Here is a 57,671-nt window from a genome sequence, read left to right on the forward strand (position 1 = left end):
GTATTTCTGACATCTTCCTTCTTTTGGATGTTGTTCGTCATAGTGCACCATATGTATATTTTCTGAAAATGGAACAGTTTTCTGTTCCATTTCTTCGTAGAATGCTCTTAAAATAGTGCTTTTTGATCTCGGATAGATGAAGTCCATTATATCAGAAATTCCATCGTATGAAACGTTATGGTATCTGAGTAACTGGAAGAAATCATTGAATGAATTAAAAAGTAAAGTCTTCAGATCTTCCCAAAAACTATGATCTTCTTCGTGTGTATTACCACAATTTGAGCATTTATATCGACCAATGTTGATTTCTCCAAGACCTTCTTTAGTATGAGGATTATAGCCATTATGAACCATTGGAGTACTACAAATTGAACAGACTGGAGGAATTTTTCTACGAAAAATTCCTCGTGTGGTATATTCATAATCGTTTCCAAAACAACCAAAAACGTCTAAGAGAGCAGGGAGCTCCGAAAAGTTATTAAGAGTAAGGTTTATAGTTACCATTGTTTTTGCCGTAACATCATTACATAATTATAGAATTATAATTTTGTGTAGTGATGTTACACTTACTTTTATCACTAGATTTTGGGACTGAGTCTGATTTATGTATTTTTGATTCTTTTGGACTCTGTTCCAAAATCCATTGATTTTTGCATTTTTGATAAAAAACCTGAATTAACAAGAAGAATCCAGTTTTTATCAAAATCGACATTCGCTATCTAAAGACTTGAATAACTATGATTTATTACACAGATGATAACCATTTACAAAATCTAGTGATTTTGAATTTTACATTCATCACTATATGTTGTACTGAGTCTTCTTTTGTAATTATTTAAATTAAGCCGACGAGTTTCCACGTATATTAATGCTTATTTCAAGTATATTGATGTTTATTTCAAGTATATTGATGTTTATTTCAAGTATATTGATGTTTATTTCTTGAAAAAGATCTTTATTTCTTTTAATTTACTTTGGATTTTTGGACTTTTCTGGCCATTTGCCCACAGGAAGATTTATATAAGTCAATAACTACGTAGAAGCGGTTGAAAATAAAGAGATGTGTAATCTGTAATTAATAACTCCACTTTTGTTTTATCGATTATATCCGATCATGTTTTTATCGAATACATGTATCCGATATAAACGGAGGTGAAACAATAATGGGTTTTTATGACAGAGGAAAATGGGTTTTTATGAGAGGAAATTCTTACCTTGTCGGCAACCGAAAAATTTACCGAGAAGGTTTCAGAGGCGGTAACGGCGACCTGAGCGAAATTCACAAGTTTATCTGTTCTGGCTACTTGAATACAGGGTTGAGACCGAAGTTCCATTCAAACAGACCATTGGAAGGTCGGTTTATTGACAAATAAGAACTTTGTAATCATTGAAAGTCTCAAATATAATAATATCTGCGCATCTACATCAAAGCTGAACCAGTTTAAGATATAGTCCGAATTGATAATCAATTCACTTTCATTGACTATTCTCTTTGTTTTTACCTTTTATTTGGGAGATTTCTTGGGAAACAAAAACGGAACAAAAAATAACAATTTAATCAGAGAATTCAACCAAGTCTCCCTAAAAATGTTAAGATCTCTATGGTCTAGATCTATAAAGATATCCGGAAAGACGGAAAAACAAGCCGAACTGAGAATAAAATCAGAGAAAGCTTATTTAAAATTAAAGCAGTTGAAATAAAACCAGTATTGGAGGAATTAATTTGGCTAATTATAGAAGCATTATCCGACAGAAAAACTCAGGATCAAAAAAATCGGTTGCAGGAGATACTCATGAAGTAACAAGAGTACGCACTCCTCGAAAGGACAGAAACGAAGTCCTGGCAACAGTATTAAGTTTACTCGGTTCTAAAAGAGTCACACTACAGTGTATGGATGGTGTGGTCCGAATGGGACGAATTCCCGGGTCCAAAAACAAGAGAATGTGGATTCGCGAAGGCGATATAGTCATAGCGAACCCATGGGAAATTCAGGACTCCAAAGCCGATGTTACCTGGAAATATACAAGGCCTCAGATTGAATGGCTTGAAAGAAAAGGATACCTTAACTGAGGATGCCTGAAACACTTTATTCACTTATAGTAACTTTAATCTGCGATTCAACTAACCTGTGGCAACCTCTTGTTTTGGAAGTCAGGTTTAAAATCAGGACATGAAACCACAAGCTTAAGAACCGCTTAAATTTTACTATCAAATGTCTGAAATTCAAATTGATTGGTTCCGAGGCGGTATAACTAAAATTTTTTAGTTAATAATCCCATAGTCAATTTATAATCAGTCAACCTGTAACTAATGTGGGAAACACTTCTCTCGTTCATTTTCCTGGCTTTACTGCCATGAACTTAGTTATTAATCAATAACTTTTAACCCAATTTAAGCGCTTCTAATTCATTTTAACGCTTTATTTGTTTTAACGCTTTATTTCGTTTTAACGCTTTATTTCGTTTTAACGCTTTATTTGTTTTAACGCTTTTCTCCTTATTTATCAAGCCAGAACAAGTATTTGTAGGAATTTCAATCTCCCTAAGGGAATGTTCCTTCACTCGATTTCCAATCAGAACTTACATGTAAGCTTTCCCAATTCTATCGAGAAAGTTTCATAGTTTACGGAATAGTCAATCGGGCACTCAATAACTGCCACCTTATTCAAGGCAAAAGCTTTCTCCAGAACTTCTGCAAGGTCGTCGTCTTCCTTAATCCTTATACCAACAGCCCCGAAGCTCCTGGCAAATAGAGAAAAATCAGGATTTCCATAATCCAGCCCGAAATCCTCAAAATGCATTTTTTTCTGCTTCCACTTAATAAAGCCGAAACCATTGTCATTGAGGATAAGGACAACAACAGGAATTCCATAGCGGATTGCGGTCTCAAGTTCCTGGCAGTTCATCATAAAACCTCCGTCCCCACAGATTGCAAGCACACGGCGCTCCGGATGAAGAAGCTTAGCAGTAATCCCTGAAGGGAGACCTGCACCCATGGTTGCAAGAGCATTATCAAGGAGCACAGTATTGGGGGCATAGGTCTTGTAAAGGCGAGCGAACCAGAGTTTATAAATTCCATTGTCCAGTGTGATTATATCCTCTCTCCCCAGCGCCTTTCTGACACTCTTAACTACAGCCTGTGGAACAGGAGGGTAGCTTTTTCTGGCAACAGCATTTATTTTTTCTTCAATGAAATTCCTGGTGTGTTCAAAGATAGGAAACTCCCGTTTCTCCGGAATACTTGCAGCAAGTTCCCGGATTGAAGAAGCAATATCCCCTATGACTTCTACTGTGGGGTTAAAGTACCTATCAGGCACGGATTCCACAAAATCAATATTTATGATCTGTTTGTCCAGCGTACCGTTCCACAGGTAAGGAGGATATTCGACTATATCATAACCAATAGTGATAATAAGGTCAGCCCCGTCAATTCCGCAGTTAACATAGTCCCTTGCATGAATTCCTGTGGCAAAGAGACTGTAGCTGCAGTCATCAGGAACGACTCCTTTCCCCATCTGGGTATGCACCAGGTAGATGCCTGTTTGCTCGACAAAATTTTCGAGCTCCTCAGTGATAGCTTTTCGGTTTGCTCCTGATGAAACTATAATCAGGGGATTTTTAGCCTCACAGATCATAGTCGCAGCTCTTTTTACAGCCTCGGGATCAGGGTGAGGAATTTTAATTTCACTTCGCTTCTGCACCGTCGCCTCAGTTTCTTCTTCAGCTACGTCTTCCGGAAGCTCAATATGTATAGCTCCCGGCCTATCAGCTTCGGCATGTTTGAAGGCATTACGGATCACGGTAGGGATCATTCCCGGATCAGTAATGGATACAGCCTTTTTGCAGAGAGGCTCCATCATTCTTACAGTGTTTACAAGCTGGAAACGGGCCTGCCAGTTGTCAGTCAGAGACTTCTGTCCGGATATAGAAATAAGAGGTGCCCCTATAAGCTGTGCCTGGGCAACGCCTGTAACAAGATTTGTGGCTCCGGGCCCAAGTGTTGAAAAGCAGACTCCTGGCTTTCCGGTCAACCTCCCATATGTTGCAGCCATAAAAGCCGCAGCCTGTTCGTGTCTTGTTATGATCAGTTTGATTCTTGAAGTCCTCAGCGACTCAAGCAGGTCAAGGTTTTCTTCGCCTGGCAGTCCGAAAATATACTCAACGCCTTCTTCTTCAAGCTGGGCAACAAAAAGATCCGAAGCTTTCATGAAAAAACTCCAATATAGCTGTATGGCTTTTATTTAAGCCGAATTTTCCTTAAATCAGGTTTGTTTATAAGCTTTGGTTAAGTTATTTGTTAACCTTAATTGAGTTTACTATTTAGGATTAAACAAATTTTTAGGCTTAAATAAATAAACTTTCAATTAAGCAGGTAGACTTTCAATTAAGCAGGTAGATTATCAATTAAGCAGGTAGACTGATTAAACAAATCCTCTTAATTAATTCTGGACAAGGTTTATTAAATAAAAACTTCAATCAATTCTCAGTCCTTTAGATTTACTTGTTGACCACAACCGTCTTTATGTTCACAAATTCCTTGAGCCCATAATGAGAAAGCTCTCGCCCGATTCCGGATTTTTTTACTCCTCCAAAAGGCAACCTCGGGTCGGATTTAACCATTCCATTAATGGCAACTGATCCGCATTTTATTCTTTTTGCCAGCCTCTGAGCCTTTTCAAGGTCTCGGGACCATATTTCAGCCCCAAGCCCGAATTCTGTGGCGTTTGCGACTTTGACGGCCTCATCTTCGTTTTTTACTGTGATTACCGGGGCAATGGGCCCGAAAACCTCTACATTACAAACCTTCATATCGGTACTGGCTGCAGGAATGAGGGTTGGCCGGAAGAAAAAACCCTTACTATGCTCTTCTCCGTAAACGTGAGGTTCTGCACCTTTCTTTTTTGCGTCTTTAAGGACTCTTTCAAGACTATCTAGAAATTCTTTCTTTGCAAGAGGACCAATATCAGTTTCCTCATCCATAGGGTTCCCGATTTTCAGTTCCTGCATTTCAAGCTCAAATGCCTCGATAAAGTCCACAGCAATCGTTTCCAGGACAATAAATCGCTTGGCAGCAATATGGCTCTGTCCGGTATTTAGAAAACTGGACTTTGCAGCAACCTGCGTAGCTCTTTCGAGATCAGCGTCTTCGAGTACTATAAAAGGGTCCGAACTTCCCAGCTCAAGTACGAGAGGCTTTACCAGGCTTCCTGCAAGTTCACCTATCTCCGAGCCTCCGTCTATGTTGCCGGTAAGTGAGATCCCATCTACCAGTTCTTCTTCAATAATTTCCATTGCAGTTTTTGAGTCAATTAACAGGGTATTGAAAACATTTTCAGGAAATCCGGCCTCAAGAAAGATTTTTTCAATTTCAAGGGCCGAAGCAGGCACATTTGAAGCATGTTTGATTATGCACACATTTCCTGCACACATTGAAGGCACTGCAAACCTGAAAACATGCTCGAACGGGAAACTCCAGGGTATTATGCCGAAAATTACTCCCAGAGGCTCAAAGGTTACGTAGCTTTTCTCAGCTCCGATATCCACAACTTCATCTTTCAGAAATTCAGCCGCGTTTTCTGCATAATAATCGCAGATCCAGGCGCATTTTTCAATCTCGTCCCTTGACTGCCTGATAGGTTTTCCCATTTCTTTCGTGATAATTTCGGCATAAATTTCGGCATTCTGCCTGAGGACCTTCCCAACCCTTGAAAAGTATTTTGTTCTCTCCTCAACAGATAACGAACTCCACCCGGAAAACGCAGTCCTGGAATTTTCAATCATGGACTCGCATTCTTCATAAGAAAAAGAATCATATGTCCAGTTTACTTCTTCAGTGTAAGGATTAATGGATTTTATTCTCATGACTTCCCCCCAAAAAGTCATTAAAAAATCATTTAACAATATTGGAATTCCCAGTATTATAACTTAAGGAAATTGAATGGAATATAAAGAATCCGGATCTTACTACATTCAAAAAACACAATAAAGTGGAAATATCTTGGCATATAGCCATTTTTAATCTCATGTGATGAATTATGTTCAGAATCTAGTAGGAATTGTTATAAAATCCAGATATCAATTATAAAGTATCAATTAATAACGTATATAATTATAAATGGGGGAAAATAATGAAAAAAGCATTGATTATTCTGATAGTCTTGTTCGGTGTATTCCTGGCTATAGGATGCGCTGGTGAGGAAGGTGGGGCTCCAAATGAAACAGGAACTCCAGAACAGGCCGTAACCGAGGCTGAAGCAGTAACCGAAGCTGAAGCTGTAACTCCGGTTCAGGAAGCCGTAACCACAACTGAGGCTGTAGAAGAAACTCCTGTTACAGAAGTAACTCCGGCTGAAGCAGTTACTGAAGCAGAAAATGTAACTGAAACAGAAAACGTAACTAAGCGTATAAGTAGTACCCAAAGAAAGAAGGAACGTATTCTGGAGAACATTCAAGCTGGAAATAATACCAGTGAAGGTAGAGTAATCAAGGTAACTCCCAGTAAAGGTTCCTAAATCGTTTGAGGATAGCTTAGACCTCTACCTCTTATCCATATTTTATTGTGTAGTTTGCCTTTACACGCGAACTCTTAAACTTATAAGGACGTAGCTGTGAATTTTCTTTTGGCAACTAACTCAATAAGTATTCAAAGTTAACCTCTATAGAGAAGGCTCTTCTATCACCTTTTGATTCGCGTGAACAACAATAAAATAATAATAAAAAAGTAAGATAAAACAAAAAAATAAGATAATAACAGGGTCGTGTCCCTAAGTTATTGAACAGGGACTCTAAACATTAGTAATTCTTTTAAACTCCATATATGATCTGTTATGTGATCTGTTATTCCTTCTGCCATTGCTGGAGTTCTTTGTAACCATTTTCTATTTCCAGAGTCTAGTCTTAATTTTAGAGAGTCGTGAGGTTTTATAAAGTTATACCATGCCTGGAATAAATCAAATGCTTTCGTATGCATCTTCATTATTTTACTGAATTCCATCGTTTTTCTTCCAAATCTTACAAGAGATGTCCTGATTGTAAGATTTATCCTTTCTACATTGAAATACCAATGTAATCATCCAAATTAGCTCCAAGCATTTCAGATATTTCTTCAGGATCTCCAAAAATAATACGTTGAATATTTTCAACTACATAATTTTTTATCTTTTTCTTTACTACGTTTTCCTTCGTGGTGGAAAAGGAGCAATCTTGTGTTACTATGTCCAGTAGCTCTCGCAAGTCCACGAATTCCTCCTTTCTCGGGAATCAGAGATATTGTTTTTAGAATTTCTTTTTCAGGAGTGTTAAGTTGGAAAAATACTGTACCTCTCGTTTCACTAAAACATTTTTCATAATTTTTATATTCAAGAAGCGCATGGTTGTTTTTACCATATCTTTTTTTTACCATATCTTTCTTTTTACCATATCTTTCTTTAAGGACTATATTTCCTTGATTATTAATTCCATAATCAGGACAATCTTTGTTCCAGCAAAAAAATTGTGAAAAATCGATTTCAGAAGTGATTCTAATCCCCCAAAAATAATGGATTCAAAAAATATTCAAAAATATTTAAAAAATGAAATAATTTTAGGAAAAAACACAGGCAATCGAATATACATATTATTTATAAAAACAATCTAAAAGTTCATATATCATAGAATGTAATATATTAAAAAATGTAGAATGTTAAGGGAGATTAAGAGCTGAGTTTAATGGTATAAAGAAGAGGGTCATTTGCAACATTTCAGTCTCGCTTAAACAGATGGTGCCAGCTATGTAAAAATTATATGCGCATCAGGCTCCGGAAAAACAGGAATTGAAAGTGCCAATTTTAGAATTAAAAGACTGAAAGACATCCTATTTATTTTCAGTATATCGGGCTGCATACTTTAAAATATTTTTTATATTTTAGAGGTTCCTGATAAGCTTTACACCAATGGGGGATAGAAGGAAAATGGACGACGATATCAAAAATCTTATTAAGAAATTGGAACGCTCGGTCTTTGCAGGAAACCGGACAACTGCTGCCGAAAAACTTGGTGATCTAGGGGATCCTTGTGCTTTAAACGCGCTGATTGGAGCGCTGGATGACTCAAATCCGAAAGTAAGAGCTGCCGCTGCAGACGCCCTGGGAAAACTTAACATGCCGGAAGCTATCCCTGGTCTTATAAATGCGCTTAATGATCCTGATAGTCCGGTTAAAAAGACTGCAATTGCTTCCCTTGAAAAAATTAGCACACCTGAAGCTATCTCAGGCATTGTGAAAGGGTTCGAGGACAGGGATAGGTTTGTCCAGAAGGAAGCGGTGAAATCCTTGATGAGGATAGGCTCAAGAGATGCAATTTACGCCCTTGAGAAATCCCTATCTTATCCGGATTATTCGCTGAGAAGGATTTCAATAATAGCCCTTGGAAAAATCGACACTTATGAAGCTGCTCTCTGCCTAGTAAAGGCAATTGAAAACTCGGATAACAAAACAAGGCAGCAAGCTGCCGAAACCCTGGGAAAAAGGGGTAAGTCGGATGTGCTTGATGAACTAATGGAAATCCTCAGGGACCCAAGACAACCTGTGCAGGAAACTGCATCCGAAACGCTTTGCAAAATTGTAAGTGTGTCAACTTCAGTGCCTGTGCTGGTCAAGGCTCTCGGAGCTTCGAGCAGGGATGTAAGAAAAGTTTCAATTGAAACTCTTTGGAAAATCAGAACGCCTGAAGCAGTTGCAGGGCTTTTGAGAGCCCTGGATGACCCTGACTGGTATCTTAGGAGCCGCGCTGCAGATGCCCTGGGAGATATAGGTTCTCCTGAAGCGGTCCGGGGACTGGTTAAAGCTTTTGATATATATGAAAACTCCGTCAGGAAGGCGATTACCTGTGCTCTTGGAAAAAGCGGAACTCCTGAAGCCATAGAAGGACTGGTTAAAGCTCTTAATGACCCTGATAATTCGGTAAGGGAATCAGCAGTTCTGGGCCTTGGAAGATCAGGCACTAATGAAGCTATTTCAGGTCTTTTAAGAGCCCTGGATGACACTAAGGCAGCAGTGAGAGAAGCTGCGGCTTCTGCGCTTGGGGATCTCAAAGCGCAGCAAGCTGTTCCTAAATTGGTGGAAATCCTTGAAAAACCTGATAGCCCAATGCAAAAAGCCGCTATCTGCTCACTTGAGAAAATCGGCACCCCAGAGGCAGTTGCCGGGCTTATCAGAGCTACTGAAAGTACAGATGCCTGCGTGCGAAGGGCTGCATTGAAAGCTCTTGAAAAAATCAACAAAACCAATTCCTCACCTGCCCCCACTCCTGATGAGGCCGAAAACCCTGGAACAAAGCCTGTTCTCAGGAACCGCTTGACAGATGATGATTCTGAAGTTCGGACTGAAACTTCAACTCTCTCAGGTGATATCTGCAATATGAATTCTCTTAAAGAGCTTGAACTTTCAATTTCTGTTGAAGAAACAAAGGAGTCCAGAGCCCACCAAAACGCAATTAACGAGAAGAAAAATGGAATCGGGTTGACCTGCCCATATTGCTCCAGAAGCCTGAATCTCACCACTGCTCCCAACTTCTGTCCTTTCTGCGGGATGAAGTTGAAGCTGAAATACTAAAACCCACCGCTTTTCCCGGAAAAAGCTGTCGGCATGGTAACAAGCCTTTTTAAAACAACCCTTTTGAAAAAAGGCTTGACCGCAACCCTTTTGAAAAAAGGCTTGTCCGCAACCCTTTTCAAAAAAGGCTTGACCGAAAACCCCAAGAACCGTTTGAGTCTGATAACCTTATCCTCAAACCCTATCGGCGTGATAAACCGGCGCAACGGTTTGTGATAAATCGGCGCAACGGTTGCGGGTCAAACTTCGGCCAGGGAGGCAAATAGGGCCGAAGACTTTTGTTGCACAGAATCGTAGATATACGTTTTCTGTTTTTACACTGCGGAATCCCTGGATGAGTGCATAATTTTCTTCAGTTCGTCAAAAGACTCGACTCCTTTGATATCTTCCATCAGGGCCGTAAGTTCAGTAATACTGCTGTTGAGCTGTTCATCACTCGCGTTTTCGCTTTCGTTCACTCTGGCTTTAAGAAGCTCTATTTTCTCCTCAACGGAATCAATTGCCTTTGCCTGTTCATGGGTTAACAGGACTTCTTTGAGTTCTGCTGCAGTAGAGGCTTCACTTACCTCAGTATACAGGTCTTGAATCTCAGTAATCTTCTCGTTGAGCTCTTCAGCTTTGCTGCTATCGCCGGCTTCTGTAAGCCTGGTTTGAGCGGCTTCGGCTCTCTCAGTCATATTCTGGAGGGAATCAAGGATAACAGCCTGAACATCAGTGAAATTTTCATCAGTTATATTTTCAAGCAGGATATGACAAAATTCATGCCCTTCGTCAGTCTCTGTTTGCATTTCATCAGGTTCCACATTCTTTCCGTCATTTTCCATACTCTCATTTGCCTGCCTTTTTCTAGACAAAACCGTCTGGAAGTCGGATGCATTTGAAACCTTACTTATCTCAATATAGAGATTTTGAAGTTCAGTAATTCTCTTACTGATTGAGTCCAGCATGTCTGCCTGAACTTCAGTGTAATTTTCTTCGCTTATATTGCCTGCAGGACAAGAAGGACAAGATCCCGGACCATAAATCAGATCCGTCGAGTTTTCCAGGGTTGCGTTTTCTGAAGCAAAAGCCCCTGTAGGGACAATACTCAATATAATCAGCACCATCGCAAAACGGGAAATCAACTTTAATGTTTTTACTATCATAGATTGCCTCCGTTAATTACCATGTTTTCCTGCTCTTTTTGTCTCAGCGCTGTTTCCTGTTGACAGTCCTGAAATCAACTGGATTAAATATAAGCTTACTTTCAGAAACAGAAAAAATTATAGAAATTTAATTTAACGAATAATTTTTTTGAACTTTAGATTCCGCCAGAATCTTTTAAATCTACTGATTTAATACTTATAAGGACTCTTAAATACTTCGGCCCTTAAATACTTCATTTTTAGTGTTGTATCCTGAAATGATATTTTAAACTCAAAATTATTTGAAAGTTTAATATCTAATACAACTACAGACGACGCAAAAGGTTAAACGTTGAGTAAATTCCAATTTCATCTTGGTACTGTGGAACGATCATGTAAAATGAAGCAAATTCGAAGTTGGAGTTAAATAATGGATCACCTGTACACCTGTCTTTCCGCAGATGTTCTCTTAAAATAAATAAGTTTCTTGCTATCGTTTCGACCCCTCCATGTGTTAGCGTATCTTTAAGAAAAGCGACTTACAGCTATGCGGGCATCATGGAAAACAGGGCATTTACAATCAGTACCACATCAGAAGCTTATTTAAAATAGGCCTATCACTTTGGAACCGCAGGTGAAGGGATGAAGATAAGTTTGAGGCAACTTGTCTGACGCCGGTAAGAAGCGAGCTTGTGCCTGCCCCTTATGTTGGTGAATTTCCTGTTGTCCTGGAGCGCAAGCTTCTGCATAACTTTGAGATAGGGCTTCATACCCTGTAGGAGAAATCCTGGATATCAAAGCCGGTGCCTGGATATCAAAGCCGATGAATCCTTTCTCGATGAAAAAGGAAAAACCAATATTGAGAAAATCAAGCCTATTATTATATGACCCAGGAAATGAAAGATATTATGGCGTCGGGTGTAATCTTGGAAAAGCTTTTTCGATAGGCAAGGAGTGTTGAACGAAAAAGCAACATCAAAAACTAAAAAGTAAAATAAAGTAAAGTAATTGAAAGTAACAAAAATTATGCATTTCAAATTCTTTTTTATTCCTTCCTAAACGTCTTTTTCGCGAAAATCTTCCATCCTCTGAGGTCTTTTCCCTCAAATTTTTCCTTCACAGCTTCGAGAAGGGAAGGAACATCCAGGTGCTGTGGGCATTTTTCAACACATTGTCCACACTGGACGCACTGGGAAGCATACCCTGGCACGTCGCCTCTTATTATTCCTCCGGGTTTTGATGCATACATAAGTTTTGCTTCCCTTTCATTGCCTGACAGGTAAAAGTTATCGAAGATCTCAAAACAGCCAGGAATGTCCACGCCTGAAGGGCAGGGCAAACAATATCTACAGCCTGTGCAGCCGGTTTTCATAAGTTTCCTGTATTTTTGTTCCGCTTTTTTTACAAGCTGCAGTTCGGCGTCGGTAAGGGAGTTCGGATAGGCTTCAGATGCGATTTTCAGGTTTTCTTCAATATGAGATTCCTCATTCATGCCTGAAAGCACAACCGTAACCTCGGGTCTATTCCAGATCCAGCGAAGGGCCCATTCGGCTGGTGTGCGCCTTACAGGAGCTTCATTCCAGATCTTCTGCACTTCAGGAGGTACGGGATTTGTCAGCTTGCCTCCGCGCAAGGGTTCCATGATAATAATACTCAGGTTTTTTGAAGCAGCATACTCAAGCCCTTCCGTTCCGGCCTGATTTTTTTCATCCAGAAAGTTATACTGGATCTGACAGAAAGTCCAGGGATATGCATCCACAATCCGTTTGAAATCCCCTGCCGATCCGTGGAAGGAGAAACCTGCATTTATAATTCGGCCGTCAGCTTTTGCTTTGTCGAGAAAATCCAGCACTCCAAGTTTTTCCATTTTGTCCCATAAAAGTCCAACAAGTCCATGCACAAGATAATAATCGATATGGTCAGTTCTGAGCCTTTCAAGCTGGGCATTCAGGATCCTATCCATATCCTCCCTACTCTTTATTGTCCAGGAGGGAAGTTTTGTAGCAAGTTTAATTTTTTCTCGGTATCCATCAGCAAGGGCCCGGCCAAGGAAAGGCTCGCTTTCTCCCATATGATACGGCCAGGCCGTGTCGATATAGTTTACTCCGTGATCGATTGCGTATCTAACTTGCCGGGTAGCTCTTTCTTCATCTATCTTTCCGTCCCTGACCGCAAGGCGCATGCACCCAAACCCAAGTATAGAAAGTTCATCTCCGTTCTCTGGTACTTTTCGGTACAGCATTTCCATTACCCTTCTGTTTTAAGCTTTTACACTATTTTAAGGGTTTCTACATCCGAATTGCGTTCCGTCACCCGAGTTCCGTCACCCGAGTTCCGTCTCGGGAGGACGGTGCCCTTTTCGCTCACTTCGTTCGCTCAAGAGGGGTAATTTCTAGATAAATTTAGATAAAGAAACTAATTTAGCTTCGGGAGGACAGCGAGAGTTGTACTTTAGAAGGACAGAGCCTTTTGCCACCATAAAGAATTCAGTAGTGTGGTATTTCATAATGTGCCGACTTTTTGAAAACTATAAATCTCAAAAGTTATTGTTTAGAGAATTCAATATCAAAAGATGTGTTTATCCTTCAGCATACAAAATATTGACTTTTATTTTACAGCAAATTTAAAACAATACTATAAATTCTCTCAAATTATATTAATATTAAAATATTTTTCTTTAATGGAAAAGTTTAACTATATAATTTTCCAAAATAATATCAATATTTTTTAATAAAGAATAAATGATCAGGGCATATAATAATGAAACGGGTGGACAAGTATTTTTCAGTAAACTTAATGTCGTCAATTCTGATTTTATTCCTTATTTTCTTTTCATCTACGACATCTGCAGTTACTGAACAAAATAGTACGGCTACAATGATGGAAAATAATACCACATACAATCCATTATATTTAGATAATCTATGCTATGGTAACCTCATACAGAATAAGACGGTGTCTGTAACTGGAGATGGAAGTGGAGACTTCAACTGCGATGGAATTGATGATCAGGTAGAGATAAATCAAGCTCTTAAATATGTTGCGGAAGATCCGCAGTTTACAACTGTTTATTTAAAAGGCCCATATACATACGTCATCTCAGATAGTATTTTTATTGGAAATAACACGACCCTGGAAGGCGATCCTACAGCTGTAATTAAACTTATAGACAACGCGGGCTGGGCAGTTGATAAGCCACTGATAACTCAGATGGACAGTAACAAAATAAATGGAGTAACTATAAAAGGGTTTGAAATAGACGGAAACCATGACAATAATCTAGATAAAACGAATGGATATGGATTTTACAATATGATCCAGTTCTGCAATTCCACGGATATTCAAGTTCATGATATGTACATGCACGATGGACACGGAGAAGGATTGAAAATAGACAACAGTTCCAAGGTTCAATTTTACAACAACTCTGTATATAAAACGGGCCATAGTGCTTTTTTTGCAGAAGATTGTCAGAATTTAGAGGCACGGGACAATAAAATAACCATCAGAACGGATTGCGGTCTTAGAGTTTTAAATTCAAATCATGTGAAGTTTCATGATAACGTAATCGATTCCTTTTATCACTGGAGTGCAGGTGGTTCTGGCATTATGGTTGAAAAAACAACAGGGGTCGTTAACGATGTAGAAATATATAACAATACTATCCATGATACTTATGGGTCCGGAATCTGGTTGATAGGTTGGTTAGATTCTTATCCCAGGGAAGAAGCCCAGAATGTCCATATTTTTAATAATATCTTTTATAATACTGGCATGAACCCAAATATTGACCTGGTAGGGGGTATAATAACAAGTGGGTTTTACAATACTCTCATCGAAAACAATATCTTTGACGGAGTGTATCATGCGGCAATTATTCATATGTTACCTACAGGATCTCACGTTTCTCCGACATATGAAGCTCGTCTCAGTCTTTCATCCATAGGCACAAAATACACAACAGTTGTTCGTAACAACATAATCGTAAATACTCAGAAGTGCAAAACAGACCCTGAGGGAACCGGATATGCAGTAATCAATTATCTACCTGAAACACACACTTTTGTGTTGGAAAATAACTGTTTGTACAATAACTCTGCAGGTAACTACCGAAACTGCACATCAAGCACAGACCTCTATGCAGATCCTCTCTTTGTAAACCAGAGTATACACGATTATCGTTTGGAGCCAAACTCTCCTTGCATTGATGCCGGATATACTTAAGAATGATTCAAGTACAATATAAAGTATTGTTGCCAGGAATAATTAATTTGAACTGGCATACAATGCTCAAATAACGAACTCGGATGACGGAAATCGAGCGAAGGACTCGGATGTCGCCCAGATAAAAGGTACTTGTAACGTTCTTACAAATTTTTTATAAAATGAGGTAGCGTTCTCATCCGAAAAAACCTGGGAGTTCCGAACGGTATTCAAGAGACTCACTTAATTATAGTTGGGGAAGAGGTATTGAGGTACTTGACTCATCGTTGCGAATTTCTCTTTCTATATCCCTTATTGTGGAGTAATGTTCTGGAGTAGGTGCTCTTTGCTAGTGGGGTGTTAAAGAGATGAGAACGCAATTTATACTACACAGTTATTGTATATAATATTTTTAACAGTTAACCTTATTTTATTTCTCTTTTTTTGTGTATCTTGTTAACTTTAGTTCATTAAACAAACGCTTGTTTCATTAATTTAATGATCTTACAATCTTGTAAATTACGCTATGAGATAACTCAAAATTTTGAGTAAGATAAAAGAGAATATTGTTTCATAAGTAAAGAAGAGACTTTTTATTATTTTCGAGATTTTTTATTGTTTTCTTGTTTTTTGAAAGATGACGGTCAACTGTTATCGGAATCCATGTTATATTTTGACGGTACCAGACGATATTAAAAAGTCTCTGAAAGAGAGTTCCAGAATAAAAGAATACAGGTAAAGTAATTGCAGATGAAATTGGCCTTATGCAGATGAAAATCAACCTGGAATGCAGCTTACTTCATACGGGTGTTATAGGTGTGATATACCGTATATATCAGATATATGAGAAAGGCAAGCACAAGGATATATTTAGTATACATTATTTTTGCCACGGCTTTCTTTTCGGTACGGGTCATGGAATCGGTTGTTATCCGGGAATAAATATCGGCTGCTGTATAAATTTTTCCGCCGTTTTCGAGCAGGGCTGTTCGGAATAATGGGTTTTCGCCTACATGCATATACTCATCAGGGTAGTTCGCAGAGGCAGGTCTCCATGAAATATTTTCGATGCCGAAGCTTTCAGGCATAAATTCCTCAGTATGATTTACGCCAGCAGGCTTTTCGGATATTTTATGGAGTCCAAAGGTGGTTGGGGTGACATATGATTCGTACATATTGTTTCCGAGAGGTGTTATTTCCATAGGCTTTTTGTCAAAATAAAGCTCAGGAATTCCTTCTTCCCTGGTTGTAATAAGGACCCTGCCCTGCTGGTTTATTTTAAGGTCAGGAATTTTTAACTGGAGGCTCTCGTACATCTCGATATCTGCAACTGCCCAGTTCAGGGTTCTTGTAATTACCAGGCTGTCGTTTCCTGAGTACAGGGCATGAGCCCAGGGAATTCCATTACCGTATCCATTGTCAGTTGTAATAGCTGCAACCCGGCCAAGGCCAAGTCTCCAGACTGTGATTACGGGTTTTCCCAGCCTGGTTGTTATAAGACGGTTTGCTTCCGGCTTTGGGCTTACTTCATTGTAGCCCAGAAGATCACAGGGAATTTCGGAGATTTCCTTTGTAATGAAATGCCTGGGATCATAGACAATCAGTGCACCGCTGGAATAATCGTCTTCTATCTCCTCAGATTCATCCGATCTCGCAGAAAAACTGACATTTACCCGCTGTCCCGGTTCAATCCTGTTATAATTTTTCGATAAACCGATTTTATTCATCAGGAGGTAAGCGTAATAATTGCCATTGGGATTGACCTGGCGCTCAGTGCTTGGAGAGTGGATATGGACAAAATGGATGCCAATTCCCTCTTCCCGAAGCGAATCCGCACAGCTTACCGCCTGTTCAAACGTTTCATCACCCTCGTATTTATTGCCTATCCCACCATCAGAAACGATTATAATTTCAGCATCTGAACTGTTGTTCTGTCCTCTAAGCAGGCTGCGTGCAGTTAACATTCCTCGTTCAAGTGATGTCGAGTCTCCTGAAGGGGTAATTTTGCTGATCTCGCCTTCAAGCCACACTCTATTCGATTCTTTGGACATGTCCACAAACCCGTCTGTGATGTCCTGTCCTTTGCTCCCGAATGTGATAACATCCACCCTCGCATCTTTCAGGTGCTCGTTTTCAAGAAGCACAATAGCATTGGAGAGTATGTCATCTAAAACACGCCCTCCAATTTTGTTACTTTGCAGGGTGCTCGGCGAGACATCAAGCATCAGGACAATATTCCTGCCGCCTCTCCAGTTTGAAGGGCTGGATGTAACAGGAAGAAGTTCCTCAAATTGCGTATTTTGATATGTATTTTCGGCAGGATAGTCAAAAGAAGCATCTCCTCCAACCACTACCATGCCGCCGCCATTAATGATATACTTCCTGAGGACTTCAACTTCCGAACTTGAAATTGTCGATACTGCCTGATTGTCGATTATAACTGCATCCATGCCGTTAAGAGAACCAGATGAAAGGGAACCAGATGAAAGGGAACCAGATGAAAGGGAACCAGATGAAAGGGAACCAGATGAAAGGGAACCAGATGACCGTGCAGTATGTACTTCATAAACCTCATTAAGTATAGCTGCCAGAGGCGAATCATGTTCATCGGTCACAAAAAGTACTTTCGGTTTTGGCGTTACATATACACCTTTCATGTACTGGTTATTATTCTCAAAATAATCCAGGCCTTTAACGTTTATGCTTGCGGGATGAAGTGTTGCTTTTATCGTATGCGGTCCCAGTGTATCGAATGTATGGTTGAAATCAAAACTTTCTATCCTCCCGGTCTGGGTAACCTTCTTTTCCATCACCTGCTTACGGTCAACAGTAACTCTCAGCTCATACTTCATTTCATTTTCAGTTGATTTACGGACATGAACCTTGAACGGAGCCTCATTTTCGATTACAAGTTCGTTTTCTCCTTCAATCTCTACGCTGAGGTCTTCTTTAACCGCATCAGGAATAAGTGCAGCTACAGGAAAGCCATTTTTGTAGCAGTAGGAAAGTGCGTCTTCAATTGAAGTACCTGAGTTGCTCTGCCCGTCCGAAACTATAAGTACATAATTTTCAGGTGATGCCTGCTGCAGAATAGCATCCCCAATCGAAGTCTGCGAGCCTGAAATGCTTGTAACCGTAACAGGAACTTTGCCGCTAAGTTTCTCGAATATATCCTGCGGAACTCCCTTCTGAAGCAGTTCCATACTTGCGGTTTCATCCGAAATTATAGTTATCCTGGATTGATTGGTCTTTGGGGAAGTTATCTCTGCGGAATACGGAGCTGCGAGTGCCAGGATCAGGAGGAATGCAACAAGTACATGAAAAAAAAGATGTTTTTTACTGGCTTTTTTTCCCAGTCCGAAAAGCAGGAAAGCCGCAAGAGGCAGCAGGAGAAGCAACTCGGATTTATATAGGAAACCAAAACCCATAAAATCAAAACTCACAAAATCAAAACTCATAAAATCAAAGCTCATAAAATCAAAGCTCATATTATTCTCCTCCTGAACATGAGCACGTTCTCAAGAACAAGAAGGAGCAGAAGGGCGTAAATAAGGTATTTTCGGAGTTTGTCAGGTGATTTCGTATACAGGTCTTCTTTCTGTATATCTTTACTCTCACCTGTCAGGTTTAATCGATTCTCAGTAAAGGTATTTGACTCCGTGGAATCATAGAGATTAGCTGCAACGGTTTTCTGGTTCAGCTCATAAAGCCCGCATTTATCGTAGTAAACGAATTTATTGCTGATCGTTTCCCCAGGGGTTTTGACTCTGACATTCTGGTCAAACGCTTCGTATCTGCCTGTATTTACATTGGTTTCACTGATGTCCCCGATTCCCCATAAGTATTTGAGAAGCTTTACCCAGAATACCGGATACGTGGGAACCGTAGGGAAATTGTTCCACGCATCATTTCCAGTAGTATCGCTAATCCCCACATAAGTTGCTGTCCCGTTGTTAATCTTCCAGGTACAGACTACAGGCCCTGCTCCTTTGAGTTCGGCAAGCACCAGGGAATTTTCACGCGGAACCGCAGCCAGGTATTTTCGAGTATACACTTCGTTAAATGAAATTCCCTCAAAAACCTTTGTCCCGCTCCCTGCGGTCTCAATCGTATGGCTGGAGTCTTCCTCAATTGAGTTGATCTCTACAGGAAGGGCAGGATATAACTCGTGCATTTCCGAAGAATTATACAGGCACCCGTTTCCTATAACTATCAGATTTTTCCCGCTTTGCGCGTAAGAAACGACTTTCTTTATGGTGGAAGCCGGAAGGGGGTTATGTTCACAATCTATGAGAATAGTATCATATTTTTCAATAGTATCATATTTTTCAACACCTGCCAGAAGTTCGTGTGGAAGGTCGTGCTGTACATCGACCGAAAGGCCAGGCATAAGGGACAAGGCCGTAATCACAGGAGATTTGCTTATTGCCGGGTCAAGGTCTGTTGTGTCAGGGTCTATTGTGTCAAGGGTTGTGTCAGGGTCTGTTGAGTCAAGGTCTGTTAATATCAGCATTTGTTTCGGCTTGATTTCAGGGATAGAAATCCAGGCAATATTATCACAGGGTACTGAATCCTTATTGAGAATTTCCACGGTGGATATCCCCTGAGGAATACTGGAAAATTTTATCTGCTGGGTCCCGAATTCCCCAAGTGATACAGGCTCGCTTATTTTTTGGGTGGAAATCAGGCTTGATTTGCTTTCCAGCTGCACATCGAGCTTCACACTTTCATTATTAAAATTTTTGACAGTACAGGTGTACTCATAGGTCCCGTCATTTCGGTCTTTGAGATATCCGCCTATAATTGCATAATTGGAAGCTGCTTTGCCGACCTGCCTGAACTCAAGCTCCATATCTTTCGCCCTGGCGATTTTGATATATGTTTCAGGGGCTTTGCCTGCCCAGTTTTCAAAGTCGGAGATGACTACAATTTTTGCTTTTTGATTTCCCTCGTCGTTTATAACGGTCAGAATAGCGTCAGGAATCTCGCCAGAAGTATCCCTGACTTCCAGACTGTTGATTAGCTCTTCAGCATAAGTGGTTTCTATCGCTTTTGCAAGTACCACAGGCATGCTTTCGGCAGCGATAATCGTGTTTTCCTTGCCCAGGCTTTCTATTGCTATGGATTTTGCAGTTTCGATTCTGTCAGGCACAGCCATGCTGGCAGACGAGTCTATAATAACCACAACTCTGTCCGAATCCGTCGTAAGATTCTCAAGTAGAGGGCCTGCAATGGCAAACGCCAGGAGGATCAGTGCAAGTAGCTGTAAAAAGAAGAGTGGGTCTGTTATTTTTTTACTGAGCTTACGCCTGGAATCGAATGCATTCCTGCTGATTTTCCGGACAAACATCAAAGAAGGCAGGATTATCAGTTTTGGGCGGGGTTTAAGTAAGTAAACAATAATCAGTGGAATTACACCTGCGAGCGCAGCCAGACCCAGGGGAAATTCATAATCCATAGGCAGAGTCACCCTTTACCTATGACCGTGAGCACGGTGTCAATAGGCCGATTATCAATACTGATTTTGAAATAGGGGATCTTGAAATCGTGTGCGATTTTATCCAGCTCAGCCATATGCTTTCCGAATTCGGCTGCATATTCCTTCCTGAATTCCTGACCCACTGAGATGCTGAACTCTTCGTTTGTTTCACTGTCAATAAATTTGACTGTGCCGTCTACGGTTTCAGGCAGGTTGATCTCGGTTTCGTCATAGAGATGTATAAGCACGAGTTCATGCCTGCACAACCTGTGGACAGCATATCGGATAGAGTCAGGATCATCCAGAAAATCTGAAATTACCAGGACCATTGATTTTGACTTTATTCTGGGGTATATGGAATCTGCACAGTCTGCAAGCTTTGTTTTTCCATTGACTGAGATTCGGGAGAGGTTGTCAATGGTCCGAAGAAATTCATCCCTTCCTTTGAGGGCTTTGGTATAGTCTACATTTTCTGCAAAGGTTGCAATCATATACTGGTCATTGTATCGCATTACGATGTAAGAAATTCCTATAGCTACAGTTGATGCGTATTCGAATTTGTTAGGGTTATTCTCAGGAATGAGCATGCTGGTGCTGGCATCAAGCAGTATTACCATGTTCAGGTTTTTGTCTTCTTCGAACCTGCGTATATACAGCTTTTCAGTACGGGCATAGAGGTTCCAGTCAATTTTCTTTAATGAATCCCCCTGGTTGTATTTTCTGTGGTCTACAATGTCAAGCCCGGATCCCTTCTTTGTTGAGAGATGGCTGCCTGAGTGAATGGCTGTTACCCTGTTCCTGATCGGGAGTGCATACCTGTCGAGCTGAGTCAGGAATGAAGTATCTATCTTATGTTTTTTACCGTTCATATCCTGTCTCTGCCTCCGACCAATACTTCCAGCCACTTACTATTACACTTCCAGCCATACTTATCCCGACTCCCTGCCATTTTCTATTACACCCGACCATACTCTCTATCCCGGCCTCCTGACAGATTTATTGCCAGTTTCAGCCGTGCTTATCTCCAATTTCAGCCACGCTCTCGTTCGTTATACAGTTGTTTTTTATCCTCGAGGATTTTTTGTATAATTTTATCGCTGGTAGTATTATTCCGTGCAGCCTCAAACGAGAGAATAATCCTGTGGCGAAGGACAGGGAGTACCATAGCGTCTATGTCTTCTTTTTCGACGTATCCCCGTTTGTCAAGAAACGCATTTGCTTTTGCACAGAGAATAAGAGCTATTGAAGCACGCGGGGATGCGCCGGCTTCTATAAGCTCAGGCAGATTTCGGGTCTGGTTTACGATCTCGATTGCGTACCTTTTGAGTTTGTTGGAAATTGGAATTCTCCGGGTGATCTGCTGGAGTTCAAGGAAGGTCTCTTTGTCTATGCACCGTCTGACAGCAGGTCTGAATGCCTCAGCATACCGGTTTACAATTTCAAACTCCTCTTCTTTGTCCGGATATTGCAGCTGGATTTTCAGCAAAAACCTGTCAAGCTGGGCTTCGGGCAGGGCATAGGTTCCTTCCATTTCAATCGGGTTCTGGGTCGCGAGTATAAAAAAGGGTTTGTCAAGCAGATATGTAGTATTTGCCACTGTAACCTGCTTTTCCTGCATAGCCTCAAGCAGCGCAGACTGGGTTTTTGGCGAGGCGCGGTTGATTTCATCGGCAAGGACAATATTTGCAAAAACCGGGCCCTGCTTGAACTTGAAGCGTTTGGAGCCTTTCTCGTCATCTTCGATTATGTCGGTGCCTGTTATATCCGCAGGCATAAGGTCAGGAGTACACTGTATCCTGCTGAACTTCATGTTCATAATTTGGGAAATTGTGGATATGGTCAGGGTTTTACCCAGGCCAGGGTTGCTTTCGACCAGCACGTGCCCTTCGCACAGCATGGCTATAAGGATCTGCCTTATCATTTCTTTCTGGCCGACTATGGCATTGCCTATCTCTTTAAAAATAACCTCGAAAATTTCAGAGGCTTTTTCATAGGTTGGTTTTAAATTAAGTTCCGAATCTTCAAGCTGGACTTCCTGTATTTCTCGCATTGGAACTCCTCTTTTTTCAAGATGAGAGCTTTTCAAAGTACTGCTTTATCAGCGGTTCATATTCTTCAGGCAGTTCTTCGCTGTAGGACTGGCTGTACCTGAATCCTTTTTTAGAGCCGTTTGGGCTTCCATTTAACTCATTTGCGGTCTCTGAATCGACCTGGTTTGTAAATCCAAGTCCCAGGCTCGGGTTTATCTCCATTTCAATCTGTTCTCCATTTTTGATTATGACAGCCTCTACGCCATACTCAGTCTCATCAACAGTTTCATTTTCCATTTCGCCTGCTGCCTTTCCTGCCGGTAAATCCGGAATTTTCTCTTTCAACTGGCTTGGAGAAATATCAAAGCTAAAATCTTCAGCTACACAGAAAACAATCAATCCGCTAAATAGCAAAAATATCACAAACGTGCGGAGAATCTGCCTGAGTGGAGCAATTTTTTTGATATCAATGCCGATTAATTCTTTGAGAACATCAAGAAAAAGCTTATTCGTAACTACGTTAAAATTTTGTTTGTTATCGCAGGCCGTACCTAACTTTGTCCTGAGCCCCGGAAAATTCCTTTCAAGCAAGCTTATGAGGTTAAATTCCCCTTTTTTCCTGAGCAATTTGTCGCAGACAACTGCGAAAAAAGTGATTATAACTGCTCCCACAGCCATTAAAATAATATTGAACCTGTAGGGGTCAATGTAGTTCTGGGTTTTAGAAAATGTCGCTATTCCGGGAAGAAAATAAGCAAACTCGTAGGCATTGAATAAAATCATAAGCAGGAAAAGAAAAGTAAATCTCTCAGCTATTATTAAGAGCCGCAAAAACCCGTAATAGCGCTTCAAATAAGTTTTATATTTTACCAGCACGGGCTCAAAAAACATGTAAATCCTTCCCATTATTGGAATTTCACGCTAAATATATTGTAGATGTTACTAAAATACTTTTCCAATAATTTTTGATATTTGGAACAATGAGAAGAATCCAAAAGATGTAAAAAATTCGAAAAGAGTGATAGTTTGCGGGAGCAGAAGTCCAGATTCCCGGAATAAAAACAGTAAGTGATTCGGTACAGTTTGATTTTGCCAAATAAAATGAATGCACTTGCTTTTTCGGAATTGATCAAAGATTCGCTACTAAAATTAAGTTGGAACTCACTCAAAATTTAACAAAATTTAACTTATTTGTTGCCTGCTATTGTATAAGGTATTAAACATTAAACTTTCATAGAGTTTTTAATCTGCGAAATAATTTCAGGATACAATATCCTGATTTTATTTATTAACTCTTTTTAAGTCCGTTAGGAATTCTCAGAATTGTTTTCATGATCATGAGCTTGATTAATTATTCAAAATACAAGGCCCAGGAAGTAAATATTAAGTTTTGGGATTAATTCGTCAACTGGAAAAACAGTAACAGACAGCCTTCACCTGTTTTAACAACAAACTGTTAATTAAATTGTATGTTTGGCCTTACATATGAAATAAATATTAACAAAGATATAATAAGTTCAGAAAGTGCTTTATATAAGGACAAGCCATCACTATTTATAGATAATGTTGCAGATTTTTTGCTTTTATGAAAAGAAATTTTTACAGCAAACGATCAGCAAAACCAGTACTAGATTTTGAAGAGACCAGTTTACATTAAAAATATTAAAGAAAAGAAAAATAATGGAGTAGGATCAATGAAAATTAACAAAAAGTTGCAATCTGCAGCTTTAATACCAGCAGCTCTGATTTTATTTTTAATTCTCGTTTCATCTGCGGCATCCGCAGATACTGACCAAGGCGTTTCGTCTGCAGGTATATATGCATATATTACAAATGAGTTCAGCAGTACTGTCTCTGTAATTGACACAGCTACAAACACTGTCACAGCCACCGTGCCTGCAGGATACGAACCTGCTGGAGTTGCAGTCAATCCATCTGGGACAAAAGTATATGTGGCGAACTTTTATGTGGAAGACTATGAAAATACCCTTTCACTATCAGTTGACGCGAAATCAAAATCCTCAAAAGTAACAACGGAACAGGTGGAAACTGACGGAGGAACTGTCTCCGTAATTGACACAGCAACAAACACTCTTATAGCCACTGTGCCTGTAGGAAGTTATCCAATTGGAGTTGCAGTCAACCCTGAAGAAACAAAAGTATATGTGGCAAATCGGGGTAGCAGCACTGTTTCTGTAATTGACACAGCAACTAATACTATTACAGCCACTATACCTGTAGAAAGCGGCGCCAATGGAATTGCAGTTAGTCCAGATGGAAAAAAGGTATATGTAACGAACCTTGACACTGGCACTGTCTCTGTAATTGATGTAGCTACAAATACTGTTACGGCTACGATAAATGTGGGAGACACTCCTTTTGGAATTGCAGTTTCTCCAGATGGAACAAAGGCATATGTGACGAATGCCTACGGCTACACTGTCTCTGTAATTGACACAGCAACAAACACTGTCACAGCCACCGTGCCTGTAGGACAATGGCCTTTAGGAGTTGCAGTTAGTCCAGATGGAAAAAAGGTATATGTGGCAAATGAAGAAAGCAACATCATCTCTGTAATTGACACAGCAACAAACACCGTTATAGCTACGGTGGAGGTAGGCGATCATCCTTTTGGAGTTTCAGTCACACCGGATGGAACAAAGATATATGCGGCGAACCATTACAGCACCACTGTCTCTGTAATTGACGCAGCAACTAATACTGTTACAGCCACGGTAGATGTAGAAAATAGTCCGGTTGCTTTCGGGCAGTTTATAGGTCCTATCTCACTGGCTCCTTTCGCAAACTTTTCTGCATCACCCACCGAAGGAAAAGCACCATTAACGGTTGCATTTACTGACAAAAGCATAAGATCCCCGACTAAATGGAAATGGGATTTCGGAGACGGAACAACTTCAACCAAGCAGAATCCAACACATAAGTATTCCAAAGTAGGGAGTTATACTGTTAAACTTACAGCAACAAATGCTAAAGGCAGTAACACGGCAACAAAAACAGGCTATATAAAAGTAGTAACAAAACCGGTTGCTTCATTCTCTGCGACACCTACCTCCGGAAAAGCACCATTAGCCGTTAAATTTACGGATAAAAGTACAGGAATACCGACCAAGTGGAAATGGAGTTTTGGAGACGGAACAATTTCAAGGGAACAGAATCCAGAACATGAGTATTTACAGGAAGGAAAATATAAGGTTACACTTACAGTAAGCAATGTGGCAGGCGGCAGTACTGTAACGAAAACAAATTACATAACAGTGACAACAAATACCAGACCTGGAATATACGCTGAAAATCAATAAATTATAAATTGAAACGATAAAAAGATCAAGGCTAAAGGGTATGTATGGTCATCAATCAGATATGACAAAACCAACCCTTTTAGCCTTAGTTTATAATCTTCTCTTTTCGATTTTGAGTGATTGGTCTTTCTTTTAATTTATTAACTCTTTGTAAGTGTTTGAAATTCTCAATTAGTACTTATGATTGAAGTGTTCTTAACTCGTATCTACAATTCAGCTGAGATACAGCAAAAAAACCTTCAACTGTTTTAATAATGAAATGTTAATTAAAGTGCGTACTTCGTTTTTAATATCTCAAATAATTATTAAAAATATTATAATATCGGAAAGTGCTTTATATAAAGGACAAGATATAAGTTTTTTAATAAATCTTGTAAATTTATACTCTATTGTAAAGAGATTTTTGCAATAGACTACTAACGAAATCAATGCTATATTTTGAAGAAACAATTGCGGCATGAAAAATGTTAGAATAACGAAGAATGGAGGAGTAGGATAAATGAAAACTAACAAAAAATTGCAATCAGCCGCCTTAGCATCAGCAGTTCTGATTTTATGTTTAATTTTTGTTTCATCTGCGGCATCTGCAACTACTGAGCAAGGCGCTTCGTCTGCAGGGACGTATGCATATATTACGAACAGTGGGGATAACACTGTCTCTGTAATTGACACAGCAACAAACACTGTTACAACCATTGTACCTGTAGAAGGAGGTCCTTATGGAAATGCAGTTAGCCCGGATGGAACAAAGATATGGGTGGCGAACTTCGGCAGTGATACTGTCTCTGTAATTGACGCAGCTACTAATACTGTTACAGCCAGCATACCTGTAGGGTCCTATCCGTGGGGAGTTGCTGTTAACCCGGATGGAACAAAGGTATATGTGGGGAACTTCGACAGTAACACTGTCTCTGTAATTGACGCAGCTACAAATACTGTTACAGCCACGGTGCCTGTAGGGAGTTATCCACAGGGAATTGCAGTCAACCAGGACGGAGCAAAGGTATATGTGGCAAACAGGGGCAGCAACACTGTTTCTGTAATTGATGCCGAAACCAATACTGTTATAGCTACGGTAGATGTAGGAAATGGACCTTCGGGAGTTGCAGTTAGCCCGGATGGAAAAAAGGTATATGTGGCGAACTCCGACTATGATGGGACTGTCTCTGTAATTGACACAGCAACAGACACTGTTACAGCTACTGTGCCTGCAGGAGGATGGTCTTTTGGGATTGCAGTCAGTCCAGATGGAACAAAGGTATATGTGACGAACTCCGACTATAGTGGAAAGCTCTCTGTAATTGACGCAGCTACAAATACTGTTACAGCCACTGTTCCTGTAGGGTCTACTCCTTGTGGAGTTGCAGTCACACCGGATGGAACAAAGGTATATGTGGTGAATCAGTGGGATAGTACTATCTCTGTAATTGACGCAGCAACCAATACTGTTATAGCTACTGTTCCTGTAGGAAGCAATCCATCTGCTTTCGGGCTGTTTATAGGTCATCTCTCACTAGCTCCTGTAGCAAACTTTTCTGCCAATCCTACCGAAGGAAAAGCTCCGTTAACTGTTGCTTTTACTGACACTAGCACAGGAGATCCAACTAAATGGAAATGGGACTTTGGAGACGGAACAACTTCAACCAGGCAGAATCCAACGCATAAGTATTCCAAAGTAGGGAGTTATACTGTTAAACTTACAGCAACAAATGATAAAGGCAGTAACACAGCAACAAAAACAGGCTATATAAAWGTRGTAACAAAACCGGTTGCTTCATTCTCTGCRACACCTACCTCCGGAAAAGCACCATTAGCCGTTAAATTTACKGAYAAAAGTACAGGAATACCGACCAAGTGGAAATGGAGTTTTGGAGACGGRRCAATTTCAAGGGAACAGAATCCAGAACATGAGTATTTACAGGAAGGAAAATAYAAGGTTACACTTACAGTAAGCAATGTGGCAGGCGGCAGTACTGTAACGAAGACAAATTACATAACAGTGACAACAAATACCAGACCTGGAATATACGCTGAAAATCAATAAACCTTAAATAAAAATGAGAAAAAAGTAAAAACTAAAGGATCGTGAGGATCACCTATCAAATCTGGATAAAAATGGTGAAAGTAATTTTATTCAGATTTGAGAATTACCTTTTTATATAAATTTTGAAACTGACTCCCAATCCAGTTCCTTATCTGATTTTACGCAATAATCCAGTTCTTTAACTGATTTTAAGCAAACTTAAAACGTCTATCGCCTTATATCATTTTTGTTGTTTACATTTTTGTATCGAAACATTGGTATTACTATGTTATACTCATCAGGTCTTAGAATTTTAAATTTTTACCTTAAATTACAAAGCAATAACTCACATAATCCTGAAAACTCGAACTGAATATATAATTTGGGTATATTATGCAAACTTATTCAAACTACACGACAGTTTTCAATAAATTATAAAAATATGTGAATCCGTAAACTAAACAAATAACACTTTAATAGCAACCTAATAATAACTCTGATAACATCAATAACTCCTAAAGACAACCTTAGAAATTACCCTAGAAATTACCCTAGAAATTACCCTAGAAATTATCCTAGAAATTATCCTAGAAATTATCCTAGAAATTACCCTAGAAATTACCCTAAAAACAACTCATGTAAAAAAATAAAAAATTGATCCCTATGCACCCCAAAACGCAACAGATCCTCGAAGTCTTCCAAGAAATCAATAAAATCCCGAGACGTTCAAAGCATGAAGAGCAGATTTCAACCTGGCTGCAGGAATGGGGCCGATCCAGAGGTTTTGAGGTAAAAGCCGATTCCTTAAACAATGTGCTCATCAAAGTCCCTGCAACGGTTGGATTTGAGAATTCTCCCACATTTATTCTGCAGGGGCATATGGATATGGTCTGCGAGAAATGCAAGGAGTCCGGGCACGACTTTTCCAGAGACCCTATAAGAAGCATTTGCGACGGAGATTGGATACGAGGAGATGGGACTTCCATAGGTGCAGACGATGGGATTGCCCTTGCACTTGCACTGGTACTGGCAGAAGCGGGGAAGAAAGGAGAAATCGGGCATTCACGACTTGAGCTGCTTTTTACGGCGGACGAGGAAACAGGCCTGACAGGAGCGAGAGGACTTGAGACTGGCTTTTTTGAAGGAAAAAGGCTTCTGAACCTTGACTCCGAGGATGAAGGCGTTTTTGTAATAGGGTGTGCAGGCGGGCAGAATTCGCTGATCACACTTCCTGTTGAGTGGGAAAAACCTGACTTTAAAAGAGAACATTTATTCAAATTTTTCAGACTCTCGGTTGAGGGACTGGAAGGCGGCCATTCCGGGGTTGAAATTAACAAACAGCGCGCAAACGGGATACAGCTACTCTTTCTGGCATTGGCCAAACTAAGGGAAAAGCTTGGGGCAGAAAATGTACGGCTTGTCCTGCTTAACGGTGGCAGCGTCCATAATGCAATTCCCAGTACTGCAGAAGCCTTTATTGTACTCCACAGGGAAAAACTCGAAAAAGCCGACGAAACCATATCATATCTCAGACATGCATTTAAAGCTGAATATGCAAAAACTGATCCTGGACTTATTTTGAATCTTGAGGAAATTAGCAGAGAAATAATCTTTGAAGTTGCAGACGATAAGGCTCCCAGAGAGGAAGTATCTCATGTTCGGGTCTTTTCGCAAGAGACTGAAGAAAAACTTATAAAAATGATCCTGGGGTTGCCGCATGGGGTTTACAGGATGTCGGAAGTTATTCAGGGGCTTGTTGAAACCTCTAATAATCTTGCTACAGTGAGGACGGCTGGAAACAAAGTAATGATTGTATCAAGCCAGCGCAGTTCAAACAATCCCAGGCTGGCTGAAATTAGCGGAAAAGTGGAAGCAGTTGCAAAGCTTGCAGGCGCATGGGTTGAACATGAGCCCGGATATCCTGCATGGGAGCCCGACCTGAAATCAGAACTGCTCTTGAAATGCAAGCAAGTCTATACCAAAACATTTGGGAAAGAGCCTGAGATTGAAGTGATTCATGCAGGGCTTGAGTGCGGAATAATCGGTTCGGCGTATGAAGGTATGGAAATGATTTCATTTGGGCCTACTATCAAAGATGCGCATTCTCCTTCGGAAAGAATCTTCATTCCTTCGATTGAGAAAGTCTGGATATTCCTGGAAAACCTGTTTAAAACTTATTGCTGAAAAAGGCTTCTTATTCAGTTGCTTCTTATTCAGTTGCTTCTTATTCAGTTGCTTCTTATTCAGTTGCTTCTTATTCAGTTGCTTCTTATTCAGTGGAAGCAAGTGACAAACTGTATTTGAGAATCAAGCCTTTTAAAAAACTGCTTGAGCAAAAACCCTGGCAACATGGCCGGCGTGGCCAAGCTAGTTAAATTACTCCAAGCTGCATGAGCCAGGCGACGGATATCAGTATGATTCCTGTTGTCAGCCTTATTTCCACTCTCCATCTTTCCCTGAATTCGGTGACTTTATTCGGGCTGAGTCCGAAAGCAAGTAGGAGGCCAAGAGCTATTACGGGAATCAGAAGCCCTATATGGTAAATGCCAATGTATAACGTTCCTTTGGCAATATCAGTTTTTGTTGCCAGGATGCTAAGGAGTGAGAGAAAAATCGCTCCTACGCAGGGTGCTTTGACCAGAGAAAACATACTTCCTGAAAGGAAGGACAGCGACACAAGGCTGTTCTGGTCCATTTTGCCCATAAAGTTTTTTAATGGTTTGGGAGTCCGAAAAGTGGTTCTCGCATGTTTTTTCAGCCAGTAGCCATCAAAAATATGCCAGAAGCCGAGCAGGGCAATGATCAGAATTGAAGCTCCTATAAAACTTTCCTGGATTTCAGGCAGGAAATTAACAACACTGAGGATGCTTATTCCAGCAATCATATACATGGCAAAGATTCCTGCCGAAAAACCAAGTGTGATTTTGAGCATGTCCTCTCTTCTTCCATGCTTGACAAGGGTAACTGAAGCAAGAAAAGCCATTACCGCAAGGAGGCAGGGATTAAAACCCGCAAGAATGCCTGCTGCCAGAAGTAAGAAGGGGCTGATTTTTTCAAGGTGCTTGTTTTTTCCGTCTCGAGTCCCTGCCATGGGGAGCGAAAGACTCTCGGCAAGAAGTGTAGAAGGTATCTGGGTTTCCGTCAGAAAAAAAATGGCTGTGCTTATATATATTTCATAAAAACCACTTGTCAACCGGCTTCCAGATACCGTTGCTGAAGCGATGGACGCGGGAGTCAGCAACAAAAAAATGCAGACCAGCACAAAAATTCCTTTGTGTACAAACAACTTAGGCACATTTTTCTTGTTCATATATTTTTCCAGAACTATTTTATTAAGTGATTTTTAACATCCGGGACCAATAGACACATAATCTCTACTGAAATTCAGGTTTTTACTTGTTTTAAGGTCTTTTCTTGTGGAAGGAGAGACCTGTATATCCAGATCGAGTTTTCATTCTTTAATTTTCCTCTTTTATAGTAAAAAAATTATGTATTGATAACAATTATTTCTTTCGATTTTACTAATCAGTGTTCATACTTTTAGTTTTAATTTGTGTATCTGTATATTAATTTTGTTGAGATATTATCTATTTATAATAGTCTATCTGAGCTAGCCAGGATTAAATATAAATTAAAACTCTTCTAATTAAATTATGAGTTTAATATATTCTAATAGATTCTATCTTTGAAACGGCTGAGACACACTTACCACACTTACCACACTTACCACTCAGGATGATATACTACAGAATTAATCCAGAATTAATCCAGAATTAATCCAGAATTAATCCAGAATTAATCCAGAATTAAGTGACTTTTCACGGCAAAAAAAGTATAGGAAAGCTTGGAAAGTTCAACGGAGTAATACCATTCCAAAAAAGACCTTTATCAACGGATTAACCATAAATCAACTAAAAGAGGTATACATGAAAAAAGTACCTGTTTTTTTAATATTGTTTTTCGTAGTGGCAAATATTTCAGGTGCATCAGCAGATACAATCACAGTAGGCACTGATATTGAGGGAGCAGATTACATCAGTATACAGGATGCTATCAAGAATGCAACTGCTGGCGATACAGTTCTTGTTTTTCCGGGAAACTATACGGAAAATGTATATGTTGACAAAGAATTAATAATCAGTTCTCTTTCTGGGAATCCTCTTGATACGGTTGTTAAGGCTGCTAACTCTGAAGATGATGTTTTTACTATTGTGTCAGATAACGTAACTATTCGCGGGTTTAGCATAACAGGCGCCGGAATAGATCAATACGGAGATGATAAAGCCGGGATTTATTTTGAGGGGACCAATAACAGTGTCACAATGGAAAATAATGTCTATTCAAACGGTTATGGCATTTTTTTACATGACTCGTACAACAATACACTTACAGATAATAGTGCATATATGAGTGGCATCGGCGGCATTTTTTTGTGGAATTCCAGCTATAACAGGCTGTACAATAATTACATAAACACAACTAATCATGAGGGTATATATCTATATGAATTAAGCAATAATAATGAGTTGAATAATAACACTGTGAATTTCACAGATTCCGGAAGTGGGATTGCTCTATCTTTATCTTATAATAATACTCTTACCAGTAACACGGTATTGAATAGCAATTCAGGATTTTTACTTACCGAATCAAACCTTAATTCCCTCATTAGTAATGTAGCAAATTCAAATAACTGGAATGGTATAGATTTTCAAGAAAGTAACAGTAATACCCTGCGCAATAATACTGCAAATTTTAACAAGAATAATGGAATTTTCTTGATAAAATCAAACAACAACAGGTTAGATTACAATAATGCCTCAAATAATTCATATCACGGCATAAATCTAAATAATTCCAGCACAGGCAACATATTGACTGGCAATATCGCAAATTCAAATGGTAAAAAGAATATTCACGTTGCAGATCCAGAAAATAATATGATAAACGCTGTTTTGCCTCAAGAAAGTGACTCAGAAGAAAGCGACTCAGCTCAAGAACTGTTATTCCAGAGTCTTATACCATCACTTATAGCGGTAATAATTGCAGGTTTAATTATATCATGGAAAACACGTAAACATTAAGTGTAAACTAAAGCGATCATTCACGGTAACCATTATATGATTTAAGATTAGGGAGAACTAAAACGTACCAAAAAAACAGCCGGAAAAGAAAAAAACAGTAGAATCAGGGGAAGAAGAGAAAGATATAGAAAGAAAAATCCTGGAAAAATATTTTTTTATCTGAAAGTTCTCTGAAGGTTCTCAGTTCTCTGAAAGTTCTCTGAAGGTTCTCAGTTCTCTGAAAGTTCTCTGAAAGTTCTCTGAAAGTTCTCTGAAAGTTCTCTGAAAGTTCTCTGAAGGTTATCTGAAGATTCTCCAAATTATTGAAGATTCTTCAGATTATTTCTACTATTCCTTAAGCTATCCTCTCAGAATATTTTATTAGAGCAGTATCTCTAAATTCTCAGAGTACTTTTTCCATGATGCTCAAGGCTTTTTCGATATCCTTCATTGAAGCCGCATAGGAAATTCTAATATGTCCGTCTCCTTCGCTTCCGAAGGCTGTTCCGGGAGTAACAACAACACCGTTTGAGATAAATTTCGAGGCGACCTCTGCGGAATTCGGGACTTTCGGGAAAGCGTAGAAAGCACCTTTTGGAAGGGCACATTCCATCCCCAGATCATTCAGCCCTTTTACAAGCACGTCCCTGCGCTTTCTGAACTCTTCTCGCATGGCTTCGATTGAATCTTTGGGTCCTGTCACTGCGGCATAAGCGGCTTTCTGAGCGATTGAGTTAGCGCAGGCCTGGAAGTACTGGTGAACCTTAAGCATCTGGCCTATGTAGTCTTTTCTGGCTGCCACGTACCCCAGTCTCCATCCGGTCATGGCATAGCTCTTTGAGGTCGCATTTACAGTAATCACATTGTCCGAATAGCTAGCAGGGCTTACGTGTTCTCCTTCGTAAACGAAGTACTCATAGACTTCATCGGAAATAATGGTTATATTGTGGTCGTCTGCAATCTCGGCCAGGGCTTTTATATCTGCCCTGCTTGCAACTGTGCCTGTGGGATTTGAAGGAGAATTAAGAACGATGACTCGAGTTTTTGGAGTGATTTTCTCAAGCACGGCCTCAGGCTTCATGGTAAGGTCTTCGTCAAGGGGAACACCTACGGCTTTGCCACTCAGGATTTCGGTCAGCGCATTGTAGGAAACGAAGCCAGGGTTTGAGATGAGGACTTCATCCCCATGGTTTAAAAGGGCTGCAAGGGCAATTGCAAGAGCTTCCGATGCTCCAGAAGTTACAATTATTTCCTCAGGGGAAACCGAGAACTCGTTCTCTTCCTTGAACTTGGAACTCAGGGCCTCTCTTAACTCCGGAATTCCCGGACCAACCGTATAACCCGTAAAGCCTTCGTTTATAGCTTTTATTGCCGCGGCCTTTATATGCTCTGGAGTGTCAAAATCAGGCTGCCCCAGCCCGAGGTTAATAGCGTCCGAGCCCGCGGCTTCAAAAATCTTCCTGATCCCTGAGGTATCTATTCGGGCTACGTTCTCTGAAAACTTTATTTCCTTCAAATTAGGCTCTCCTGTATCCCTATAAATTAATTATTTTTAGATTTACCTTCTGCTTTCTGGCGATTAAGGCTTTCATTCGATATTCGTATGTCTCGACTTCAGTTCGGCTTCAGAGGCACCTGTAAGCGTAATAAGCTGAGAGATTATCGAATCAAGGAAAATAAGCGATGTAATTTCGAAAGATGTACCCAGCGGAGGCATGGTTTTGTAACCTCCCCGCATGTTTCTTTCAAGGTAGCCGCCTGCGTCAGGGTCATTTTTAGTCTTGCTTGGAAGGATCATAGCAACATCTGAGATTCTACCTAATGTAGATTCTTTTTTAGATGTAACCGTTATGAGAGTTGAGCCAATGTCTTTTACTATTTTTCCGAGATCAGCTATAGAGTGTGTTTCTCCTGATCCTGAAATAGCAATCACTACATCCTCTGGCCGGACAGCAGGCGTTGTAGTTTCACCAACCACATACACGCTGAATCCCAGGTGCATAAGCCTCATTGCAAAAGCTTTGGCAACAAGCCCTGACCTTCCGGCTCCCATCAAAAAGATTCTTTCGCCTTCCAGAATTTTCTGAATCATCGATTTTATTGCTTTTCTGTCAAGTTTATCGATTATTTCACTTAGGTTTACTGAAATCATTCTCATTGATAATAGTACGTCTTCGCAGTCGTTTACCTGAACTTTTTCCATATGAGTTCTCCGAAAAACATTGAGTTAAGTGCCTGGTTAAATGCTTAATTCTATAATAATTAATTGATTAAATTTTATTTACCTGCTTATGTTAATGATATTTATCTGTCTCTGTTAATAATAGTTACCTGCCTGTGTTAATGATAAAAACGCCCCTGAAATACTTTTACCAAAATCTGTCTTCAAATTTACAGTCAGATTTCAGGGCAAGTTTCGGAAGCTTTCTTTCCACCTTGCCGCAATGCAAGCAGTTCAGGTATTACCTGCTTGTTTGCGACTCAGTTTTATAATTAATAGTTTTCAGTTCCCAGTTTTCAATATTATTTTTAAATTCGTGATAGAGTCTCTGGATATCACAGTCATTCCCATTCCAATAAAAGTCTTTACGTGTTTCTCCTTTCTGGAGCTCTTCAAGTATAAATTTTGATAAGTGAAAAAGGGCTTTTTTATTGGAAAAAGGAATACTATAATTTACGCGATAACCACCGGCCGTTTTTCCGTAGGACACGAGTGTGTACCCTTTACTCTCATATTCTGTAATATCATCAAAACTGCAGACAATTTCAAACTCATGAACCGTAGACTGGTCAACTTTTGAAATTCCTATTAGTATCTGCGCTATAATATAATCAGGAACTTTTCGTCCAAACCATACGGCAATTTTCCCGTAAGTACAGACTAAGTTAACATCATTCCTGCCCATCTCAAAGGAACCTAGAGACTGGGGAGGGTATATTATAGCTTCCTCGTCTTGGGTCTTTTGGGCACACATTGCTTCCACTTCGTTTACTTACTTGCAGAGACAAGTGCACTTATGAGATTCCGATCTTTTTTAAGGGTTTTTAGCTGGTTTGCAGGCCCTATTACCGTAAGTCTCTTATTGCTCTGCTTTTTGAAAATTTTGCCAAGTAATGAACCATCCGTATTTGCAGGATAGCTCTGCATCTCTATGCCCGAAAAAACATCAGGCTGGATCGCTGACATTGTCATTTCTATAAGCTTTGCTTCCTCCATCGGGTTCAGGCCCTTTTCAAGCACAAGAATTTTACCTTTCCGTACCTCATCGATTATGTATCGGACTTTTTCCATTGAAGCCATCTGAGAGATTCTGGCTTCGGATATCAAATCAAGCTGAATTCCCTGCATGTAGATCACCCGAACTGTTTTGCCAGAGCTTCATAAAACGAGTCCATTCCCACTCCTTCAAGAGCAGAAACTGGCACCATAGGATGCTGGGGGAAAGCTTCCTTTATGACAGCTGGATCGGCATCAGGAAGGTCTACCTTGTTTGCTACTATGAGGAGCGGAAGGTTTCTGGCTTCCATATTCCCTATTACTGTTACGTTGACCTGAGTATAGGGATTTTCGGTGGAATCCATAACAAGTATGACACCATCAAGGTCATCCAGCCATTTGACAGCTTCGATTACGCCTTCTGTTGCTTCCTTGGACCGTTTCTTGGATTCGGAGTCACTCATTCCCTGCTCCATGAAGTCATGGAAATCGATTTTTGTGGCAAGCCCGGGCGTATCTACGATATCAAGGCTGATTGTATGTCCATTGGCCTCAATACTTACTGCGTTCCTTCTCTTGGCATGCCGGGTTTCGTGAGCGATATGAGAAACAGAACCCATTGTTTCTTCGGCTCCGACCCAATCTTTGAGGATCCGGTTGCTAAGGGTCGTCTTACCGGCATTGGGGGGGCCGTAGATTCCTATGCATGCTCCTTTTTTCTTGAACAGTTTATTGAACATTTTTGAAAAGCTTACCTTAAATCGTTCTAACATATTCATAGCTTCCCTCCTTGGGAAAAGCATAGTACCTAAGGATTTCTCGGATTGCTTTCCTTTACGCATTGGTACTTAAATTTTTAATCTATTGATCCATGCACTTAAGTAACTTCTATTTATCGTACTGAGGGGATTGGGGGAAATTGTAGATATTTTTCTTCTCCAGTATGCCTGGGAATAAATAGGAAATTCAAGACCCTTTCTACGGTAGAATAGAAAGTGCCTCAGTGGAAATAACACCAGAATATAAATTGCTTTCTATCGCCTGATTCCCTCACCACATTCATAAAAAAGCTTTTTATCCAGAGATAAAAAACTTGTTATCCAGAAGACTTTGAGCTCTCACGAACTCTTTTTGTTAGTACTAAATTTTTATATGTGCAGTGATGTTCTGCACTTTCCTTTATATTTTTTCCGATTTTTATTCATTCAACCTTAAAAATATAAATCGTTTTTATGAGAATATTTTTTCTAGTGTCTTTCTCACTTAATTCTGTTTATAATTTTTACAGCTCATTTTTCCTCTATATATTTCAATATATCTTTTAGAAACTCTGAGATCGTTTTATAAATTCAAATATATTTTTTGAGCAACTCAGAGCATTGAAAGCTAAGCCTATTATTTCGATTTCAGACCTTAGTTATATATTTAACTTTTTTATTACTTTTGAGAGCTTTTACCTGGAAACACATCGAAATTTTACCTGGAAATATCTATTATTTACCTTTACATTTTCAAGTTGGGAAGAGTTTCTGATTTCTCAGATAGGATTTTGCTTATCTATCCCGAATTGCCATGTTTATAGCAATTTCGGCTATATTGGAGCTAAGGTCCCCTATTCTGGATAAACTGTCTACGACTGTCCCGAGTGAAATCATAATCTCATTGGATTCCAATTTCAGAATAGATTCATGCAGTTCTTCTACCCATGCGCGCATGTTGTCAACGTTGTCTATTACCTGATTTGCAAGAGAAGTATTCGCTTCAAATAGGGCCTCAACTGACTGTTTTACAAGTTCCATATAAGCAGCATTGAGTTTATCGACCTCTTCCATTACCTTATCATCAACGAGCTCTTGCATCTTTGAGGCGGTATTTGCTATTTTCTGTGCGTGATCGGCTATCCTTTCTATCGGGCTTGCCGCCATTCTGAACTCGTGGTATTCCTCTATACCTGTTTCTGTAGTGCCCGGCATTCCTCCTTCACAGAGAATCGAGCGAAACTGCTTGGAGATCAGGAGATATAACCTGTCAACCTCGTCATCTCTCTGACTTACGTCAAGTGCAAGGTCATAATCAATAGTTTTAAAGGCTCTTACCGCATCCTTTTGCATGGACGTCGCAATAAGGAACATCCTCTGTACACTTTTTTTGATCGGAAGTTCATTTGGGTTAAGGAGATCCTGGATAATCACACAGTTTGAGGTTTCTTCAGTAATTTCAGGGCCTATAAGTTTGTAGCATACCTTCCTAATTGTTTGCTTCTGTTCGACGAGTATCCTTTCCGAGAAAAGTTCAATCCTGTCATATCCATGGAGATATGCAGCGATAATATCTCGCTCAAGTGCTTTTGCTCCACAGCCTGTAACATCAATTTTTTTTGTTTTGATTGACCGCTCTTCAAGAATGGGATTTATCAGTAATTTTCCGTCAGGCTGGGGTTGAATGGAGACTCTAGTGCCTGTTTTGATCCCAACTTTTTCAGCCCATTGTTTAGGGAGAGAAATAATGTAAGTGGATCCGCCTGTCTGCTGTACTTTCCTGGTTTCGATAATAATTCCCCGTTTTTGATTAAATCTGCTAGACCTGGAATTAGAAATGTTTATTCCTGATTCAAATAGCACTTTTTAATAATAATTAGAAGTCTCTTTTTATATACGTGATTTAACTTTACTATTTATATTTGTGGATTTCCGCTTTTTTTATGAATATGTTGCAGAGCTCTGCGTTTCAGGAGACCTGGGTTCTGTGAAGAACGCAGTAAAAAATATTAAAGAACAGCGCATTCTCAGCATGATGATACTTGAAGGGCACGCCTGCGCATCAGGAGCAGGAACCATTATCGCGGCATTTGCAACCTGGAAAGGTGCGGCATTTGGAACTGGTTTAAAAACATATTCAGAGGTGGAACTCTCGGATCACGAGAAAAAAGTCCACGGATCGATTGAGGGAATGCCTGAAGCAGACACTTTTCTTGTTGAAAGGTGTGTTGAACTTGTGCTTGAACACTTTGAGATTAAACTTGGGGGCAAGGTAAAAACAAGCAGCAATATTCCTCTTGCAGGTGGACTTAAGAGCAGCAGTGCAGCCGCCAATGCAACTGTACTGGCAACCTTAAACGCTATAGGTGAATCAATGCCTCCTCTTGATGCTGTGAAACTTGGGGTAAAAGCTGCAAGAGAAGCAAAAGTAACCATAACAGGATCTTTTGATGACGCATGTGCTTCTTTTTTCGGCGGAGTTGTGATCACTGATAACCGTGAATTGAAACTGATTAAAAGAGAAGAATACAATTCCAAAGTCCTTATTTTTGCGCCTAACAGAAAAGTGTTCAGTTCACAAACAAATGTTAAACGTTCAGAACTCATTGCTCCGTATATAGATATGGCATATGAACTTGCACTTGCAGGAGAGTATGAAAAGGCAATGACTTTAAACGGTTTTCTCTACTGCAGTGCCCTTGGCTTTGATACCGAGTGCATTCTTCGAGCCCTGGAATGTGGTGTAAAAGGGGTGAGTCTATCCGGATCGGGCCCGGCGTATGTTGCGCTTGTCAAAGAAAACCAGATCGAAGAGCTCAGGTCGGCCTGGGAAAGCTGTGGGATCGAAGGCAGGGTTATAGAAACCTCTATAAATAACAGAGACGCAATGTCTTCAGAAAACGAGGGGTTCACTTGAGCGAACTTGAGGATGTCCGCAGAGAAATAGAAGAAATTGATAGGGAAATTCTTGCCCTTATTGATAGAAGAGTAAATCTTGCTGAAAGAGTACTTGAATCAAAAAGAATAAATGGGACTTCGATAAATGACCAGAAGCAAAATGAGGTTGTAATTAACAGAGCTTTAAATGCCGCAACAGAGCTCAACCTTGATCTGGGGTCTGTAAAGTCTATTTTTGAGACTCTTATCAGGATGAGTATTGAACGCCAGAACGAGTTAAGCGGCAAAGGAAGCCTGCCCTGACTGCTCAGGAGAAGCTAAAAATGGTTGATATCTCAGTAATTATGGGTTCCGAATCCGATAGGCCTATCGCCAACCGTGCGATTTCCGTGCTTGAAAAGAGCAAATACACTTACGAAGTAATGGTTATCTCTGCTCACAGGAACCCTGAAGAACTTGACAGCTACATCTCAAGCACTGACGCAAAGGTCTTTATTACAATTGCAGGTTTATCCGCAGCCCTTCCCGGGGTTGTAGCTTCCAGGACAAAAAGGCCTGTAGTAGGAGTCCCGGTAAGCGCGAAACTTGGTGGACTCGATGCCCTGCTCTCTATTGCCCAGATGCCCCCGGGAGTGCCTGTAGGAAGCGTAGGGATCGATAATGGAGCAAACGGCGCACATCTTGCTCTGAGAATTCTGGATTTGATTGACACCGCGAAGCCTTAAGATGCCTGTAAAAAGCTCTTGCTTCCGGGCTTAATACGTAACATTTACTAAAAATCAGCTACTAAAAATCAGCTACTAAAAATCAGCTACTAAAAATCAGCTACTAAAAATCAGCTACTAAAAATCAGCTACTAAAAATCAGCTACTAAAAATCAGCTACTAAAAATCAGCTACTAAAAATCAGCTACTAAATTGAATCGGCAGTAAACTCAGTCGGCTAGTTACAAAATTTGGTCGACTCACTCCGAAAACTCTTTTTTTAACTAATTTTAATTGTATGTGTTGTGTCTAACCTTTTCAGTTCATTCAAAATGGATATTAAATCAATTCCCTGCCATTGCTTGAAAATCTTATTTATCCAAAACGGCTCAAAAGATTCAAGCAGTAATTTGTTGCGAACATGGGGGCACTAATGCTGTTGCCGTGATCTGTTCCAATGTAGCTATCAACTCATCAATTTGAGTTGAGGTGAAAAGCCCGTCTGGGCCCTGTGGCGTAAGGTCTGTAAATGGCGATTCGTAAAGTAACGCAGCGTCCATTGCTCCGTGTTCTGTGAGATGGTCAATAATCAAGTTTATGAACTCTATCTGGTTTGCAGTCAGGGTCTTACCTGTCAGGAATGTGGCAAGCGACTGTTTTGCAGCTTCCCTATCAAGCCCTATGAGTGAGCGCACGAAGAGGCCGAGGCCGTTTGACACCTCTCTGGCATGGACAATTTCTTCCGGCCCTCCCAGCCCGCTTTCAGAGAGTATCCGCTCCAGTTCGTCAAGATCAGGTGCAGCCAATGGGATATTCATCCGGAGCTTGTGGATTACGGTATTGTCCTGATGTTCCAGGAGGAAGGCCCGGGTCTTTGCGCGAAACTTTTCAAAATCTCCGGCTTCAGCAAAGCCCGGTAGTTCCACATCGGTTTCACTGCCAATTTCGTCTTTGAAGTCAGTGTAAATTGGCTTTCTGTGGTGTTTTTCTATCAGTTTAACCAGGTTTCGGAGGCGCCGTCTAAGCGATTCCAGCATGGGAGTTGTCACATTCTCCCACCATTCATCGGTCTGCACATCAAGAATTAGAGCCATCTGGTCACGTACCATTGGAATGGCTGATTTTTCTTCAAGGAGGCCGGCAATTTCTCTTACCTGATTGCTCAGGCGCTCAAAGGCAGGCTCGGCACGCAGTAAAGCCAGTTGCAGGTTCAGGACCAGGAGATCAAACCGTTTTGCTTCTTCGGCTTCCGGTTGTAATTCCGAGGGAAGACCTGCGATTTCATGGGAAAGCTCGGAGAGGTCTTCGCCGGATAATTTTATCCAGGCTTCGGGTTTTGAGTATTTTTCGACCAGCCTCCTCCTTGGACGCACTACGAAGTTGTCAAGGTTCATTGAGGCAATTTCGCTGTGCAGCATTCCGGCAACCGAGAAGCGGACTTCGGCTTCCGTTTTCGGTTCGCCGTATATTTCCGAGGTCTCGGCACCGGCTTCGCAATCGCTGTCAGATTCAAGTTTTCGGTCAAGCACTGAGAGCAGTTCAAGACGCGATTTGAACAGGCGCGTACCAAGAGAATCTCCAAGTGAACCGTCTGTGGTTTCCGGGTTCTGGCTGAAAAACTCCAGGTTCTGGCAGTAATCAAAAAGATAAAAGAACTGTTTGTCTGTTCCGGGTTCAAAAAGGTCGGGACAGAGACGGGTACCGCGTCCTAACATCTGCCAGAACTTTGTCCTGGAACGCACCAGTTTGAAGAAAACCAGATTTACGACCTCAGGAACATCGATCCCTGTGTCGAGCATGTCCACTGAGATGGCAATGTGAGGGGCTTTTTCTTTGATAGAGAAATTATCTATCAGGCTCTGGGCGTATTCGGTCTTGAAAGTTATAACACGGGCAAACTCGCCTTTGAAATGCGGATAACTGGCATTGAAACGTTCGGCAATATACTCAGCATGAGCCTGGTTTTTGGCAAAGAGAATGGTCTTGCCCAGGCGGTCACCGCCAGCGACTTTCAGGCCCCGTTCCATCAGGTGTGCCAGCACTTTGTCCACGGTGTCTTTGTTAAACAGCCATTTGTTGACGGCATCGGCTTCTACACGGTCAGGGATTTCGCCTTCCTCGTCTCCCCAGTCCAGAGATTCCCATTGCTCTTTATCCTCGTCTGAGAGGTCGTCATAATTGATCCCCTGGCGCTGGAACTTCAGGGGAACTGAAACTGCTTTTGGAGGGACAAGGAAACCGTCTTTTACAGCTTCTTCGAGCTGGTAGGCGTCTGTGGGAACACCGGGTTCAAGGTCAAAGAGGCTGTAGGTATTTCGTTCGATTTCATTTTTGGGCGTTGCTGTAAGGCCAACAAGGAAAGAGTCAAAGTAGTCGAAAATCGCTCTGTACTTCTTGAAAACCGAGCGGTGAGCTTCATCGATAATTACAAGGTCGAAATGCCCGGACCCAAAGCGGCGCTGTCCGTTGTTCATTTCTTCTATCTGCTTCATCATTGTCGGATAGGTTGAAACGAATACTCTCCCGTCGGTGTCCTTTTCCGTTACAAGGTTTACAGGTGCGGAGTCAGGAAGATGCCGCTTGAAGGCGTTTACTGCCTGGTTTACCAGAGCTACCCTGTCGGCAAGGAAAAGCACTCGTTTGACCCAGTTGCAGCGCATGAGAAGGTCGCAGAGTGCAATGACTGTACGGGTCTTTCCGGCGCCTGTTGCCATTACTACCAGGGCTTTTCTGTCGTTGTCCTGTTCAAAGGATTCTCCTATGCGGCGGATGGCCCGGCTCTGATAGTAGCGGTCTGCAATTTTTGAGTTGATTCTGGCTCCGGAAAGAGACCTGCGGCTGCTGCGCCGCTGGATAAGGAGTTCAAGTTCGGATTTTTTGTAGAAACCCTGTACCTGCCTCGGAGGATACATGGAATCGTCCCAGATCCAGTTTTCATACCCGTTTGAATAGAAGATGACCGGCCTTTGCCCGAATTGTTTTTCCAGGCAGTCGGCGTAGAGTTTTGCCTGCTGCTGGCCAACCTGCGGGTCTCTGGTAGTGCGCTTTGCTTCAACGAGGGCAAGGGGCTTTCCGTCGTCGCCCCAGAGCACATAGTCTACAAAACCGACCCCGCTTTCGTTTGGCATTCCTGAGACTTCAAATTCCCTGTCCTGAGCTTTGTCAAGGGCCCAGCCGGCTTCTTTAAGCAGGAGGTCAATCAGGCTTTTTCGGGTCTCAGCTTCGGAATAGTCGTGTGTGTCCGGCTGTAGGGCTGAAGCTTCTTTTGCCTTTGCAACTTCGGCACGCAGGCGTTTTAGTTCTTCGTCCATTGCGGATTTGTCGGCCAGAAGTAGAGAGAGTTTTTCGTCTTTTTCCCGGAGGCTGTTTTCCAGGTTTTGAAGCTGCTCTATTGTCTGCTTCGGGACTGTTGTTTTTGGCAGGTCATCTGGGTTGAAACTCAGCCCGGGTTCAGGCTTTTCTTTTCGGGCATAGGTGCGTGCCAGCCAGTAGGTTATGTGAAAAAGTTCACTCACGGCTGTCACTGAATCATATGCCTGAATGGAACTGTTGCTGTGCACAGCCTCGTTTCCAAGCTGGATAATGACCCGTGCTTTGTTGAAGATTGCCTCTCCCGCAACTTTTTTGAATGTAGGCTCATGAATGAGAGCACTCAAATTTTCCTGATACGGCAGGAGCAGTGAATAATCGTACTTGTATATCCACTGCACAGCCAGTTCCAGAGCCCTGCGAGCGTAAAAACAGGCAGTGCGAGGGTCAGGATAAACCGCATTTGAGGCTTTTTCGGCTGCCTCATACAAAGAAGGCCATTCGGCTTCGAGAAAGGCAAAATTGGTCATTAATATCCTCCGTTACTCATCTGGTGTTCGAAAGATTGCCGCACCAGACCTATTACATAGGGCAATTCATTCAGTGATCCGAGGCCGACTTTTACGTCGCCATTCCCCCAACAACCGACATCGGAAACATCCTTGCAGAGCCCTCTTGGGTCGTTTATGTCAGAAAAATGCAGATTGAGAGACAGGATCAGCCGTTTAGCTTGTGGTACCACATCCACAAAGTTAGTCTCAGCTTTATAGGCGACATAGAGCTTGAGAAACTCCTCGGTTACACAGGGATCAAGAGCCAATACTTCCTTGCGAAAGGCTTCGAACAGCTCATGCACTGTTCCCGTTAACAGGGATGGATGGTCTTCAATTGTGTAACCAGATGCTGTAGCCTTTGTCCTGTATGCCTCAAGGGTATCGTTAGTCAGTTTTGGCATTGCCCATACATTGAGAGCTATTTCTGCCAGCCTGCTTGCCCTTTCTTTAATAGTCTCTTCATTCCACTGGTCGAGCTGACCAAGCCCTTTATTGAGCTTGAGAGGGCTTTCTTTAAAACCGCCAGGCATGTCACGTTTCTCTGTGAAGGACCTGTCACTATATTCTGAGTTGTAACCAGTGAGTGTGAGGTTGCCAAGGGTATGCAGCCACGTTTCATGGATTCGTTTCCACTCTGTGCCAAGTTCTGTTTTCCAGGCTGTGGAGAGATTCTCATTCTGTGGCATTATATGTTCGATAGTATACTCATCTACCTGCACACGTTCTTTACGTCCATAGTTTTCCAAACGTCTGATCCAATAGCTGCGGCTTCGGAAGTTGTAGAGGTCCCGGATTTTCAATTCGCGCCTGAACTCCTCATCGTTTGGAAAGCGGCGATATGATGGCAACTGAAAAAAGTGTACCTGGATGCTTTTGAGATAATGGTCCTTTTTTAGATATCTGGAAAAGGTTGCAAAGGTCTTGTTCATTGAGTTTGTGGGAATAGAACAGATAGCACGCCGGAACACATAGGATTCGATCAGCCGAACTGCTGCAACAAAATCTTCCCTTGACAGCATTCCGGTTGCATAGTCGTGATAAAGTTCGAGCAAGAATGGATAAGCTACATCTACTCTAAGCTCGCGTAAGTCTTGGAAAGCAAGTTTCAAATCCTGATATGTCTCTTTTCCAAGTGCCATTGCACAGAAATAGCGGGAAAAAGTCCGGATATCAGTAACAAGTGCCTCCATTCCTGCCGGTTCCGTTTTTGTGGAATTCGCATGAACCTTAAACGCTTCATAGACTTCCCCTATTCTGGGAATCTCTCCTGTTTTAACGGTCAAATAGTGGCGCATGAAACCGTCGAACTGCTCACTGTAGGCTTCCTGCCCGAAATCCACTTCCATTGGCCGCCAGTACTGTTCATACAGCCTTGTCTGTAATTGCGGTTCCAGCCCCATAAGGATGTAGTTGCGGATCAGGTCAGCCTGACTGAGTTCTTTTCCGGTTGAGTTCATGCTTTCAAAAATGAGCTGCGGGTTGTCCTGATCGCGATTGAGCGCGATATCAACAACTATAAGCTTGGCCAGCCCTTTACACAGGGGAGTTAGATCATCTTTACATCCGGCAATCCATGATTCGAAAAGTTCGAAATTTTCCTTTACCCGCAGAGAAAACTCTTTTGGCTGTTCTCTGTTGGAGACAATAGAGGTAAGAGAGTCCTTATCAGTCTGTGAAAGGATAAGTTTGTAATACTTTTCTCCTTCTTCCTCAGGGTTGAGCAGATAATAATTTCGCAGCTTTCGGGGAGAAAACCCATCAAGAGGTTCACGTTTTTCCTCATCAAGTTTTTCAAGCGCTCTGGCAAGGGCAGCTATCAGCAGTGTTACTGTGGTCAGGCGCTGCTGGCCATCGATTACGAGCAGAGGAGACTGGCTTGAAACCTGATAAATCCCTTTTTCTATGTAGACGATAGAACCGACAAAGTGAGCTGAGATATCATCGTTATTGCCTGTGCGGAGAATATCATCCCACAACTGAAGGCACTCTTTTTCAGTCCACGAGTAAGTGCGCTGGTATATGGGAATCACAAATTGAGGGGATTTTCTGAGAAAATCAAGCAATTTGGCTTCAGTGGCTTTCATTTATTTTTTCCCTTCTACGAGTTTTGGAAACTCAGCGGCGAATGCATTTCGAATCTTATTGAATTGTTCTATATTGAGCATCTTTCTGCAATTTACTGTGTTCATTACTTTATACCCGGCTTCAGCCATAGCCTCGGCCAGTGCCATTTCAAGCGCTGCCAGGATGTCTCGACGCTTTTGATGCACTTCCTTTGTCGTTGCTTCCTCCAAAATAGGTCCATGTGCAACCAAGCGGAATGTGCATTTTGCAGGATCAATGCCTTTTCCTTCTAAATGACGGCGCAGCACATTGCTCTTATCATTGAAACCTAAATGCTGGCCCATGCGATTGAAGGGTGATTGTGCATTGATTGATGAGCTATCGCCAGTACGTCCCACGTAGTAAAGATTTTTCTGATCTTGAGTCGTAATTTCCCAAATATAAAGCCAGAAACCACGCTGCAAGATTTCTCCATTAAATTTTAGCTCGTGGGTGGCGGGTCCCATCTTATAGTTCCCCCCTGAAAGCCCGGTACTGAAGAGAAGTAAAAAGTTCATCAAGTTCTGCAAGTGAGGCTTTATGTGCTGCTTTTATTTTTCCTACGGTGGCGACACGTTGGGCGTATTCGTGTTGCAATTCAATTGGTGGCAGAGAAACAGCCAATTCTCCAACAATTCCTCGATTCAAGTTAGGTAATGTGGCTCCAAGTGAAAAACCTTCCAAATGCTTACGCATAGTCGCGCTTGAAAGCGTTGCTTGGAGGTAGATAGCAGTAGCTTTGCTCTCATCAGGACGGATAAAAAGCGATCCCGTACCGCAGAGCATTCCATTGTGCTCTGATCCCACGATTGCGCATCGACCCATTTCTCCTCGACGACCCATGATCACATCACCTTGTTGAAGTTGGTAAAGCTGAAGTTCAGCATGTTTTTGCACAGTGATAGACTGGTTTAGGTCAGGAACTATTTTTCCATATTCAATGTGCGTGGGATTTATTAGCGGAATGCCACCGAAAACATAATCCTCCTTATGAAGAAGCGATCCAAATGGACCGATTTGAATATGATCTACGCAGTGTTTTAGAGGGCATCTTTTCCATCCCATTGGATTTGATACTGAGTCACCGAACATATCATAAAAAATAGATTGAGTGAGCTCATCTAGATGAGCAAGAGAGGCTCTACGTTTGGTTCGAAGAGCCTCCGCACGGTCCAGAATATCTGCAATTCGTTGTTGCTCTGGTAGAGGAGGAAGTGGAATTTTGATCTTCTCTACAAACGCTGGGCGTGCTCTTAGTAAAGAGCCCCCTACACCCGAAACTGTGCTCATGAATTTTGAATGGAAAGGATCACTAACTAAAACATGCCGAAGATAATTAGAATATATTATTTCACTTCGAAAAACAATCCACTCGCCGGATGCGATTATTCTCCTGCCTTGCGCTTCACCTACAACCCACGAGCGGCGAATGTGTGGAACAATCTTAGAAAGGAGAACATCACCGGGCTCAACAATTTGTTTGGTTGAACCAATTAATTTGCCAGCCACTACTTCCGGTTTTCTACTGTCAAAAGCAGGAATGCTATAAAGATCAAAAACTTCATCAGGAAACTTTGAAGGATCTACTGAACCAGATTTCTTCGCCATAATCTCGCCGAGCGAAATTGTCTGGACTTCATTCATCCTAACATCCCTTCCAGTTCTTTCATCCCCTGCTGAATCTCCACTTCCAGCTTTGCGAGGCTTTCGAGTATCTCTTTCGGGGCTCTGTATACCACTTCTTCATACACAACTTCCTTGTAGCGGTTGAGGGAAAGGTCGTACCCCTGGGCTTCAATATCCGCTTTTGGCACGCAGAAGCTCTGCTCGGTCCTGGCGCGTTTGAGTTCACTCTTATTGCGCTCCTGCCAGCGGGCAAGGACGTCAGGAAGGTTATTTTTGGCGTGCTCGTCTTCGTTAAGCCCGGTTGAAGGAACAGGGCCCAGTTTGTCCTCGCTCAAAAGCGGACTCCGTTTATCGTCAAGGCTCCAGCCGTCGGCCTGCATATCGTAGAACCAGACATTGTCCGTGCCTCCCGAATTTGTTTTCGTGAAAAGGAGGATAGCAGTAGAAACGCCGGCATAAGGCTTGAAAACGCCGCCCGGAAGTGAAACAACCGCATCAAGCTTCTGCTCCTCGACAAGCATGCGGCGAAGTTCCTTATGGGCTTTGCTTGAGCCGAAAAGCACGCCGTCAGGAACGATAACAGCCGCCCGCCCGCCTGGCTTCAAAAGGCGCATAAAAAGGGCAACGAAAAGCAGTTCGGTCTTTTTTGTCTTGACGACCTTCAGGAGTTCCTTAGAAGTGCTCTCATAGTCCAGCGAGCCGGCAAAAGGAGGATTTGCAAGAACGAGAGTATAAGCTTCCTCGTCGCTGGAATAGTCCTGGGCAAGAGAATCACGGTAGCGGATGTCCGGGTTTTCCACGCCGTGCAGGAGCATATTCATGCTGCCTATGCGGAGCATGGTGTTATCGAAATCAAAGCCGTGGAACATATCCTGGTGGAAGTGCTGTTTCAGCTTCTCGTCGTGCAGAATATTCGGGTAGTGTTCCCGCAGGTGTTCGCCCGCGCATACCAGAAATCCGGCTGTCCCGCACGCGGGGTCGCATATGATGTCTGTCGGCTGCGGCGAAGTAAGCTCAACCATCAGGCGGATAATATGGCGCGGGGTCCTGAACTGTCCGTTCTGGCCAGCAGATGCTATCTTGCCGAGCATATACTCGTATAGGTCGCCTTTGGTATCGCGGTCTTCCATCGGCACGTCGTCAAGAAGGTCCACCACTCTTGAAAGCAGGGTAGGTGTGGGAATAGTGAAGCGGGCGCCTTCCATGTGTTTGGCATAGGTTGAGTCGTCTCCGCCCAGGGTTCGCAGGAAGGGGAAGATGTGTTCGCTGACTATTGTAAACATCTCTGCCGGAGTAAAGTTTTTGAAATGGGACCAGCGCAGGTCTTCGTAAGATCGGCCCTTATCGTCCTGGCCTTCAGGAAAAATACGGCGTTCCATAGGGCGTTTAAGGCGGACTGATTTGTTTTCTTCAAGTGTCTGGAGGTCGTCCAGCCTCCGTAAAAATAGCAGGTAGGTAATTTGTTCGATAACTTCGAGGGGGTTGGCTATGCCGCCGGACCAGAAAGTGTCCCATATGCGGTCGATTTTGTTTTTCAGTTCACCTGTGATCATTGTTATTCCTCTAAATCATGAGGTTGGAATGCATGAAAAGAGCAAGCACATGGAAATGATTCTCATATTTTTCAGGGATACACTGTCGATAGACTGTAGATACACTGTAGATACACTGTAGATACACTGTCTATCCTGTGCTTTCTCAGTTAGTGGTTTTGTGATTTTTTGTTGTGTACTCAGTTATTCCCGTTTATTTTTAACTTTTACTCTTTTTTACGAATTTTCACATTAAGGGGGATAAGTTCCACTATCTTAAATCACGATTTTTCTTTTGAACTATATTATACAGTTGATATTATAACAGTTAGTAAAAATAAATGTTTTGAATTAACTTTTAACCTTGGTAAAAAAATTTCCTGCTTGCGTGCTGATTTTTTCAGTAGGATATTCTAAAAAGAGGAGTGATGACTGATGAAGTCATATGATATTTGTTTCACTAAGGAATGATTCAAATATAATATCAAAGGTCTTTGTTGCAAAAATGATTATTTGGTAATGGAACTAGTTCATCGATTCCAAAGTATGTCCAAAATGAATTTTTTGAAAACCACGGAAAGCACGGAAGACACGGAAATCAGTAGTAAAGGCGTGTTTCTTCCGTGCTTTCCGTGTTTTCCGTGGTTATAATATCCAGATCGAATCACTATGCGACAGGCTGCGTTTTCCGTGTTACAAAATTCCATGTGACTTGAGAATAATATTTGCGTTATAAACTGTAGTCATTTTCTTATTATTTATATATTTGAGAATCGATATACTAGAGATCAATCCCCAAACTGAAAATTTGAAGTTATATTTTAATCATTCCCAAACCAAATGGATAGAGGAAAAAGGCTCTTAGTCATTCCCTATGGATATTAGTCATTCCCTATGGATAAGATGATTTTCAACTCAAAACCGCATTGGTTTTTATGAATACATTATGAAGATATCCACACAAAATAACGAAAAGTTAAAAATAGTGCGGGAGAAGGGATTCGAACCCCTGAACGTCTGCACGAACAGATCTTGAGTCTGCCACCGTTGACCGCTTGGTTACTCCCGCATTTACGGAATCCAATAAGGTAACGATAGAACTAACATATAAACCTAATCCTGTAAACAAACTATTCTGCAAAATCCTGTAAGTAGAATCTCTTGGAAATTAAACTAATTCTATAAGTAAGCCAGTTCTGCAAAAATTTAAATTCGGGAGCTATTGCCGTTATTAACTCGTTTTTTCGATTTCAGACCTTCAGCCTTCAAACTTTAAGCCTTGCCTTATTTTTTGGTTTCATCGCCTGAACTGTTAACATGAACCCAGTCAAGATACTCCTTTTCTCCTTCAATTCCCCAGAATTCTATTGCAGGCATCTCGTACGTATGTAGCGACTTTACAAGCTTTGTGATTTCTTCAAAACGTGAAGAATCAGTTTTTACAAACATGGCAATCTCATTGTCTTCTTCAATCTCTTCCTTCCATCGGTAAACCGAAGATACCGGAAACATATTCACACAGGCTGCAAGCCTCTTTGAAACCAGTTCTCTTGCAATCTGTGACGCATTCTCCATGTTTCCTGCGGTAATATACACAATTCCAAGCATAAGCAGACACCTCACTGAAACCTGATTTCCACAGAAACCTGATATCCACAGAAACCTGATATCCACAGAAACCTGATCTCTACAGAAACCTGATCTCTACAGAAACCTGATCTCCACAGAAACCTGATTTATTGAACAAGATATTTAATTTAAAGCACATTATTCCATCTGTAAATAGTGTCTATCGACTTGGCCTTAGAACTCCTGGGCATTGGCTATTATAAAAAGTCTCGGCATTAGCTATTATATAAACTTTCATATATATTTTTATATAATTAGTATGTATTACTATCTATCCTTTTCCAGATAAGAGTATTTTTGAAAAGGAACGGAATATATATTGATTCAAAATAGTAAGAGGCATAATATAATATTTTTATATCATATTGAGCAGTAGAACTTAACACAATGAATTAATTGGCGCAGAACATTATGCGCAGAGTTATATAATAACGATGTTAACGTTTATATATACATAGCAACAATAAAAAAATTTATAGATATATTTTTCTCAACAGTTTTGTATATACAGTTTAATTCTAAATTTATACCAAAATGTATATTAAAAATCATATTAGATTTATATTAAAGTCCATATTAAAATTTAATATAAATTTGATATTAAAAAACATATCAAAATATATATTAAAATTTACATTAGCTTTATAATAAAGTTTATATTAAAATTACTATAAATCTTATATTAAAAAGCATATCAAAATATATATTATGATTTATATTAGTTTTATATTAAATTTCATACCAAATTTTAATATAAATTTCATATTAAAATATGTACTAAAATTTATACTAAAATATATACTAAACCATATACTAAAATAAATATTAAAATTTATACTAGATTACATACCAATTTAACTTACTTCATAGCTGATTAAATTTAATTAACAACTGATTTGGCTTAATTCGCGAACTTTACGTTTAATTCATGAACGGTTAAGCTTAATTATAATTTGTTCAGTTCAATAACTCGGAGAATTCCCTTGAATGGCACAAGCATTGCACTGAGTATTTTTTTACTGTACTGGTTCGCAGTTTCCGTTCTTGACAGGAAAGGTATTCTGGAGAAGTATAACATAAGCACCTTTGGGCCACTTCCCATCCTTATGATCAGGACAACTAAGGGCCTCAAGCTGCTCGATGTACTCGCCCGTCCGAAATCTTACTGGAGAAACTTTGCAAACCTTGGAATCTTGCTGATGTTTGCAGGCATGATTGCAATGTTTATGGTCATAGCTATCTCGGATCTTGGGATGTATACTTCTTTCCTTAACGGAAACATGCCTGAACCGGGAAAATATAACTCTCCGAGAAATATCTTTCTCATTCCGGGATTAAATGAGTTCATTCCTCTTACCTGGGGAGCTATTGCCCTTATAGTCACGCTTGTCGTGCACGAGTTTTCACATGCGATTCTTTGCAGAGTTGAAGGCATCCGGGTTAAATCGATGGGAATTCTGTATGCTCTGGTTCCTATAGGAGGCTTTGCGGAGCCTGACGATGAACAGCTTTTCGGGACTAAAGAGAAAACAACAAGAGAACTCCCGCTGACAGCCACAATCGAAGAAATCGAGAAATGGGAAAAAGAAGAAAAAACAAGGCAAGAAACTGAGATCACAAAGCCTGAGGAGCCGAAGCCAGAACCTGTAATAGGCGCAACTAGAACTCAGAGGTCCCGGATTCTTGCAGCAGGTGTTATGGCCAATTTTACCGTGGCTTTTATCGCTTTCCTGCTCTTCTTCGGGCCCGTACTCGGGGCAATCGCGCCTTTAAGTGATGCAATGATCATGAGTGTAAACGAAAGTTCTCCGGCTGCCCATGCAGGGCTTGAGAACGGCATGATAATAACGCAAATTGATGATACCAATATCACTACAGCCGAAGAGCTACAAACATACCTCGAAAAAATCAGTCCCGGAGAGACGGTTCATATTTATGCCACAAAAAACGGTACATTATCCACGCATGATTTACAGGTTGCCTCAGTCCCCGAAGACTATATTGGTGGAGTGTCCGTGGGAGGAATTGTTTCAGGAAGTCCCGCCGAATCTGCAGGGATCAAAACCGGAATGACAATGATCAGGATCAACAACACAGAAATGCAAAATGTTTCAAGTTTCGTAAATTTTATGAAAACCACAAAGGTAAACCAGACTGTAAAAGTAGAACTTCTTCCCTCTGAAAACTACACAGGCAACCTCACTGAAAAAGGCACTGTCGTTTTCGATGTGCAACTATCATCTAATTCGGAAAATGATTACGGTTTCCTAGGAGTTATTTACGGGAATAATGCAGTTATGGACCTCCCTATGCTCGGAATTTCCGTGTTGATACCCCAATCAAAGGTGTATCTTGAAGCCCTGAATCAAATACCGTCCTTACTAACCATACCTGCAGGCTGGATCATTCTCTTTGGACTTCCCATCTATGGATTTGCAGGTGAAGGATTCCGAGGCTTTTCAGGTACTTTCATGCAGTTTTTCCATCCTGTGGGCTGGGCAGAACCTCTGGGAATAGGGATTTTCTGGATTGCAAATACCCTGCTCTGGGTTGGCTGGCTGAACTTTTATGTAGGACTGTTCAACTGTCTGCCTGCCGTACCCCTGGACGGAGGGCACGTGTTTAAGGATTCCATCTATTCCTTTGTATACCGGTTCACAAGGAACGATTCAATCTCAGAAAAGATCTCAAACTCTATCACAGCAAGCTTTTCGATGTTGATCCTGTTCTCGTTTATATTTATGATATTTGGGCCCTATATAGGACAGTGGATGTGATTGACATCGAAATCTCAGATGAACCCTGGCCTTCAAGAAAGTTATAAGGCTTGGGTTTTACTTTCTTTCCCTATTTCTTATTCATGCAATATTATTCAATTACTCTTTTCTTTTTGCTCTCAAAACCCTTTTCCGGTTTTAATCCCAATATTATTTGCATAAAATTTTTGTTAAACTGGAGATATATAGAACTATCAGTAATATCTACAAGCATCACAAGCCATTTATCAGCAATGGTTATAAGGTGCTTACCAGTCGCTATAAGATGTTTTTCAGTAGATAGTTACGGCATTTACCAGTGAAAACCACGAGACGTTTACCAGCAAAAGCCACAAGACGTTTACCAGTAAAACAGCTACAGGACGCTTCAGCTTAACCTTATATGAAAAATTCAGGCGGGGATTCAAAGATGGTTATTTCCGGGCGCAAGAATTTCAGTTTATCAGGGTTTCGGAAGATACTGCATAGGCATCCCTATATCGCGTACAAAATAGCGGCTGTGTTCCTGTTTGTTATCTATGTTTTTACTTTTGAGTATCTCATGATTTTTGAGAACCAACCCGAAAATGCAAACCTTATTACCGCTATCTACTGGGCCACAACAACTATTGCAACAGTTGGGTATGGCGACGTAGTCTTCACTTCCCTGCCAGGAAGACTTTTTGCTATAATCGTACAGATTCTGGGCATAATCTTGATTTCGGGTTTTCTTATAACCTATGTTGTTGCTCCATGGATGGACAGGGTTATCAAGTTCAGGATGCCGAGAATGGTCTCTTCAGGCATGAAAGATCACATAATTATCTGCGGATACAATCAACTGGTTGAAACCCTGATAGATGAATTGACCGAGGAGGATATGCTCTTTGTAATAGTCGAAGAAGAAGAAGACCTCATCAGGGAACTTGTTTATAAAAATATTCCCTGCATTTTTGGGTCTCCGACTGATAAGCAAACCCTTATGAATGCTGGCATAGAGAAAGCCAAACTCCTTATTGCAAATAAGTCGGACGAAAAAAATGCGAATATCGTTTTGACTGCCAGGGAATTTCAGTATATCAACATTATTGCTATTGTAGAGGACCAATCTAACTCAAGATATCTCAAATATGCAGGGGCCGATACAGTCGTTTCTCCCAAATCGATGTTCGGGCAGTTTATCGGCAGGAAGGCAATGGACAGGCTCGTAAGCCGGGTTACGGGGGCGACTGAGGTTTTTGAGGGAGTCCATATTGTTGAGTTTCCCGTTTACCTGAAAAGTCCTCTTATAGGTAAGTCACTTAAGGAAATCTCCAACCAGCAGCTCACAGGTGCAAAGATTGTAGGAATCTGGAATAGTGGGACTCTATCTTTTGATCCCAAGGAAGAAGATATTGTCCGGGAGAATACCGTTTTACTGGCGGTAGGGACTCGTGGAGAACTTTCAAAACTGAAGAAACTTACACACTGATATAATATTCAAAACTGAAGAAACTTACACATTAATATGAGGTTCAAAACTGAGAGAGGTTGACACATTAATATGAGGTTTAAAACTGAAATAAATACGAAGCAGTTGCAATAAAATAATATGCCCGCCAAATTTATTTGCATTAGCGGGTAAAAAGGCGAGCTTTAAGGATAAAAACTCTAAGCTAACAACTCGAAACTGAATTTAACGAATGAAATTTACAGGACATGGGAGCAGAAATGGAGCCAAAAGGGCACCTTATCGTACTGGGATATGGGGATGTCGGAAAGAGCATAGTAGATATACTTTATGGAAGTCCGTTCCGCTTTGTAGTTGTGGACTCTAATGATAAGGTTTTTGAAAACGTAGACTTCGAACATCTTGTTGGGAACGGGGCAGATGAAGACATACTGCTGGCAGCTGGAGTAAAGACAGCTTCCTTTGAGTTTGTGGCTCTTAATGACGATACCAATGTTATTTTCGCAACTCTCATTTCCAGGAACCTGAATCCGGAAATTACCATTGTAGCAAGGGCAAATTCCGTAAAATCGATTGAAAAGATCTACAAAGCAGGAGCCGACTATGTAGGTTCTCTTTCTATAGTAGCCGGGCAGATGCTTGCCAAAATGACTGCAAACTGCATGGGAAAAAGCTGTAGAATCGATGAAGACATAATGCTTTACGAAGGCATAGAAATCGAGAAATACCGCATTGATAAAGGTTCCATTCTTGACAGCAAGTCAATAGAGGAACTTGACCTGGAAGGACAGATCGGTTGTACTATAATAGGCATCGAACGAGGAAAACTCGTCATAACGGCTATCAAAAAACAGACAACAATAAGGGCAGGAGACATCATTGCAGTTGTGGGAAGCAGCAAGCAGATTTTAGAGTTTAAGGAAAGGTATGTTAATTGAGGCTTTTTAAAACTTATTTGACTGATGTTTTGTTAAAGTTGACAAAAATTATTATTTTACACATATTTTTAGTATTCATGGACTTACTATTACTATCAACGTTTGTTTGCTTAAATAGTCTAGTTTTTTAATATATTAAATGACGTGATCAATTTATTTCTATATATATCTATAAATGACTTCATATCGTCATATGTTAGACTAAAAATACACAATTTGCATTTAATTTTTCATAATTTTGCTATAAGACAAAATCATTATTAACAATAAACAAACGTTAAATCTTAAAAAACGTATCATCTAAAATTTATATTTAGTTAAAATTTTTTTTGCCAGGGTTTAATATTAAAATCAATTAAAAATAACTTAAAAATATTTTGTGTTTTTGTTAATATATGTAAATCTTAAAAAGAGGTGTTTCTTGTGAAAATTAATATTTATATAAGCAACATAAGACTCAGTTTCATAATTTAGTGATTTCTCATTTTTTCCGTCCTTAAAACTTCACTTTTCTCTGCTAACTGCTCAAATAAACTGTAATAATCCTTGAGAAACTATTTCTTTGGCAGGAATGCCAAAGAATTATTTTACTCCTTTAATTTTTTCACTGAATTCTTTGACTAAAATCGATACGCTCCGCTATTTAATCCTTAACTCAGTTCTCAAAAATATCTTTTACTAAAGCTTAAATGGAGTAAATAATCTGAACAATTCCAGAAATGACTTTTGTGGTTTCTTGAGCAAATTTAATCTTCTCATTTGAGTAAGTTTAATCTGATTCTCAATTCCTTTATCAGTYCTGAACTGCTTCTTGTTATCCGTTTTTARACTTTTTGAATARTAGCTTTCAATAGGATTATTTGTCGCTGGCGCTCCTGGAAGATAATGGAACAAAGTAAGATTTAGCCAGTGTTTATTGATCATCCACAATCGTTTTTGAACCRATTCATCATATGTTCTTATATTTTCCATTAATTTATTGAAGTTATATTTTGCTTTTTCAAGACTATTAAGTGGAAGATTTTCCTTTTTYCGTCTTCTTTCAAGCTTTAATTYAKTTCTATACTTRTAAAATTTCTTTTTTGCTTTTTTACTCCATTCCTGATGTTTTTCTTCTTTATTAACTAGATTAGGTTCTTCAGATAGAAGTTCTTCCAGAAATTTAATCTCATTCTCTCKATTGTAAAATATATTCAATAACCTGTACTTCAATARTTCCTGTTCAATTGTTGTATTTTTTKGGAAATCRCTAACAATAAGCTTGTTTAAGTGCATYAAACAATATTGATGGACTAACTTATCMCCAAAAATTTCCTTTAATATATCAKGGTATCTCTTATCAAARTCCGTAACGATAAACACAGG

At 40.7% G+C, this 57,671-nt stretch carries 42 protein-coding genes, 1 tRNA gene and 2 pseudogenes (1 of these 45 running past the window's edge); 16 read left to right on the forward strand and 29 right to left on the reverse strand.

Annotation, left to right across the window (positions count from 1 at the left end; genetic code table 11):
• Window positions 1-504, reverse strand: a pseudogene (locus FXW07_RS12155) (ISNCY family transposase); the annotation flags it as partial.
• Window positions 505-1,163: 659 nt separating this feature from the next.
• On the opposite strand from FXW07_RS12155, the gene FXW07_RS12160 reads away from it, so the two are divergent.
• Together FXW07_RS12160 and eif1A are read left to right on the forward strand one after the other, a co-directional pair.
• Window positions 1,164-1,373, forward strand: coding sequence for a hypothetical protein (locus tag FXW07_RS12160; RefSeq protein ID WP_229395665.1), 210 nt, complete (start codon window positions 1,164-1,166; stop codon window positions 1,371-1,373).
• A gap of 368 nt (window positions 1,374-1,741) precedes the next feature.
• Window positions 1,742-2,071, forward strand: a complete 330-nt coding sequence (eif1A, locus tag FXW07_RS12165; RefSeq protein ID WP_156151156.1) for a translation initiation factor eIF-1A — start codon at window positions 1,742-1,744, stop codon at window positions 2,069-2,071.
• 502 nt (window positions 2,072-2,573) lie between these two features.
• On the opposite strand, the gene FXW07_RS12170 is transcribed toward eif1A, so the two are convergent.
• Window positions 2,574-4,208, reverse strand: a complete 1,635-nt coding sequence (locus FXW07_RS12170) for an acetolactate synthase large subunit (protein ID WP_229395666.1) — start codon at window positions 4,206-4,208, stop codon at window positions 2,574-2,576.
• A gap of 289 nt (window positions 4,209-4,497) precedes the next feature.
• Entirely contained in the window at window positions 4,498-5,862 is a 1,365-nt protein-coding gene (locus tag FXW07_RS12175; protein ID WP_229395667.1) for an NAD-dependent succinate-semialdehyde dehydrogenase, read from the reverse strand.
• A gap of 266 nt (window positions 5,863-6,128) precedes the next feature.
• On the opposite strand from FXW07_RS12175, the gene FXW07_RS12180 reads away from it, so the two are divergent.
• Window positions 6,129-6,512, forward strand: coding sequence for a hypothetical protein (locus FXW07_RS12180; protein ID WP_229395668.1), 384 nt, complete (start codon window positions 6,129-6,131; stop codon window positions 6,510-6,512).
• A gap of 257 nt (window positions 6,513-6,769) precedes the next feature.
• Here the strand turns inward: FXW07_RS12180 and FXW07_RS12185 are convergent, their stop codons facing one another.
• Complete coding sequence (locus FXW07_RS12185; RefSeq protein ID WP_346655659.1) at window positions 6,770-7,042, reverse strand: hypothetical protein; 273 nt, start codon at window positions 7,040-7,042, stop codon at window positions 6,770-6,772.
• Window positions 7,043-7,138: 96 nt separating this feature from the next.
• A complete protein-coding gene (locus FXW07_RS12190) occupies window positions 7,139-7,402 on the reverse strand; it encodes a hypothetical protein (RefSeq protein ID WP_229395670.1) in 264 nt (87 codons plus the stop codon).
• A gap of 547 nt (window positions 7,403-7,949) precedes the next feature.
• Between FXW07_RS12190 and FXW07_RS12195 the strand changes: the two genes are divergently transcribed.
• Together FXW07_RS12195 and FXW07_RS12200 are read left to right on the forward strand one after the other, a co-directional pair.
• Entirely contained in the window at window positions 7,950-9,590 is a 1,641-nt protein-coding gene (locus FXW07_RS12195; RefSeq protein ID WP_229395671.1) for a HEAT repeat domain-containing protein, read from the forward strand.
• A 33-nt stretch (window positions 9,591-9,623) separates the two neighbouring features.
• The gene (locus tag FXW07_RS12200; protein ID WP_229395672.1) at window positions 9,624-9,806 is read left to right on the forward strand and encodes a hypothetical protein; all 183 of its coding nucleotides are present in this window, start codon (window positions 9,624-9,626) and stop codon (window positions 9,804-9,806) included.
• 98 nt (window positions 9,807-9,904) lie between these two features.
• Here FXW07_RS12200 and FXW07_RS12205 read toward each other — a convergent pair whose 3' ends face one another.
• From FXW07_RS12205 to FXW07_RS12215, 3 genes are all read right to left on the reverse strand, one after another.
• On the reverse strand, window positions 9,905-10,735 hold the full coding sequence (locus FXW07_RS12205) for a hypothetical protein (protein WP_229395673.1): 831 nt from the start codon (window positions 10,733-10,735) through the stop codon (window positions 9,905-9,907).
• Window positions 10,736-11,331: 596 nt separating this feature from the next.
• Entirely contained in the window at window positions 11,332-11,484 is a 153-nt protein-coding gene (locus tag FXW07_RS12210) for a hypothetical protein (protein ID WP_229395674.1), read from the reverse strand.
• 275 nt (window positions 11,485-11,759) lie between these two features.
• Window positions 11,760-12,956 (reverse strand): aldo/keto reductase, encoded by a 1,197-nt coding sequence (locus FXW07_RS12215; RefSeq protein ID WP_229395675.1) that lies wholly within the window; start codon window positions 12,954-12,956, stop codon window positions 11,760-11,762.
• A gap of 554 nt (window positions 12,957-13,510) precedes the next feature.
• Here FXW07_RS12215 and FXW07_RS12220 point away from each other — a divergent pair.
• Window positions 13,511-14,938: a right-handed parallel beta-helix repeat-containing protein gene (locus tag FXW07_RS12220; protein ID WP_229395676.1), complete on the forward strand. Its 1,428-nt coding sequence runs from the start codon at window positions 13,511-13,513 to the stop codon at window positions 14,936-14,938.
• A gap of 773 nt (window positions 14,939-15,711) precedes the next feature.
• On the opposite strand, the gene FXW07_RS12225 is transcribed toward FXW07_RS12220, so the two are convergent.
• The 5 genes from FXW07_RS12225 to FXW07_RS12245 all read right to left on the reverse strand — a co-directional run bounded on the left by FXW07_RS12225 (window position 15,712) and on the right by FXW07_RS12245 (window position 23,317).
• Window positions 15,712-18,405, reverse strand: a complete 2,694-nt coding sequence (locus FXW07_RS12225; RefSeq protein ID WP_229395677.1) for a vWA domain-containing protein — start codon at window positions 18,403-18,405, stop codon at window positions 15,712-15,714.
• Window positions 18,402-20,375, reverse strand: a complete 1,974-nt coding sequence (locus FXW07_RS12230; RefSeq protein WP_229395678.1) for a VWA domain-containing protein — start codon at window positions 20,373-20,375, stop codon at window positions 18,402-18,404. Before FXW07_RS12230 ends, FXW07_RS12225 begins: the two co-directional genes overlap by 4 nt.
• Before the next feature lie 8 nt (window positions 20,376-20,383).
• Window positions 20,384-21,265 carry a DUF58 domain-containing protein gene (locus FXW07_RS12235; protein ID WP_229395679.1) on the reverse strand — a complete coding sequence of 294 codons (882 nt, stop codon included), beginning with the start codon at window positions 21,263-21,265 and terminating at the stop codon, window positions 20,384-20,386.
• 161 nt (window positions 21,266-21,426) lie between these two features.
• Complete coding sequence (locus FXW07_RS12240; RefSeq protein WP_229395680.1) at window positions 21,427-22,446, reverse strand: MoxR family ATPase; 1,020 nt, start codon at window positions 22,444-22,446, stop codon at window positions 21,427-21,429.
• A 16-nt stretch (window positions 22,447-22,462) separates the two neighbouring features.
• Window positions 22,463-23,317: a hypothetical protein gene (locus FXW07_RS12245; protein WP_229395681.1), complete on the reverse strand. Its 855-nt coding sequence runs from the start codon at window positions 23,315-23,317 to the stop codon at window positions 22,463-22,465.
• An 803-nt stretch (window positions 23,318-24,120) separates the two neighbouring features.
• Between FXW07_RS12245 and FXW07_RS12250 the strand changes: the two genes are divergently transcribed.
• The 3 genes from FXW07_RS12250 to FXW07_RS12260 all read left to right on the forward strand — a co-directional run bounded on the left by FXW07_RS12250 (window position 24,121) and on the right by FXW07_RS12260 (window position 29,953).
• Window positions 24,121-25,746 (forward strand): PKD domain-containing protein, encoded by a 1,626-nt coding sequence (locus tag FXW07_RS12250; RefSeq protein WP_229395682.1) that lies wholly within the window; start codon window positions 24,121-24,123, stop codon window positions 25,744-25,746.
• A gap of 499 nt (window positions 25,747-26,245) precedes the next feature.
• Complete coding sequence (locus tag FXW07_RS12255; RefSeq protein ID WP_229395683.1) at window positions 26,246-27,790, forward strand: PKD domain-containing protein; 1,545 nt, start codon at window positions 26,246-26,248, stop codon at window positions 27,788-27,790.
• Window positions 27,791-28,432: 642 nt separating this feature from the next.
• On the forward strand, window positions 28,433-29,953 hold the full coding sequence (locus tag FXW07_RS12260) for an aminoacyl-histidine dipeptidase (protein ID WP_229395684.1): 1,521 nt from the start codon (window positions 28,433-28,435) through the stop codon (window positions 29,951-29,953).
• 187 nt (window positions 29,954-30,140) lie between these two features.
• Here FXW07_RS12260 and FXW07_RS12265 read toward each other — a convergent pair whose 3' ends face one another.
• The gene (locus FXW07_RS12265; RefSeq protein ID WP_229395685.1) at window positions 30,141-31,064 is read right to left on the reverse strand and encodes a cytochrome c biogenesis CcdA family protein; all 924 of its coding nucleotides are present in this window, start codon (window positions 31,062-31,064) and stop codon (window positions 30,141-30,143) included.
• A 631-nt stretch (window positions 31,065-31,695) separates the two neighbouring features.
• On the opposite strand from FXW07_RS12265, the gene FXW07_RS12270 reads away from it, so the two are divergent.
• Complete coding sequence (locus FXW07_RS12270; RefSeq protein ID WP_229395686.1) at window positions 31,696-32,853, forward strand: NosD domain-containing protein; 1,158 nt, start codon at window positions 31,696-31,698, stop codon at window positions 32,851-32,853.
• A gap of 382 nt (window positions 32,854-33,235) precedes the next feature.
• Here FXW07_RS12270 and FXW07_RS12275 read toward each other — a convergent pair whose 3' ends face one another.
• From FXW07_RS12275 to FXW07_RS12300, 6 genes are all read right to left on the reverse strand, one after another.
• Window positions 33,236-34,348, reverse strand: a complete 1,113-nt coding sequence (locus FXW07_RS12275) for a pyridoxal phosphate-dependent aminotransferase (protein ID WP_229395687.1) — start codon at window positions 34,346-34,348, stop codon at window positions 33,236-33,238.
• A 72-nt stretch (window positions 34,349-34,420) separates the two neighbouring features.
• Complete coding sequence (gene hxlB / locus FXW07_RS12280) at window positions 34,421-35,035, reverse strand: 6-phospho-3-hexuloisomerase (protein ID WP_048120605.1); 615 nt, start codon at window positions 35,033-35,035, stop codon at window positions 34,421-34,423.
• A 259-nt stretch (window positions 35,036-35,294) separates the two neighbouring features.
• Entirely contained in the window at window positions 35,295-35,807 is a 513-nt protein-coding gene (locus tag FXW07_RS12285) for a hypothetical protein (protein WP_048120603.1), read from the reverse strand.
• A 14-nt stretch (window positions 35,808-35,821) separates the two neighbouring features.
• Window positions 35,822-36,181 (reverse strand): DUF2073 domain-containing protein, encoded by a 360-nt coding sequence (locus tag FXW07_RS12290; RefSeq protein WP_048120601.1) that lies wholly within the window; start codon window positions 36,179-36,181, stop codon window positions 35,822-35,824.
• A gap of 5 nt (window positions 36,182-36,186) precedes the next feature.
• Entirely contained in the window at window positions 36,187-36,828 is a 642-nt protein-coding gene (locus FXW07_RS12295) for an Era-like GTP-binding protein (RefSeq protein ID WP_229395688.1), read from the reverse strand.
• A gap of 774 nt (window positions 36,829-37,602) precedes the next feature.
• Entirely contained in the window at window positions 37,603-38,670 is a 1,068-nt protein-coding gene (locus tag FXW07_RS12300) for a phosphate uptake regulator PhoU (RefSeq protein ID WP_346655656.1), read from the reverse strand.
• Between the two features lie 172 nt (window positions 38,671-38,842).
• On the opposite strand from FXW07_RS12300, the gene FXW07_RS12305 reads away from it, so the two are divergent.
• The 3 genes from FXW07_RS12305 to FXW07_RS12315 are packed head-to-tail and all read left to right on the forward strand — an operon-like array spanning window position 38,843 to window position 40,430.
• Window positions 38,843-39,724 carry a shikimate kinase gene (locus FXW07_RS12305; protein ID WP_229395796.1) on the forward strand — a complete coding sequence of 294 codons (882 nt, stop codon included), beginning with the start codon at window positions 38,843-38,845 and terminating at the stop codon, window positions 39,722-39,724.
• Window positions 39,721-40,008 (forward strand): chorismate mutase, encoded by a 288-nt coding sequence (locus FXW07_RS12310; protein WP_229395689.1) that lies wholly within the window; start codon window positions 39,721-39,723, stop codon window positions 40,006-40,008. Before FXW07_RS12305 ends, FXW07_RS12310 begins: the two co-directional genes overlap by 4 nt.
• 20 nt (window positions 40,009-40,028) lie before the next feature.
• Window positions 40,029-40,430 (forward strand): AIR carboxylase family protein, encoded by a 402-nt coding sequence (locus FXW07_RS12315; RefSeq protein WP_229395690.1) that lies wholly within the window; start codon window positions 40,029-40,031, stop codon window positions 40,428-40,430.
• Between the two features lie 377 nt (window positions 40,431-40,807).
• On the opposite strand, the gene FXW07_RS12320 is transcribed toward FXW07_RS12315, so the two are convergent.
• The 8 genes from FXW07_RS12320 to cutA all read right to left on the reverse strand — a co-directional run bounded on the left by FXW07_RS12320 (window position 40,808) and on the right by cutA (window position 51,141).
• The gene (locus FXW07_RS12320) at window positions 40,808-44,248 is read right to left on the reverse strand and encodes a DEAD/DEAH box helicase family protein (RefSeq protein ID WP_229395691.1); all 3,441 of its coding nucleotides are present in this window, start codon (window positions 44,246-44,248) and stop codon (window positions 40,808-40,810) included.
• Window positions 44,248-46,356: a DUF262 domain-containing protein gene (locus tag FXW07_RS12325; protein ID WP_229395692.1), complete on the reverse strand. Its 2,109-nt coding sequence runs from the start codon at window positions 46,354-46,356 to the stop codon at window positions 44,248-44,250. Before FXW07_RS12325 ends, FXW07_RS12320 begins: the two co-directional genes overlap by 1 nt.
• The gene (locus FXW07_RS12330; RefSeq protein WP_229395693.1) at window positions 46,357-46,842 is read right to left on the reverse strand and encodes a hypothetical protein; all 486 of its coding nucleotides are present in this window, start codon (window positions 46,840-46,842) and stop codon (window positions 46,357-46,359) included.
• A 1-nt stretch (window position 46,843) separates the two neighbouring features.
• On the reverse strand, window positions 46,844-48,019 hold the full coding sequence (locus FXW07_RS12335) for a restriction endonuclease subunit S (protein ID WP_229395694.1): 1,176 nt from the start codon (window positions 48,017-48,019) through the stop codon (window positions 46,844-46,846).
• Window positions 48,016-49,554 carry a class I SAM-dependent DNA methyltransferase gene (locus FXW07_RS12340; protein ID WP_229395695.1) on the reverse strand — a complete coding sequence of 513 codons (1,539 nt, stop codon included), beginning with the start codon at window positions 49,552-49,554 and terminating at the stop codon, window positions 48,016-48,018. Before FXW07_RS12340 ends, FXW07_RS12335 begins: the two co-directional genes overlap by 4 nt.
• A 509-nt stretch (window positions 49,555-50,063) precedes the next feature.
• Window positions 50,064-50,240, reverse strand: a complete 177-nt coding sequence (locus FXW07_RS12345) for a hypothetical protein (protein ID WP_229395696.1) — start codon at window positions 50,238-50,240, stop codon at window positions 50,064-50,066.
• Window positions 50,241-50,519: 279 nt separating this feature from the next.
• A tRNA-Leu gene (locus FXW07_RS12350) sits at window positions 50,520-50,602 on the reverse strand.
• Between the two features lie 215 nt (window positions 50,603-50,817).
• Entirely contained in the window at window positions 50,818-51,141 is a 324-nt protein-coding gene (gene cutA / locus FXW07_RS12355) for a divalent-cation tolerance protein CutA (RefSeq protein WP_229395697.1), read from the reverse strand.
• A 1,004-nt stretch (window positions 51,142-52,145) separates the two neighbouring features.
• Between cutA and FXW07_RS12360 the strand changes: the two genes are divergently transcribed.
• From FXW07_RS12360 to FXW07_RS12370, 3 genes are all read left to right on the forward strand, one after another.
• Window positions 52,146-53,939, forward strand: coding sequence for a site-2 protease family protein (locus tag FXW07_RS12360; protein WP_229395698.1), 1,794 nt, complete (start codon window positions 52,146-52,148; stop codon window positions 53,937-53,939).
• A 382-nt stretch (window positions 53,940-54,321) separates the two neighbouring features.
• A complete protein-coding gene (locus FXW07_RS12365) occupies window positions 54,322-55,389 on the forward strand; it encodes a potassium channel protein (RefSeq protein ID WP_229395699.1) in 1,068 nt (355 codons plus the stop codon).
• Window positions 55,390-55,628: 239 nt separating this feature from the next.
• Window positions 55,629-56,306, forward strand: a complete 678-nt coding sequence (locus FXW07_RS12370; RefSeq protein ID WP_229395700.1) for an NAD-binding protein — start codon at window positions 55,629-55,631, stop codon at window positions 56,304-56,306.
• A 678-nt stretch (window positions 56,307-56,984) separates the two neighbouring features.
• On the opposite strand, the pseudogene FXW07_RS12375 reads toward FXW07_RS12370, so the two are convergent.
• Window positions 56,985-57,671: pseudogene (locus FXW07_RS12375) on the reverse strand (ISNCY family transposase) (it continues 618 nt past the right edge of the window).

Origin of the sequence: Methanosarcina sp. DH1, from assembly GCF_020804205.1 — an archaeon.
GTDB classification, from domain to species: Archaea; Halobacteriota; Methanosarcinia; order Methanosarcinales; family Methanosarcinaceae; genus Methanosarcina; species Methanosarcina vacuolata.

Bases quoted from the DNA above. Each gene is read 5' to 3' on its own strand.
- FXW07_RS12225 (WP_229395677.1), bottom strand. From the start codon at position 18,405: ATGAGCTTTGATTTTATGAGCTTTGATTTTATGAGTTTTGATTTTGTG.
- FXW07_RS12330 (WP_229395693.1), bottom strand. From the start codon at position 46,842: ATGGGACCCGCCACCCACGAGCTAAAATTTAATGGAGAAATCTTGCAG.
- FXW07_RS12190 (WP_229395670.1), bottom strand. From the start codon at position 7,402: ATGGTAAAAAAAAGATATGGTAAAAACAACCATGCGCTTCTTGAATAT.
- FXW07_RS12290 (WP_048120601.1), bottom strand. From the start codon at position 36,181: ATGCAGGGAATTCAGCTTGATTTGATATCCGAAGCCAGAATCTCTCAG.
- FXW07_RS12260 (WP_229395684.1), top strand. From the start codon at position 28,433: ATGCACCCCAAAACGCAACAGATCCTCGAAGTCTTCCAAGAAATCAAT.
- FXW07_RS12220 (WP_229395676.1), top strand. From the start codon at position 13,511: ATGTCGTCAATTCTGATTTTATTCCTTATTTTCTTTTCATCTACGACA.
- FXW07_RS12240 (WP_229395680.1), bottom strand. From the start codon at position 22,446: ATGCGAGAAATACAGGAAGTCCAGCTTGAAGATTCGGAACTTAATTTA.
- FXW07_RS12200 (WP_229395672.1), top strand. From the start codon at position 9,624: ATGGTAACAAGCCTTTTTAAAACAACCCTTTTGAAAAAAGGCTTGACC.
- FXW07_RS12270 (WP_229395686.1), top strand. From the start codon at position 31,696: ATGAAAAAAGTACCTGTTTTTTTAATATTGTTTTTCGTAGTGGCAAAT.
- FXW07_RS12285 (WP_048120603.1), bottom strand. From the start codon at position 35,807: ATGTGTGCCCAAAAGACCCAAGACGAGGAAGCTATAATATACCCTCCC.
- FXW07_RS12245 (WP_229395681.1), bottom strand. From the start codon at position 23,317: ATGTTTTTTGAGCCCGTGCTGGTAAAATATAAAACTTATTTGAAGCGC.
- FXW07_RS12175 (WP_229395667.1), bottom strand. From the start codon at position 5,862: ATGAGAATAAAATCCATTAATCCTTACACTGAAGAAGTAAACTGGACA.
- FXW07_RS12160 (WP_229395665.1), top strand. From the start codon at position 1,164: ATGGGTTTTTATGACAGAGGAAAATGGGTTTTTATGAGAGGAAATTCT.
- FXW07_RS12180 (WP_229395668.1), top strand. From the start codon at position 6,129: ATGAAAAAAGCATTGATTATTCTGATAGTCTTGTTCGGTGTATTCCTG.
- FXW07_RS12295 (WP_229395688.1), bottom strand. From the start codon at position 36,828: ATGAATATGTTAGAACGATTTAAGGTAAGCTTTTCAAAAATGTTCAAT.
- FXW07_RS12345 (WP_229395696.1), bottom strand. From the start codon at position 50,240: ATGGAATTTTGTAACACGGAAAACGCAGCCTGTCGCATAGTGATTCGA.
- FXW07_RS12250 (WP_229395682.1), top strand. From the start codon at position 24,121: ATGAAAATTAACAAAAAGTTGCAATCTGCAGCTTTAATACCAGCAGCT.
- FXW07_RS12320 (WP_229395691.1), bottom strand. From the start codon at position 44,248: ATGACCAATTTTGCCTTTCTCGAAGCCGAATGGCCTTCTTTGTATGAG.
- FXW07_RS12315 (WP_229395690.1), top strand. From the start codon at position 40,029: ATGGTTGATATCTCAGTAATTATGGGTTCCGAATCCGATAGGCCTATC.
- FXW07_RS12340 (WP_229395695.1), bottom strand. From the start codon at position 49,554: ATGATCACAGGTGAACTGAAAAACAAAATCGACCGCATATGGGACACT.
- hxlB (WP_048120605.1), bottom strand. From the start codon at position 35,035: ATGGAAAAAGTTCAGGTAAACGACTGCGAAGACGTACTATTATCAATG.
- FXW07_RS12305 (WP_229395796.1), top strand. From the start codon at position 38,843: ATGATACTTGAAGGGCACGCCTGCGCATCAGGAGCAGGAACCATTATC.
- FXW07_RS12210 (WP_229395674.1), bottom strand. From the start codon at position 11,484: ATGAAGCCCTATCTCAAAGTTATGCAGAAGCTTGCGCTCCAGGACAAC.
- FXW07_RS12335 (WP_229395694.1), bottom strand. From the start codon at position 48,019: ATGAATGAAGTCCAGACAATTTCGCTCGGCGAGATTATGGCGAAGAAA.
- FXW07_RS12230 (WP_229395678.1), bottom strand. From the start codon at position 20,375: ATGGATTATGAATTTCCCCTGGGTCTGGCTGCGCTCGCAGGTGTAATT.
- cutA (WP_229395697.1), bottom strand. From the start codon at position 51,141: ATGCTTGGAATTGTGTATATTACCGCAGGAAACATGGAGAATGCGTCA.
- FXW07_RS12195 (WP_229395671.1), top strand. From the start codon at position 7,950: ATGGACGACGATATCAAAAATCTTATTAAGAAATTGGAACGCTCGGTC.
- FXW07_RS12205 (WP_229395673.1), bottom strand. From the start codon at position 10,735: ATGATAGTAAAAACATTAAAGTTGATTTCCCGTTTTGCGATGGTGCTG.
- FXW07_RS12170 (WP_229395666.1), bottom strand. From the start codon at position 4,208: ATGAAAGCTTCGGATCTTTTTGTTGCCCAGCTTGAAGAAGAAGGCGTT.
- FXW07_RS12215 (WP_229395675.1), bottom strand. From the start codon at position 12,956: ATGCTGTACCGAAAAGTACCAGAGAACGGAGATGAACTTTCTATACTT.
- FXW07_RS12370 (WP_229395700.1), top strand. From the start codon at position 55,629: ATGGAGCCAAAAGGGCACCTTATCGTACTGGGATATGGGGATGTCGGA.
- FXW07_RS12325 (WP_229395692.1), bottom strand. From the start codon at position 46,356: ATGAAAGCCACTGAAGCCAAATTGCTTGATTTTCTCAGAAAATCCCCT.
- FXW07_RS12365 (WP_229395699.1), top strand. From the start codon at position 54,322: ATGAAAAATTCAGGCGGGGATTCAAAGATGGTTATTTCCGGGCGCAAG.
- FXW07_RS12235 (WP_229395679.1), bottom strand. From the start codon at position 21,265: ATGAACGGTAAAAAACATAAGATAGATACTTCATTCCTGACTCAGCTC.